This is a genomic window from Bacillus sp. DWP3-1 (assembly GCF_049896565.1).
Lineage (GTDB): Bacteria > Bacillota > Bacilli > Bacillales > Bacillaceae > Bacillus.
On sequence record NZ_JAFCUN010000004.1, the window covers coordinates 288,358 to 346,028 of the forward strand.

The following is a 57,671-nucleotide window of genomic DNA, read 5'->3' on the forward strand; positions in this document are numbered from 1 at the left end:
TGCGAGAAAGCGGTAGAAAAAACAGTTGAAGCCTTTGGGCAATTAGATATTTTAGTGAATAATGCGGCTGAACAGCATCCGAAAGAACGGATTCAAGATATTTCTAGTGAACAGCTTCACCAAACCTTTAGAACCAACTTCTATTCTTATTTTTATTTTACGAAGAAAGCACTGGATTACTTAAAACCGGGAAGTACAATTATTAATACAACATCCATTAACCCATATCGAGGCAACAAAGTGCTGATTGATTATACGGCGACAAAAGGGGCCATCAACGGCTTTACGCGTTCTATGGCACAGTCGCTTGTGAAAGATGGGATTCGGGTGAATGGTGTAGCGCCAGGTCCAATTTGGACGCCGCTCATTCCATCTACATTTGATGAGGATAGTGTGGAAAGCTTCGGGGCAGAAACCCCAATGGGAAGACCAGGACAGCCTGTAGAGCATGTCGGCTGCTATGTGCTGCTTGCTTCTGACGAATCGTCTTATATGACAGGACAAACACTTCACGTCAACGGCGGTTCCTTTATGAATACATGATCAATAGCGCCACCGCCCAGCTTTGATTGGGCGGTGTGTTTAGTATTTCTTGCGATTCTTCTGCACAGATGAGACAGACCATACGATAATGCCCACAACAACTGCCGCAATGACAAGTGAACTCAAATGGAACATCGTTTCATGATGCATGTTCAACTTCTCCCTTCATTGAGCCTGTTTTCTATAGCATCAGCCAGAAGATCTCTTTTTATGAAAAACACATTTCTTTGTTTAATGAATGGATTGTCGTGGAAACCTAAGAGTACGGATGAAATTTGAAGGAGTGAAACGATATGTCACAAGAAGAATTAAAACAAAAGGTACTCAACCTATTAGATGAACAAAAGGTCGGAACACTGGCGACCGTTGAACAGGATAAGCCGCATACCCGCTACATGACTTTTTTCCATGAAGGGCTGACATTATATACACCAACGAGCAAAGAAACACATAAAGCAGACGAAATTGAAAAAAACCCGAATGTCCATATTCTCATTGGTTATTCAGGTGAAGGATTCGGTGACACGTATGCAGAAATCGCAGGTACCGCAACATTAACCGATGATCCAGAACTGATCGACCGCCTTTGGTCTGAGGAGATGGAGAAATGGTTTAAAGGAAAAGATGATCCGAATCTAGTGATTCTGAAGATTGATCCAACCTCCATTCGTTACATGAATGAAGGAAGCCGTACGCCAGCAGAATTATCACTTTAACACTTGCGTAAGCTGGGGGTATGTGTTATAGTTTTATATTAAGTGTTGAAATAAGCAAATAAATAAAGAAAGTAAACTTTCTTTTTTCTATGACATAATGAGAAGCAATAGAGCTTCTACTTGATAAGAACGAGACGCTGTCAAAGCGAACAACTTATTCTTTTCCTTCTGCACCCGCCCCCTATAAAAGCGGAAGAGTGGAAAAAAGACGTTTTGATTTACAATTCACACTGGCACGGCTTCGGAGCCGTAAGGACGAATGAGAGGTAGGGCTTTCGTTGTCTTGTTATCCAGAACTTCCATGGCGTTTACTTTCAAACGTAGGTTCACTCGGAACACATATGACACACTGATATGATCGAATCTTAATTCATACACTCCGTAACGGAGATCACACATTGATTATTTATTTGCATGAAAAGAGCAAGGAAAAGGCTGCCATCTATTTGGCAGCCTTTTTCATTGGGTTCATTTCATGATCACTCACTTCTTCCTTTCTTCTGATAATGCCAAATCCGCCCGATAAAAAAGAACATCACTGCAAACAAAATAGAAAAGACGAACATGTCCAAGAGTGTCACGCCACTATTTGGGTGCACAATGCCAAACCAAACCCATTGCAGAACAAAAGAGATAGCAAAATAACTGATGAATGCTTTCATGATTTTCCCCATTTCACTTATTTTTTTGACCTTTTAGCCACAACATCCAAATGAAGAAGGAAGCAATGACACACGTAAGCAAAGTGATGGGCGGCAAGGTATGCCAGCTAGTCAGCCCCTTTACAAAACACATATAAAAAAAGAAAATGGAAATGGATACGAGCACCCATTGCTTGAACCAACGAGGAACACGCAGCCAAGCCGCTAGAAAGATAGAAGATAGCTTATCCAATGAGAAAAACTCCTTTTTTGAATCTGATTGGATTTTATCGCAAACAACGAAGTTTGTAAAATATGGAATTCGGAGGCTGGAATGGTATTCTTCTAGCACGAAACATTCTCGCTGCACTAACGTATAAGGTAAAGGAACCTCATGAAAGGAAGCGATCAAGTGAAAAGAATACCAGTGATTTCCCTCAGATATATTGTCTTCTTTATTCCAGCGATCATTATCAGTTTCATGGTGTGGAACCATTACCAAGATGATTTGTCGGATGGGAAAGTAACAGAGTATGACGTCAAACGAATTTTTACATTTGATGAAGGAAAACGAGTGGTGAGTGCTGTATCAAAAGACCAACAACTCCATTTTGGAATGTATGATCCTCAATCAGGAAAAAGAATCAGTGAATGGACCACGGAAAGCGATACGTTTAATGAAATGTTTCCATCCATTCAAGGTAACAATCTCTTACTTGCTTTAAAAAATAAAGAGGGGCAGCTGTTGATCGAGAAAATAACGCCAAGCGGAGAAAAGAAAGAGCTCGTTAAGCAAAATCTACTGATCCCCTCATTTTTAAAAACGAATACATATCAATGGAATGGACAGCTCGTGTTTACAGGAGAAATGGAAGGCGCCGCTGCAGTCCTCGGTGAGCTAAAGAATGGTCAGTTTCATGTGCACAATCTCAACGAGCTAAAGCTGCCAGCAAGGCCAGTCTCCATGGATGTCGTCATGAATTCCTTTAGAGGGCAGACGCCTATTCCTATATTTGAATTGACTTTGAAAAATGACCAGAAGGCATATGTTAGCGGTATCTCAAACGAGAAGCATCAGCTTGGTGTCTATGTCTCCAAAAACGCTGATCCGTTTAGCCTCATTGAAGATACAGTTGAGCAGAGGCTGCAAAAAAAGATTGGATCATCACAAAACTTTGCTGTCGCCGTAGAATCGAATTATCCAAAAAGGGCAAGGAAAGTGAATGCAGAGGGAAGGCTTGGGGAAGTCGTCCCAACACCAAAACCAATTTATCAAACCTATATCTACCAGCTTAATGAAGAAGAAGTTCTTATTGCAGGCTCTACTGCAAAGGACGAAGCAAAAGGCAAACTGACTGGATATATTTATAACCATCGCACGAATAAGGCGACGTCTGCCAGCAAGCTTTTTCAATCGTTGTCATATGAATCCTTACAAAGAGAAGAGCTCACTTTCAATAAAAATGTGAAGAGCGATTGGATCTATTATTCATTCGACAATCAATTAACGGGTGCATATGAGACGACGAGCAGCCAGCTAAAGGAATTTCCTTTGAAAAAAATCATCTCAATCGAAAACGCCAGTCCTGCTCACCAAACGTCTGTTGACACCTTTATGCAATATGTCATGAAAGGCGGGCCACTCATTCTCAACTGGGCGATATGGCTGTTTATTCCACTACTGTTATTTGTACTAGCCATCTTCCTGCCGCCGATTTTGAGACTGGTGAGAAACAACAAGATTAAAGACAGTGTCACATTAGAAGCCAATATTGTATCTGTCAAAGAAACGGGCACCTACATCAACGAACAGCCGCTTGTCAAAATGCAGCTGCAATTTCAATATGATGGGGAAAACATCGAGAAGACGGTTAAAACAGTTGTATCTTACACCCAGATACCGCAACCGGGTCAGCGTATCGTCATTCTCTATCATCAGAAGAAGAAAAAGGCAATGCTCTTAAAAGAGGGTGATTTATCGAAGCCAAGCGAGCCAAAGATCATCAAAGGCGCTGTTTTAAGAAATATAGAATCATATGAAACCGTAGGACGAGGCACTGTCTTATCGCTTACATTTGAAGCAGATCAGAAAAGGTATACCATTCCGATGATTCAAGCCGCTGGTTTTGAATTTAGAAAAGGAGAAAAAGCCGATCTCGTCGCCATCAGCGGTCAGTTGAAAATGGCAGCCTATGGCCATGAAGTGCGGAATCGATCGGGGAAAGATGTGACGTTAACAGGAACCATTCAGCGAGTGAAGCAATATCCAGTCACGATTCATGGACAAAAGCCTGTCATGCTGGATGTGACGGTTTCAAGCGGAGATCAGTCTATTACAAAAACGGTCAGCCAATTCATCCCTGATCATATGCAGGTCGCACCAGGAACTCCAATCACGATCCAGACAAAGAAAGAAGAGCTGGATAGAGAAATCGGTCTCATGCAAGAGAAACAAGGAAGTGCAAAAGTGACCCATGTCGCATTTGCTGGCGTCATCGGCAACCAGCCGCTAGCAATCATTCAGATTGAGAGAGATGGCATGCTGTATGAAGTGAAACAGCCAATCGATCCAATGACTAGTGTACTGCCAGGTGATGAATTATGGGTGGCGTATGACGAAATGACGCGTCAAGCAGCCATTGTGAAATATGCATCAATTTAAAAAAGCGTTCCTTTAACAGAACGCTTCAGCGTGTAGACAAAGGGCTAAAACGACATTCGATTTAGCCCTTTTTTGATTAAGCCTTTGTATCATACTGGCGGAGCACCTTATCATAGGCGAAGTTGCCGAAAGGAATGAACGCTGCAAAAAAACCAGCGATGGACCATTTCAAATGCCAGCGAACTTTAAAAGTCACATATGCCAAAACAAGCATATAGATGACAAACAATGCGCCATGAAGAGAGCCTACAATGGTGACTGCCATCGGAATATCCGCAAAATATTTCAGAGGCATGGCAATTAAAAGAAGGGTTAAAAGAGACATACCCTCAATAAAACCCGCCTGTCGAAGACGGCTAATACTTGTATGCATATACAAATCCTCCTGTATAAAAGCTAGTTTCTCATCTTCTAATATAAACGAAAGATCGTCTGGACATGCTAAAATCTACGAAAAATTCAAAATATGTTCATGTAATGCTTAAAAAATGGGAAAAAGGAAAAATCACTTAATCCTTGTTTGTTTCAGAGAGTACTTGCTTTAAGTGCATCACATCATGTAATAAATGATCCGTCATCGCTTGAACGGCTTCTGTGGAGCGGCGCTCTTTCATTTCAGAATAAATGGCAGCATGCTCTTTTTGAATCGTCTCAGCACGCGCTCCGCCGCTAAAATGAAAGATACGGCAAAAATGAATGAGTGCATTCACATGATTCAATTGTTTACATAAGCGGTGATTGTGACTCGCTAGAATAATTTTTTGATGAAAGGCTTCATGTAACTGGACGATTTCTTTAGATGGCAGCTGCTGCTTGATTGCTCCGTCTGCCTGCTTGAGGACCTGCTCAATATCATCCAGCTCTCTTTGCGCGGCTTCCTTGCATGCAAGCTCAACAGCTAGCGTTTCTAGGGCGATTCGAACTTGATAAAGCTCCTCGACATCTTTTTCCGTTAACGTATAGACAGAGTAGCCTGACCGATGATCAGCGATCAAGAGCTCATCTTTTTCTAAAAGCCTCATCGCCTCTCTAACCGGTGATCGGCTTACACCAAATTGTTTGGCAAGCTGTGTCTCATTGATGCGTTCCCCTGGCTGAAACTGCCCATCAAATATCATTTGCTTCAGCTGTTCATAAAATTGCATATGGTATGGTGCTGGTCTTTTCATCTCGAATGAATTCATCCCGTCATTCCCTCATTTACACATCATCTTTTGTCTCATGTTATCCAAGTTTTTCCCTCTAGGCAAGCCTGCATCGGAAAAGTCAATATCGTACAATTCAAGAGAAAAAGGGTGTGCTACACTAATGATCAGTTCAGTGAAAGAGGGGATCGACATGAAAACACAAGAAGAACGAACGGTACATTTTGATCAGGACTTGCAATTAGAGGCGTATCGCTTTCATGGCATCATGCAAAAGTTCCCGAATCATTTTCATACATACTATGTGATTGGATTTATTGAGGACGGTCAAAGACGTTTGATCTGCCAAAATGAAGAATACATCATTGAAAAGGGAGACATCCTTCTTTTCAATCCATATGACAATCACGCATGCGAGCAGATTGATCACAGGACACTAGATTATCGTTGTTTAAATATAGAAGCAGATGTCATAGAGAAAATGTTTCAGCACAAGCCACATTTTAAAGCCCCTGTGTTTTCACAAAGTGAACTGACAAAGCCATTATATGATCTTCATCAAATGATCACAGAAGAAGCTCCAGCTTTGAATAAACAGGAAACGTTTTATTTCTTTATGAAGCAGCTGATTGAAGCCTATGCTGATACATCAGAGGAAAAAGCGTCAGCAGCGCATGCCGCCGAACAGAAAGTCCAAGATGTACAGCAATATATTGAAACATACCGCACGGAAAATATTTCGTTAGACGACTTAGGAGAGCTTGTGTCTATGAACAAATACTCCCTTCTTCGTGCTTTTACAAAATACAGAGGGATCACGCCGTATCGTTATTTACAGACAGTGAGAGTGAACTATGCGAAGGAGCTTCTCGCCCAAGGAGTGAAGCCTGTAGATGCGGCAGTCTCCGCTGGTTTTTCTGATCAAAGTCACTTGAGTCATTTCTTTTCAGAATTTATTGGGCTCACCCCAGGGCAATATCAGCAAATTTTTGCAAAGCAGGTAACAGCAGATGAAAAATAAACAGCTGCTTGGTCATCTAGCGGCCATGTTCACTATTTTTCTATGGGGCTCGACCTTTATCTCAACCAAAATATTATTAACTGCTTTTTCTCCCACAGAGATATTATTTTTTCGCTTTTTTATTGGGTATCTGGCTCTGATGATGATCTATCCGGTCACCATGAAGGTGCAGCGTAAAAAGCATGAAGCGATGTTTGCGCTCGCAGGATTATGCGGTGTGGTCTTATACTATTTTTTAGAAAATGTCGCACTCACCTATACGTTCGCTTCGAATGCAGGTGTCATCAGTTCAGTTGTGCCATTCTTCTCATTTTTATTGGCTTATTTTTTATTGAAAGATGAGCCGCTGCATCGCCGATTTTTCATAGGCTTTTTTATCGCGATGACAGGAATTGTGCTGATTAGCTTTAATGGAATGACGACGTTCCAATTGAATCCACTAGGTGATGTGCTAGCATTAACGGCGACCATTGTCTGGGCCTTCTATTCTATTTTATCGAAAATGATCAACCAATATGGATACCATATCATTCAAGTGACGAGGCGTGTCTTTTTTTACGGCTTGCTTTGGATGCTTCCCCTGATCTGGCATTTTAAGATTCGTTTAGACTGGGAGCGATTGATGAACCCGTCGTTTGCCTTTCACTTGCTGTTTTTAGGCCTGTTCGCATCTGCCATTTGTTTTCTAACATGGAGCTTTTCGGTGAAAACGCTCGGTGTGGTGAAATCGAGTGTGTATATTTATGGCGTTCCTATTATTACGATGGTCATTTCAATGATCGTTCTTCATGAGAGATTGACCCTCATGTCTGTACTCGGAACGGCACTGACCTTAGGAGGACTGCTGCTTTCAGATAAAAAAGATGCGGGGAGGAAGAAACAGAAACCCTCGATGCTTTTCCAGGATAAACAGGCGCTTTGATCAAAAAAGCGTCTTTTGTCCATTGAAAGAACATGAACTCTCTAGTAAACTCAAATTTAAACGGTCGACGGTCGACCGACGATAAAGGGGGAGAAATGAATGAAGCATGTTTCAATTGCGGCGATACCAGGTGACGGGGTTGGGAAGGAAGTTGTACCTGAAGCCATACGAGTATTGAAAGCGGTGTCAGAATTACATGGCGGTTTGTCTTTTACCTTTCAGGATTTTCCGTGGAGCTGTGAATATTATTTAGAGCATAGCGAGATGATGCCAAAGGATGGATTACATCAACTGAAAACCTTTGACAGCATTTTCTTAGGGGCTGTCGGAGATGCCAATTTAGTGCCGGATCACGTATCGCTTTGGGGACTGCTTATTAAGATTAGGCGGGAATTTGAACAGGTGATAAACGTCAGACCTGCAAAACAGCTGAGCGGCATTCGCTCACCGCTTACGCAGCCAAAGGATTTCGATCTTCTAGTTGTCAGAGAAAACGGTGAAGGTGAATATAGTGAAATTGGAGGCCGTATTTATCAAGGAGAAGATCAGCTTGCTGTTCAAAATGCAGTGTTCTCAAGAAAAGGGGCAGAGCGTGCGATGCGTTTTGCCTTTCAATTAGCAGAAAAAAGACGAAAGCATGTGACGAGTGCAACCAAATCGAATGGGATCGTCCATACCATGCCTTTTTGGGATGAAGTGTTTCAAGACGTAGCAAAGGATTATCCAGAGGTGGCAGCAGACTCTCAGCACATTGATGCGCTCTCAGCCTTCTTTGTAACAAGACCAGAAAAATTCGATGTGATTGTGGCCAGTAATTTGTTTGGTGATATTTTGACGGATCTTGGGGCAGCCATTATGGGGAGTATTGGCGTGGCGCCTGCCGCCAACATCAATGTAAATGGCAAATACCCATCCATGTTTGAGCCTGTACACGGATCAGCTCCAGACATTGCGGGAAAAGGAATCGCCAACCCAATCGGTCAAATTTGGACCGCTAAACTGATGCTTGATCATTTCGGAGAAGAAGAGCTGGGTACGCACCTTCTCAGCACCATCGAATCAGTCACAGCAGACGGCTTTTTAACGGCAGACATCGGCGGCGTCTATCAAACTCAAGAAGTCACAAACGAAATCATCAAACGATTGAAGAAATAACGTATTAATTATAAATATAGGCAAGTATTATCTATAACTCGCCCTTAGACTTTATTTTTTTTGAAAGTGTGTTATATAGTAACCAAGCGATTTTATCTCCTGCATAGAAAAAATATTTTTTGCTTTGGATATCTTCATTTTTATAACAAATACCTAAGTGAATACATTCACTTAAAATTTTCGAGGATTTTTTCTTAGCTAGATTTTTCTTCAAATCCAAAAAGAAATTTGTAACTAAAAGTGCAACGATGTAAGGTGTAAATAAAATTGTAGCGAGATTAATAAGATTAGCTTTTGAAAAATTCTTTATATATATATTTATCTCATTGAAATTTATTTTTTCTTTTTCTGCTAATTTCAATGCAACTTGTTTTTGTTCTAATAATGAAGGTCCAGAGAAATTAATACTTACATGAAAAAAAATAGAGATAGATACTAATGAAATGATAATATTACTTAATTTAAGTACATTGCTTAATTGATCCAGTTGATATGGTGGATGAAATATAATAATTATTAAAAGAAATATTACAGAATATATAGTTATTATAATAAAAACAAAAATATATTTCTCATTAAGAATATAAGAAACAATAATAAGGTTTTCATTTTTGAAAGTTGATATGAATTTTATAAGGTGATTATATGCATTATTGTTTGTGGAAAATGAAAAAAGAGTTATAACCAACGTTAAAACTGAAAGGATTAAAAAAATCAAACCGAAAAATCCCAAAAATGTAGTGCTAATAATCCCTAAAAATCTAATGTAAAAATTATTGCGATATATTGATAAACCGATTAGAAATAAGCAAAAACTAAAAGAAAGCAAAGAAATTCCATGGATACTATTCCAAAAATGATAAAATATATTGAAATTCAAACCAATGGTTATTTCTACTAAAATAAAAATTATAGATATTAACATTATAATTTGACCTCGGATTTGACGGTCTACTTTAAAGTTCTCATCAGTAATATCTAGGTGCTTAAGTTTAAGTGTTGATATATATATAGATATGGTTTTTAAAATCCAAAATAATGGGATGAGAGAAAATGATAGTTTAAATATCATAATATGTATGGAACTAAGTAAACTTATCAAAATATAATACCCTAAAGATAAATTCAAACCTTTTTTTATACTAACTTTAGTGATGTAGGTCCAAACAGTTTGCATTCGTTCTCCTTAATTTTTTCTTTTTATACTAATTATAACATTTGTGAAGGTGTGTACCAATAGCTATATAGGACAATCTAAAATGAAATCATCACACAGTTGAAGAAATAATCCGTCATTAGAACCGCATCTCTACGTCTGCTATAATAAAAGGATGGATAGAAGAAAGAGATGTGAAATCTAGTGTCAAAAACAGTTGTATTAGCAGAGAAACCTTCGGTCGGACGTGATCTTGCACGTGTGCTGAAGTGTCATAAAAAAGGAAATGGCTTTTTAGAAGGAGATCAATACATTGTGACGTGGGCGCTTGGCCATTTGGTCACACTGGCTGATCCAGAAGGCTACGGAAAAGAATTTCAATCCTGGCGTTTAGAGGATTTACCGATCATTCCAGAGCCGCTTAAGCTTGTGGTGATGAAAAAGACAGGCAAACAATTCCAAGCAGTGAAAGCGCAGCTTGCGAGAAAAGATGTCAAAGACATTGTCATTGCAACAGATGCTGGACGTGAAGGGGAGCTTGTCGCAAGATGGATTCTTGAAAAAGCACATGTGAAAAAGCCCTTGAAACGACTATGGATCTCATCTGTCACGGACAAAGCCATTCAAGAAGGCTTCAAACGATTAAAAGACGGCAGAGAATACGATAACCTGTATCGCTCGGCAGTTGCACGTGCAGAAGCAGACTGGATTGTCGGCATCAACGCAACAAGAGCGCTGACAACCAAGTTCAATGCACAGCTTTCCTGCGGACGGGTGCAAACACCAACGATTGCCATGATCGCCAAACGAGAAGAAGACATTCAGCAATTTCAGCCGAAGCCGTTCTATGGATTGACTGCACAAGTAGATGGACTGACTTTGACCTGGCAGGATGCTAAAACAAAGCAAAACCGTACCTTCCAAGAGAATGTGATCAAAGAGCGCGTGGCAGCATGCGAAGGAAAACCAGCAGTGGTTGATGCGTTGAAAAAAACAGCTAAAAAAGCTTTTGCGCCGGGACTGTACGATCTGACTGAATTGCAGCGTGATGCGCATAAACGCTATGGCTTCTCAGCAAAAGAAACATTATCTACACTTCAGCGATTGTATGAGCAGCATAAGCTCGTGACATATCCACGTACAGATTCAAGGTTTATTTCAGCGGATATCGTTCCCACATTAAAAGACCGATTAAAAGGAATGAACGTCAGACCATACGCGCAGCATGTGAACCGGATTTTACAATCAGGTGTAAAAGCGCACAAAGGCTTCGTCAATGATGCAAAAGTGTCAGATCACCATGCGATCATTCCAACCGAGGAAGAGCTGTATCCAGGTGCATTAAGTGATAAAGAGCGTAAATTATATGACCTTATTGCCAAACGATTCCTTGCGGTACTCATGAATCCTTTTGAGTACGAAGAAACAACGGTTATCGCCAAAATAGGCAGTGAAACGTTCACAGCAAAAGGGAAAATCGTGCAATCAGCTGGCTGGAAAGCCGTGTACGATGATTCCTATGAAGAAGAGGAATCAGCCGAGGTGGATCAACATTTGCCGCTGCTTTCAGAAGGACAGTCACTAGACGTACGACAGCTGAAAGAAACAAGAGGAGAAACGAAACCTCCTGCACGTTTTAATGAAGCGACCCTATTATCTGCCATGGAAAACCCAGCGGCATTTATGCAGAAAGAGGAAAAAGACTTAGTGAAAACCCTTGGTGAAACAGGTGGTCTAGGGACAGTAGCAACAAGAGCAGATATTATTGAAAAGCTGTTCAATAGCTTCCTAATCGAGAAAAAGGGCAAAGACATCTTCATCACATCGAAAGGAAAGCAGCTGCTCTCTTTAGTGCCTGAAGACTTAAAGTCTCCTGCGTTAACAGCGGAATGGGAACAAAAGCTTTCTAAAATCGCAAAAGGGCAATTGAAAGCTTCTCAATTCATGAGTGAAATGAAATTATATGCGAAACAAGCCGTATCTGAAATCAAACAGACGAACCAGACCTTTAAGCATGACAATGTCACTGGCACCCATTGCCCAGACTGCGGAAAACTGATGCTGAAAGTGAATGGAAAACATGGAACGATGCTTGTTTGCCAGGACCGGGAATGCGGCCATCGTAAAAATGTGGCGAAGAAAACAAACGCACGCTGCCCGAACTGTCATAAAAAGCTCGAGCTGCGCGGAGAAGGCGATGGCAAAATCTTTGCTTGTGTGTGCGGCCATAGAGAAAAACTGTCTGTCTTCGAAAAACGCAAATCTCAATCCAATCAAAAGAAAGCCAGTAAGCACGATGTGTCTAAATATTTGAAGAAACAAAAGAAAGTGGAAGAACCAATTAATAATGCACTAGCTGAACAATTAAAGAAACTAAAATTAGATCAATAGTTGTGTAAAAACCCGTGCGGAAACGCATGGGTTTTTCAGTGTTCTCAAGCATATCGACATATTGTTTTTCTGAAAATGGGAATAAATATGCGAAAAGACTCGTAATTTGGTATAAAATATTTATTTAAATTTAAACAAAAACGCTCTATAATAAATCGTTAGATGCTTAGAGAACGGGGAGTTGAAAGGGGACACGAATGCATACACGCATATATCGTACAGCAATTGTTTTACTCATTGTCATTCTACTAGGCGGATGTACCTGGAAGCAGCAGAAAGAATCAGCTGATCCAGTATCGCCACAGCCTGTATTGCCTGGAGAATATTTTATCACTCACCACTTAATGACAGATCAAGGCTTGATTCGTACCTCTTTTGCAGAGCAGCACATCTACTTATCTGAATCACTCGGACTTTGGATGGATTATCTTGTTCGAAAAAAAGATCAAAATTTATTTGACCAACAGTTGGGTGTTCTACAAGATCAATTTTTACTAGACCATCATCTTCTCAGCTGGCAAATTGAATCTGAGCAAAAAAGTAAGGCCAATGCTTTAGTTGATGATTTACGTGTAGTGGCGGCACTTCAAAAGGCAAATCGTTTGTGGAAGAAGTCAGCGTATCAAACGACAGCAAAAGAAATCGCTCAAGCGTTAAAAGAAAAAAACATGTTCAAAGGCATATTGTCCGATTATTATGATGCATCAACAAATCGAACTTCACACACAATCACACTCTCTTATATAGACCCAAAAGCAATCAAAGAATTGGAATCCCTCAAAATATTCACGAAACAAATGACCAGTAACCAATTAGCCATTCTAAAACAAGCACCGAGAAAAAAAGGATTCTTTCCTAAATCCTATGACATAAAGAAAAAAACCTATTCGTTTGATCGAGAAATCAATATGATCGATCAACTCTATACGGCTCTACATGCCCATCATGCAAAGGTTAATACGTCTGCGATCATGAAATGGCTTAAAACGACTTTTAAACAAGAAGGAAAACTGTACGGGAGATATAAGCTGAGCACATTGCAGCCATCTGTGACGTATGAATCGCCTTCGGTATATGCACTTGTCCTATTGTATGCCCTTAAACAAAACGAGCTTGAATTTGCAAAGGCTGTTTATCACCGCATGAAAGAATTACAAACCCAAGATCCTCTCAAGCCTTATTACGGAGGATATATGAACGAAAAAGACACACACTCATTTGATAACTTATTGCCTCTGATTGCAGAAAGGGAGCTTCTAAATGAATCGGTTGTTCAGTAACACGTATCGCTTGTACTATTCTCTGCTCCTCACGTTTGCAGGCCTTATTTTGTTTATGGGCTATCTCAACGTACAAGATGCGGAGAGCTTTATGATCATCGCACTGACATTTGTCGTGTTAGGCTGCGGTATTTTATTTGGTATCCTACCAGCATTAATTTTCACCTTGCTTATTTTGTTCTTTATAGGAAGCGCCATGTTCTTTACAGAGTTTGGTCATGAAAATCCCCTTTTTTCAAATCAAACATTGCAAGATGTAGTGATTTGGGGCGTAGCACTTCTTTTTTTTGCTATTTCAGCGGGAAGCTTGCATGAACGGATCAAGATGCTGCGTCACACCATTGAACAACAAAAGCAGGCCATCAAACAATTTGTGGCGATTGATTCGACAACAGGATTTGACAATGCTGAGCGGATGAAGCTCGAATTGTCCGAGGAAATGAAACGGGCAGAACGGTACAAACAGCCATTTGTCTTTATTCTTCTTCATATGAATTACGCAGCGGAATTCAAATCGTTATATGGAAAAAAAGAAATGCAGCACCTATTTCAGCAATTAAGTCTCAAGATCCGCGAAAGCGTAAGAGAAACCGATAAGAAATTTCGATTATCCGAAGATCGAATGGGCTTGCTGCTAACTCACACACCAGAAGAAAACGTGTCAGTTGTCCTTGATAAGCTAAAGAATAAACTGCAACCGCATGTCCTGTTAAACGGTCGTGAAGTGACCTTGACATTTCTTGTCTGTCATTTAACAAGCAGCTCGGATTATCGAACGCCAGAGCAATTTTTAGAAGAACTAGAAAAAGAGATGATGATGAATGAACTTTAATTCTTTGATGAAATGTTGTTTGATGATCGCGCTTTTTTCGATTCTTTCGTTTAAACACATGGCTTCAGCCGATGCTCTTGTCACGCAGCCAAATACCCTGATCGTTTATTCCACACAATCGGATGAAGTGACTCCAGCCGTTCATATGCTGGATCTACTCGCCGGTCATTTTTCTAAACAGACGACGATTGTATCCGATGAACATTTGGCTGAAAAGAGGATCAATGAATTTCAGCAAGTCATTTATCTCGGTGAAATAAAGAGAACCTTGCCAAAACAAACCATTCGTGCGATGAACGAATCACAGCAGGTCATCGCCATTGGATACAATGCGGAACAGCTTCGCCCATTCTCCAAGCTTACTTTTCACAAACAAGATCATACCAGTCAAATGAAACATACACATGATCAGACATACCGTCAGCTAGAGAGAAGTATCAGTGCGTTAACGGTTCGAGGGGCAGCCCTGCATAGTGAACTTTTATTGAAGAATCATCAAGCTGATCTGCCATTTGTGATTCAAACAAAAGAAGGTGCGGCATATATCGGAATCTTAGATGTCGTGCAGCACAACAAAATTCTTGCAGAAGTGCTAGAAAAATACATGCCTTCTTCTGTGCAAATGACGACAAAATACTTAATGCTCGGGAACATCAGTCCAGCAAGTGACGAGAAGAAGCTGCTTGAACTTGGACAATACGTATCCGCACGGCATATTCCTTTTCAGATCGCAGTGACTCCTGTTTGGATGGATCGAGAAACAGGTGATGAAGTCACACTGAGTGACCGCCCGAAGCTCGTGAATGTGTTAAAACAATTGCAAGGCAATGGAGCGAGTATCATTCTTCATGGCTTTAGCCGTACGTATCGAACGGAGGAATCTGGTCAGAGCTTTGAGTTCTGGGATGCAAAGTATGATCAGTCCATCACGTCAAATGATCCCAAAAAAACTGAGAAGAAACGGAGTAAAAGTCAGTTCCCAAATGAAAAAGACTTTAATGCTTATACCAGATCGAATCAGCAGCAAGAAACCGCCTATACAGAAGAAAAACTGACAAAGGGCATCGAGCTTCTTGCCCAGCAAGGTCTATATCCTCTTGCGTTCGAGGTGCCGCATGATGCCATATCTCAACAAGGTTATGAAGTGATTTCAAGGCATGTGTCAAGTCTATTTGGACAGGTGCAGCTGTCAGACCGCACTTGGAAAACAGTCGGTGCACCGCCGCTGGTGACGTCTCCTGCCATGTTACATGGAATGACCCTATATCCTCAGCGACCAGTAGAGACAGCGTCTGACCAAGAAGATTCAAATGTTTTAACTGAACAGACGATTCAATCCATGCAGCATCTTCAATCAGCCGCAATCGGACTGTCCTATGATGTAGAATCAGGAATAGCCGGATTACAGGAGCTGATAACACAGATGGAGGCAATCCCTTCTAGTGAATGGCTGGATTTAAAGAAAACAAAACAGACGGTCCAAACTGCACATGTAAAAATCCAAACATCAGGGAATGGACATATTCAAGTAGAGCAATCCGACATAGCCGAAACAAAAACAGTCAAACGAAGCGGCATAGAAAATATGCTGCGAATTCTTACAGTCGTGGTGATGCTATTTATTGCGGCATTTGCTTTATACACATTGTATTTAAGACTGACAATGAAAAAACGAATTTTTAAGGAGAGAAAATTAGGTGGCTGATGTCTTATTTTATCTTTCATTACTACTGATTTGGACTATGCTCCTATACCACATGTTTCTCATGCAGGGCGGCTTTCAGCATTACCTCACCTATGAAAAAGTGCTGCCTAAATGGACAAAACAAGGGAAAGAGCTGCCAACCGTCAGTATCCTGATTCCTGCTCATAATGAAGAAATTGTCATTCGGCAGACGTTAAAAGCGATGGTCCAGCTATCTTATCCTAAACACCTCCTTGAAATCATTGTGATTAATGACAATTCCTCTGATCGCACAGGAGATATTGTGCAATCATTCAGTGAGCAATATGATCATGTCCATATGATTGAAACGAAGCCGCCATTTGCAGGGAAGGGAAAATCTACTGCACTGAATGAAGGATTGAAGGCTTCGACAGGAGAAGTGATTTGCGTATACGATGCAGATAACATGCCGGAACAAAAGGCTGTCTATCATTTGGTTCTTGGGTTATTGAATGATCCAAAAGCAGGCGCCGTTGTCGGGAAATTCAGAGTGATCAATGCAGCCCAAAATTTGCTGACCAAATTTATTAATATTGAGACCATCTGCTTCCAATGGATGGCGCAGGGCGGGAGATGGAAGTGGTTTGGGATTGCGACAATACCAGGCACCAACTTCGCCATCCGCCGGCACATTTTAGAAGAACTCGGCGGCTGGGATGTCCAAGCTTTGGCCGAGGACACCGAATTAACGATCCGTGTGTATAACCTTGGGTATGTGATTCGATTTTTCCCAGCTGCGATCACATGGGAACAAGAGCCTGAGACATGGAAGGTCTGGTGGCGGCAAAGAACGCGCTGGGCTAGAGGTAATCAATATGTTGTACTCAAATTTTTAAGACAGTTTATGAAGCTGAAACGAAAACGAATGATTTTCGATTTGTTTTATTTCTTCTTTACGTATTTCTTATTTTTCTTCGGTGTTCTGCTCTCAAATGGCATCTTTATTGTGAACCTATTTGTTGACCTTCACTTATCTGTAGGGACTGTCGCACTGATCCTGTGGGGATTAGCCTTCTTCCTCTTTCTAACAGAAGTGATGATTACATTAAGTATTGAGAAAACAGAGCTCACCAAACAAAACATTCTCATTGTGGTCCTCATGTACTTCACCTATTCTCAAGTATGGATTGCGCTTGTCGTGTACTCCTTATGTGTAGAGGTGAAGAGCCGATTATTGAAACAAGAAGTGAAATGGTACAAAACGGAGCGTTACGATCAACAACAAAAGAAAAGCGGGTGACAAATTGAAATCGGTCAAATGGATGATTTTTATATTAGCGCTATCCCTTGCTATTCAGCCTTTTTTCATGGCAAGTCAAGCAATGGCGCAATCCAATCGAGTACAAGTGAAAGACGATTGGGTTCGCTCATCAAAAGGAAGTCAAACAGAAACGCAGCATCTATCAGAAGATGTGGTGACTTTGTATGGACAAGAAGACCGCACTGAATTTTCCTATCAAATGGAGAAAGAAAAAGTAGAGTCTAGCACTCTTACATTAAATATAGAGGCTTCACCATTACTCATTTCGCCATCGTCTTTCACAGTGATGATCGATGGAGAGATTGAAAAGACAATCCCTGTATCAGGGAAAAACCAAAAAAAATCGATTCAAATCAAATTGAACAAAGCGCAATTGAAAAAAGGATCTCATCAAATTCAGCTCGCATTTTATGGTGTGTTAAAAGAAGGTGTGTGTATCAACCAAGAGACACCTGCCAATTGGCTGAAAGTATATCCTGAAAGTGAGCTGGCGTTCAAAGGAGCTCAAACGAAAGACGTGACGTTAGACAGCTTCCCTTCACCTTTTATTCCATCAGGTGAGCAGAAAGAACAAACAGATATTGTGATTCCAAATACACCGGAAGCGGCTGAATTAGAAGCGGCTATGAAAATCTATCGTACGTTGAAAAACAAAGACCGTCTAGCAGACCTCAAACTCGTTCAAGAAAAGGACCTCAAGCAAATTGCGCATCCAACCATTGCTGTGGGAGCAAAAGGAAGCTGGAAAGGACGAATGAAATCAATCGAGCAAGCGGCTGGAATTAAAACAGAAAGCAATCAACTTACGTTAGCGGTGAGAACCCTGACAGCAAAGAAAAAAGAACAGCCCATTTTATTTGTCTCTGCTAAGCAGCCAAAGACAATTGCTGAAAAAATCAGTGTCCTGACTCAACCTGAACTGACGGGTCAGCTCACTGGTACCGACCTGCTGCTGCAAAAGGTGACAGCTAATGCTTCTAAGCCATCGCATCATATTCGTTTAATAGATTTTGGCGGAGATGATGTCACAGTTGGAACCAAAAAGACGGCATCTGATCACTACTATTATCCGAAAGCATTAATCGCTCAACAAAAATCAGGTGCAAAACTAAATCTATCATTTAAAAAATCGGATCCAGCGAACAAAGCGGAACGTCTAACAGTGATGATCAATAACGAACCGTACGACATACCGTTAACAAAACTAGGAAACAAAGATGAGAATGGATTCTATCATGTGTCCATTCCAGTAGACTCGCAAGTGCTTCAAAAGAACGAGTATGTGGACTTGCAATTTGTCACAACGGGTTTTAAAAGCATGGAATCGTGCAGACATACGGATGAAGAAGGCTGGATTTACATTGACAAGAACAGCTCTCTTCAAATACCAGAAGGAACAAATAGTGATACACCGGATTTAGCCGCATGGCCGCTTCCTTACACTTCAAAAACACAGCAAGGAAACACATTGATCATCATGCCAGATCAAATCAAGCAAGCAACGATCAATCAAATGGCGATGCTGACAGAATCATTTAGTCAGCCGGAAGCTGCTCAATATCATTTGATCAAAGCATCGAATGTGACAAATGAACAATTGAAAAAGAACTCTCTCATTTTCATCGGGGGCATCCAGACATTCTCTCTTTTAAAAGAAAAAGCAGACGATCTCATCGTTCCAGCGAAAAAGGGTCAATATGATGTATCCTCATTTGGCATGATCAACGAAACCACAGCTCGTATTGTATGGACGCAGCCATCTGTATGGAATAAAGAACAAACAATGACCGTTTTTGCAGGAATGACGGCAGCTGACGCTGATGTTTCAAATGATATGATACGTTTCCTTCAAACAAATACGGAGACCGCAACAGTTGCAATAGAAAGCAAAAACAAAGAGATGTTCTCTAATCATCAAACAGTCACCAGCACAACAAATGATCTGAAAAAAGGTGAAAAGCAAGGCGATGGTGAGTCTTGGATTTACTTTGCGTGTATCGCTGTACTGATCATTTTTGTGGTGATGATGATTGTTTATTTCGTACGAAAAAATCGCAAAAAAACTGAGTGATAAACGGTCAAAAGACCTTGAAAAAATCTCTTTACTTTGGTGTCAAACGGGAGTATGATCTCTTTTATAAAAGACCAATCGCTGAATCATTTCGATGAGCGGGGGAACCAATTGTGGTGGAAAGCACCACGTGGGGTGAATCCTTTTTAGGTAGGGCAAAGTCTCATGCGCCCGAATCCGTCAGCTAACCTCGTAAGCGTTAAAGAGAGCAAAGACCAACCTGTGATCTAAACAATAGGCACAGGGGCATTCTATTGCCTCTGTGTCTTTTTGGCGATCCATCTTTTGTAATTTAAATCGTTTGACACTAAAGGAGCGGGCATCACATGTACAGTTTGATGAAGCGTATTTTAATTGGTAAACCATTAAAATCACAGGCAGCAGGAGAACAAAAACTATCAAAAATCAAAGCGTTGGCATTATTGTCATCAGACGCATTGTCATCAGTTGCATACGGTACAGAACAAATTTTAATTGTTCTTTCCGTGGTTAGTGCAGCAGCATTTTGGTACTCACTCCCGATTGCAGGTTGCGTATTAATTCTTTTAATGGCATTAATTCTATCTTACCGCCAGATCATTTATGCTTATCCAGAAGGCGGAGGGGCATATGTTGTCTCTAGCAGAAACCTAGGTGAAAAACCAGGATTGATCGCTGGTGGGTCATTGCTTGTAGACTATATTTTGACTGTAGCAGTGAGCATATCAGCGGGTACTGATGCCATCACATCGGCTTTTCCAGCACTATATCCATATCATGTTTTGATCTCAATTGTATTGGTCATCGTGATTATGGTGCTCAACCTTCGTGGATTGACAGAATCGGCATCTATCCTGGCTTATCCTGTATACTTGTTTGTATTTTCACTCCTTATCTTAATTGGAGTAGGTGGCTTCAAATTATTAACAGGAGGCGTACCGCCAGCACCTGAGCATGCAGCGGTAGGCACACACGTACAAGGCATTACATTATTTCTGTTATTAAAAGCTTTTTCATCTGGCTGTTCTGCTCTGACTGGAGTAGAAGCCATTTCAAATACCATTCCATCCTTTAAAAAACCAGCTGCTCAAAATGCAGCAAGAACATTATTGATGATGGGTGGATTACTAGCCGTTTTATTTGTGGGAGTCACATTGCTTGCATTTGGTTTTGGCATCTCACCAAAGCCAGAAGAAACGGTTGTATCACAAATTGCATCAGACACTTTTGGACGTACGTTTTTCTATTACGTGATTCAGGCTGTCACAGCGCTAATCTTAATATTAGCGGCAAATACCGGCTTTTCAGCCTTTCCTTTATTGGCTGTCAATTTAGCAAAGGATAAATATATGCCGCGTATGTTTACTGTAAGAGGAGACCGGCTTGGTTACTCCAATGGCATTATCTTTTTAGGCGTAGCCTCTATGCTGCTCATTTGGTTGTTTGATGGGAAAACAGAACACCTCATCCCGCTATATGCTGTCGGTGTGTTCATTCCATTTACCCTGTCGCAGACCGGCATGTGTGTGAAGTGGATTCGAGAAAAACCGCAGGGCTGGAAAACGAAAATGCCAATCAATATAGTCGGAGCACTGATTTCTTTTACAGTTTTCATGATACTCATTTTGACCAAGTTCCATCTCGTATGGCCAGTATTTGTTTTCATGCCTATTGTTCTATTTATCTTTCATTCCATTAAAAAGCATTACCTGTCTGTTGGAGAACAACTGCGTTTATTGAATGAAACAGAGCCTGTTGAGATTAAAGGGAATGTGGTCATCGTACCGATAGCAGGTGTAACACGTGTCGTCGAACAATCTGTCCAATATGCAAGGTCTTTGTCAGATCAAGTCATAGCGGTTCATGTATCCTTTGATAAAGAAAAGGATAAGAAAATTGAAGAGGATTGGGAAAAACTAAACAGCGGTGTACGGCTTGTGATGCTGCATTCTTCCTATCGAAGCCTCATTCACCCGCTTGATAAATTTCTTGAAACCATTGAGGCAAAAGCAAATGCGCATCAATATAAAGTGATGGTGCTCGTGCCTCAATTTATCCCGAAAAAAAGATGGCACACCATTTTGCATAATCAATCTGCCTTTTTATTAAGATTCCGCCTTTTATGGAAGCGTGATATTGTGGTGGCGACCCTCCCATATCATTTTAAAAAGTAGCAAAAGCAAGTTGAAACGTTTGATTAAAAGGATGCGGTGGTATGGAGTAAGAAAAAAGGAGTTTTCTCACATGCCGCAAAGAACCGCAGGAAAAGAAGTAACAGCGCTACTGGAAGAGTGGGGCGTGAAACATATTTATGGAATGCCCGGCGACAGCATAAACGAATTGATTGAAGAACTTAGGCATGAATCAAGCCAAATACAATTTATACAAACGAGACATGAAGAAGTGGCAGCACTTTCAGCGGCGGCTGATGCCAAACTAACAGGTAAACTCGGTGTCTGCTTATCAATCGCTGGACCGGGTGCTGTCCACTTATTAAATGGACTATATGATGCAAAAGCAGATGGTGCACCAGTTTTAGCAATTGCAGGACAGGTTGCTTCGGCCGAAGTAGGAAGAGACGCATTCCAAGAAATCAAATTAGAGCGGATGTTTGATGATGTCGCTGTCTTTAATCAGCAGGTACAGACGGCAGAAGCGCTGCCTGACTTATTGAATCAAGCCATCAAAGCAGCTTATACCCATAAAGGTGTGGCAGTTCTCACCGTATCGGATGACTTATTTTCTCAAAAAATTAAGCGTAAACCCATTTATACATCTCCTCTTTATGTTGAGGGAGAAGTACGGCCAAAGAAAGATCAACTGCTAAAGGCAGCTCAGCTGATTAACAATGCGAAGAAGCCAGTCATCTTAGCAGGTAAAGGATTAAGAAATGCAAAAGAAGAGCTTCTTTCATTTGCAGAAAAGGCAGCTGCTCCTATCGTCATCACACTCCCTGCAAAAGGGGTTGTGCCAGACAGGCATCCATACTTTTTAGGTAACCTAGGTCAAATTGGAACGAAGCCGGCATATGAAGCGATGGAAGAATGTGATCTCTTAATTATGCTTGGAACCTCCTTTCCATATAGAGACTACTTACCAGAGGACACGCCAGCCATTCAACTGGATATTAAACCAGATCAAATCGGTAAAAGATATCCAGTAGATGTGGGAATCGTGAGCGACAGCAAGAGTGGTTTGCATGAACTGACTTCCTACATTGAATATAAAGAGCAGCGTGGTTTTCTTGAAGCTTGTACAGAGCATATGATGAAGTGGCGAGAAGAAATGGATAAGGAAAAATCCGTTGCTACTTCACCGATTAAACCACAGCAAGTCATTGCTAGATTAGAAGAAGCAGTCGAAGACGACGCTATTCTTTCAGTTGATGTTGGTAATGTGACGGTCTGGATGGCACGTCATTTCGAAATGAAACAGCAGGATTTCATTATCTCCAGCTGGCTTGCCACAATGGGCTGTGGTTTACCTGGTGCGATTTCGGCTAAGTTAAATGAACCGAACCGACAAGCCATTGCTGTCTGTGGTGATGGAGGCTTCACAATGGTCATGCAAGACTTTGTGACAGCTGTAAAATATAAGCTGCCGATCGTTGTCGTGATCTTAAACAACAACAACCTGGGAATGATTGAATATGAACAACAGGTAAAAGGAAACATCAATTATGGTATAGAGCTAGAGGATATTGATTTTGCTAAGTTTGCAGAAGCATGTGGCGGCAAAGGAATCTCCGTGTCATCACATGAAGAACTAGCTCCAGCCTTTGATACAGCCCTTCAATCGGATAAACCAGTCATTATTGATGTCACTGTCGCCAATGAACCCCCGTTACCTGGAAAAATCACGTACACCCAAGCAGCAGGCTTCAGTAAATATTTATTGAAAAAATTCTTTGAAAAAGGTGAGCTGGATATCCCTCCACTCAAGAAAAGCCTCAAACGCTTTTTCTAAACACAAGGTAGTCGGTCTTCTGAAAAGAAGGCTGACTTTTTTTTGTGATGATTAGGGAAATCATTTCAATTGTCACTTGCCTTCATCTCTATTAAAATATTTGGAAATTAATTTTGTAACTTAAAGCCTATTTTTCCAATTCGATGAGAAAGGTAAAATAGACTTTATGATCAATAATGGAGGGAGTGACTTCTTCTGGGCAAGATACTTGATGCAAAAGCACTAACAAGTGCCATGGACGCAAGGGCAAAACACTACCAGGAACTCCGCGAACAAATGGTAGATTTAAAAAAAGCATTACAAGGTGTTTCTAATCTCGGTGACGACTTCACTGGGAAAGGTGCCGATAACATTAAAAGCTTCTACAAAGAGCTCGCTGGAAATGTAGACATGTTTATCAGCTTCATTGATAAGCAAAAAGCCTTTCATGAAGGTGTTTCTGGGACACTCGATGATACAAACTTTGGCGGCGATACCTTCGTAGAAGAACACTTTTTAGACAACGCTGTACATATGGGCATCAAAAATGCCAAAAGCATTGTAAAGGATCAAAAAAAGGCACTCAAAACGATTTTTCAAGACATCGACGACCTCATTTCTCTAGAGGTATTTGACAGCAAAACCTTTGATGAAAAAATTGCAAATGCAGAAGATGAACGAAAAAAGACAGTAAAAGACCTAAGAGAGCTTGATCAAAATTTAAAAGATGAATATGCTTTGTCAGAAACGGAGCAGCAAGCTACAATGGCATTGTACGCAGAAATGATGAATGCGACAAATGATGGAAAAGCCATTTCGCCGATGAATTTTGACAAGAAAGCGTATCAAAATAGCGAAATCTACAAGGCAAAAAGCGATATTGAGAAGCAAACTGCTGAATATCTCAAAATTAAAAAAGAACAAGAAGAAGCTAGAGAAATCGCAAAGGAACAAGAAGCACTCGCCAACCGCCCTTGGTATGAAAAAGCACTTGATTATGGTGGAAATATCGTGAATGAACTGACTGGAGTAAACGATGCAAAACGCGCCGCAACGGGCGTTGACCCGATCACAGGCGAAGAACTTACCGCAGGACAGCGCGTCGCCGCAGGCGGCATGGCAGCGGCAGGCTACATTCCAATAGTCGGCTGGGCAGGGCGCATTTTCAAAGGCGGAAAGGCTGTCTATAAAACGACTCAAGCCACATCAGCCGCAGTCAAGGCAGTCGACGTCTACAAGACGTCACAAAAGTCCTTTGACGCCTTAAAAACATCACAAAAAGGTTTATATGGCATCACCGCCACCAACGGTTTCAGCGAAGCGATTACGGGGCGAGATATGTTTGGAAATAAGGTCTCGAAAGAACAGCAGGAAGCGAGCATGAACGCAGCGCTTGGAATGCTTTTGCCGTTTGGGGCGAAAGGGTTTCATGGGAAGATGGGGGTTAAAAGTACTGCTAAAAATGTAGATAATGGTACAGTGTGGAGGAATATAAAAGTTACTCAACCACTTTATGAAGGTACAAAAATCCCAAAATCTTTTGAATTAGCAACAGCAGATGGAAAGTTCTGGGTGCATCCAAATGGAACAAAACATATGGTTGAGTATATAACAAGAGATGCTACTACACATGGTATGCCGATAAATAGTCAAACTTTATTGTCGAGTTTCCAAAGCTCTGTTAACAATGCTGCTAAGCAAGGAATTAAATATGAAGAAATTATGAAGGTAGGTAATTGGGAATTAATATTTAGTAAACCCCGGGGAGACGGATTACTACCAGTAATAAAGCATGCTGTGTATATGCCTTAAAAGGAGAAATGATGATGTTAAAAGTAATAGATTATAAAGACAGTCAACCTATAAACATTGAATATGATCTTTATACACCGATTAATATAGAATTTGGTAGTTGGAATATATCAAAAGAGCCAACGATATATTGGAGAACTGGAGATTTCAAGAAATCTTTAATTGAAATAGGTTTAGGGAAATATACAGGTAATATTCGTTCAATTACACTAACGTTAAGTGAAAATGTACACAAAATGGAAAGTTTGAAATTAGATATGGAAGATATAAATATGGTTAAAGGTGTACCGAGTTTTCAGATAGAAGAATCTAATGATAATACCTATATAGACGAAAAAGGTAAATTAGACGTATATATAGGGAAGGATAGGGTATTAATTTCATTCTCAGAAAATGTTGCAGTGTCTATTTTACAAAATGATACAGTAGGATTTGTTTTGGATAAAGAAGAAGTAGTTTGTGGTATTATCATAAGTGGTATGTTAGAACATGAAAAGAAAACATTAGAAGATGCATTGAATTAAAGTATTATGAAATACAAAAACCTTGATGGCTAAATGTCTTTAAAGGTTTTTTGTGTTGATCGAAGTTTAGAAAATTATTTGATAGTGATGAATATGGTGAAAGAATTTTTAATTATCAAGAAAGTGCTAGAAGCCACCTCATGATCAAGTGAAAACGGATTATATAATTATTTATAGCTGTTTTTTGTTTTGTCCAAACTTAGAAACTGAAAGGGTTTTTAATATTGAATGATATATTGACAAAGAAGTTAGTTATAGAAAGTGGTATTGAGTTTGAAAAGTCTCTAGAGTATGGGGGACCCTACGAACTAGCGATTGTAGAATATACTCAAGGAGGGAAAGAAAAACTATTTACTGGACTAGCCTATGATATGTACGAAAACGGACATATTGAAAGTTATTTCTATGTAGAGAAAGGTATTAAACAGGGGAAGTATGTGGAGTTTTACTCAAATGGCAGTGTGAAAAAAATAGGGTATATGAGGAAGAACGCTACAGAGGGATATCAAGTTGAGTTTTTTGAGAATGGAAATAAAAAGTATGAATGTGAATGTATTGCTGGCCGAGAGATGACTTACATAAAATATGATAAAGAGGGTAATGTGAAAGAGCATAAGGCAGAACCTAGTGAATCAGATTTAATATATGCTGAAAAATTCAATGATTGATCAATGGTCACATGAATTATCAGTTAAAAAAGCTTAAAATGAGAAGAAATCAAGTAGAAATCATTACAAATTGAAAAGGAGAATAAAAACCATGCTATGGATCCTCACACAAAACCAGCAAACTCTAATTCATGTCCAAGAAGTCTCAGTAAGCGGGAAAAAAATTGAAGGGATGATCTTGGGAAGTACTTCTTGGGCAAAGATGCTCGGCAAGTATGACTCAAATGATCGCGCAGCAGAGATTCTTCAAGACATGATGAAGACGATTGAAGAACATCCAAATGCCACGATGACATACCGAATGCCACTTCAATAAAAAAGAAACCACCTTTTCATCGTGAAAAGGTGGTTTTTGTTTAGGATGGTGTTTTTCCAAAGGCTAAGAATAAAGGGATGCCTGTGCCGACAAGGGTTGTGGCAAATAGGAACATACCGCAAATAAATAGAAAATGGCTGGCTGAAAAGACGAGTGCCAGAATGAGAAAAACGATGCTGAGTCCTACCATGCTATAGGATGGGACAAAGCGGCGTTTGTAGGTGGCTTTCTTTGTTAGGAATGAGAAGAAAATACCAAATACCAAAGGGACAATCCATAAGTAAAATAAAATAATAAGAGACATACATCATACCTCGATTTTTCCTTCTATTTTATCAGATGCCGATCACAACGGATACTACAAAGCTTCACTTTGTAAAATAATTCATGCAATCGACACAATTAAGTAGGCTGATTCATCGAATACGTTTTTTGTTTCATATATTCAGGCTGTAAAAGGGCGTACACACAATGATCGGTAAAGCGATTGCCCAGCCATTCACATTGCCTTAATATTCCCTCAAGCGAAAAGGATAATCTCTCTGCAATGCGTCTGCTTTTCTGATTGTCGACAGCAGCCCTAATCTCAATACGGTGCAGTCCGCACTCTTCAAATAAATAGCGAATGACCGCTTGGCAGGCTTTTGTCATGATGCCTTTTCCTTGATAGCCTTCTCCGAGCCAATAGCCGATTGAAACGGTCCTATTGATCCAATGAATTTGATGGGTGCCAATGATGCCGACGAGTTCTCCATGTGACCAGATGCCCGCTTGAAAACCGTTGTTCTGCATCGCTTGCTGCATGGCGCCTTGGATAAACGCCATACTGTCTTCCTCTGTCTGCGTTGAATCCACCCAAAGCATCCATTCACGTAAATGCTCTCTCGACCGCTGAATGAGCAAATACAGACTTCTTGCGTCTCTTGGCTCAAGCAGCCGCATGGATATCTCTTGATCCTGATAAACAAACATGAACCCACATCCTCTCAGGGGAATTCTACCATAACCAAATGGAAAGAAAAAGACAGCTCAACACTGTCTTTTACATAAACGTATCTACAATTAAGAAAAGATTAAGTGCTACAACAAGAGCTGCTATCACCCAAGATATTCCTGTCACCCAGCGGGCATTCGTTAATTCGCCCATAATTCGCTTTTTACTTGTAAATAAAATGAGCGGAATTAAAGCAAAGGCAATACCAAAGGATAAGACGACCTGACTCATCACAAGCGCGGAGGTCGGGTTCACCCCAGATGCAATGATCGCAATAGGGGGAATGATGGTAATCAGCCGGCGGACATATAGCGGGATTCGGTATTGAATAAAGCCCTGCATAATGATATCGCCTGACAGTGTACCAACAGAAGAGCTGGATAGTCCGGCTACAAGCAGACCTACACCAAATAAGATGGCTGATACAGGCCCTGCGAGTGTATCAAAATGCTGAAACGCAACATCCAGATCTTCAACAAAGAGACCATTTTTATAAAATAAAGCGGCTGCCACAATCAACATGCTGGCATTGATGGCCCCGGCGACTATCATCGCAATGAGGATATCTAAAAACTCAAAGCGGAAAATCTGCTTTTTCTCCTTTTCCGTTCTGCCGACGACTCTTCTTTGGGTTAAAGCTGAATGTAAGTAGATTGCGTGAGGCATCACAGTGGCGCCTAAAATTCCAGCTGCAAGCAGCACGCTGTCTGCGCCATCAAATTTTGGAATGAACAGTCCGCCAGCGACACTTGCGATATCTGGTTTGGCGACAAAGGTTTGCACAGCGAAAGCGATCACGACAACGAACAGCATGCCTGTAATACCTGCTTCTAATGCTCGATAGCCTCGTCTTTGCAGCTCTAATATCGCAAATGAACCGATAGCGGCGATAATAGATGCTTCAAGCAGAGGGATTCGAAAAAGCAAGTATAAACCAAGTGCCGCCCCGATAAACTCAGCTAAATCCGTAGCAATAATGACGAGCTCTCCCTGAATCCATAAACCGATTGAAACGGGTTTTGGAAACTCTTCACGTGCGATTTCAGGTAAGTTTTTACCTGTCGCGATTCCAAGCTTTGCGGATAAGGACTGGATGAGCAAAGCCATGAGATTTGATATGAGAATGACCCATAAAAGGAGATATCCGTATTTGGAGCCAGCCGCAATGTTGGTAGCGAAATTTCCTGGATCAATATATGCAATGGCTGCGATAAAAGCAGGGCCGAGAAAAGGAAGGAGCCTTCTAAATCCTTTGACCTTTCCTTCAAGTGCACGTTCAGCTGCCGCTGACATGTGTGCCTGTGCCTCGATGTATTTGTTTGTCATATGTCATCACCTAGATTCTACAAAAGTTTTGCTTTGGCACAAAAAGTTTCCTTGATGCAATTTTTAATCATCATATGCCCATCTTCATGAAAAGTCAACTATCTGAACTAATAGGTTTGTTTATCATATGTAAGTGAAAAAAATAGATACCTTGTCAATCCATCACATAAAAAACACCGCCTCTTAGACGGTGTCCCTACTGCTTCCTCTGTTATTCGTTTTTTTTAAGATACCCTTGATCCCACACTACGGAAGATCAGGCTTAAGATAATGACAAAGATCGCTGCTCCTAAGATTGCTGGAAAGATCGCAAAGCCTGCCAGACTAGGACCCCACGTTCCAAGTAATCCATGACCAATCCAAGCACCTGCAAGCCCGGCAATCATTGAACCGATCCATCCTCCTGGTACACTACCTCCAGCGAGTGCACTGCCAATAAGGCCGATGACAATCGCCACAACTAATGAAATCAGAAATCCTAACATGTTGATCACTCCTCTTTTTGTTTGTGTATTAAGCAATAACCGTTTTGAAAAAGTTTCAAACCTTTCGAAACCGCTTCAATGTTCTATACGTATGATGAACAAGGATTGTGTATAATAACAAACAAATACTTGAGCGGCATCTAAGGAGGCAAATGGCATGGAGGAAAGAGAGTGGCTAAAAGCACAATTAAAGGAGATTGAACAGTGGGAGAAAGACCAGCAAAAGGTATGGTTTTGGGAGAAACTCAGCCGCCTTCCATTTCAAATGCTGGACAAGCTGACGCCTGCCTTTATTCAGAAAAAAATCGGTGTGCTGCTTGATGAAATGGGGCATTACATTCAATCAGGCGGTGCCTATTTGACATCAGAAAAAGGCATCATCCATCAATTTCAAAAGAAATGTGCTGATGATTCCATTCAGAACATAGAAGATATTGAAAAAGCTCCTATTGAAATCATGGATGCCATTAGTGAACATATGGGGAAAAACAGGACGAACCTCGCCACGGTACAAGGTGCGACAACTGGTGTCGGCGGTATGTTTACGCTGGCAGCAGATATTCCTGCGGTACTGGGTCTTTCCCTTAAAACATTACAGGATATTGCCGTCACCTATGGCTATGATCCTAAAAACAAGGAAGAGCGGGTCTTCATCATAAAATGCTTACAGCTGAACTCTGCTGATGTGGTGGGGAAGAAATCTATATTAAAAGAGCTGAGGAGCTATCAAGCTTCAGAAGGAAAGCACGAAAACATGATTTCCCAAATCCAAGGGTGGCGTGAAGTGGTGTATAATTACCGGGATTCGTTTGGCTGGAAGAAACTGTTTCAGCTTGTTCCCATAGCAGGCATTTTGTTTGGCGCAGTCTCCAACCGCTCACAACTAAAAGGTATTGCCGAAACAGGCATGATGCAATACCGAAAGCGAAGAATTGTCACAAGATTAGAAGAGCTCACGCAGCAAGAACAGAGTGAATCTGGTGCATAAAAAATCCCTTTCTCAAAGGGATTTTTTATTTGGTCTCATCCTCATCTTGAAAAGCATGGATAGGAGAATGTTCATAACGCGCACGCAGCTCGCGAATCTGCTTGATTAGGGTGGAACCAATGGTTTTTTCGGCTTCCTCATACAAAGGATCGAGGGCTTTCACCCATTTTTGTCTTTCTGCTGGCGTCAATTCATGAATGGCAATCGGCGATTCCCGTTTAATGTCCTCTAGCTGATCTTTGTTCATCTGTTCTGCATGTTTTTCATTCCAAGCTGTTGTTTCTTCCATGGCTTCAAGTAAAATTCGTTTCGTTTCAGGTGTCTGGCGTTCAAAGAAGGATTGATCTGTTAAGACCACATAGCCCAAATACCCGTGATTACTGATCGTCATATAGTCTTGTATATGATAGAATTTTTTTGAATAAATATTTGAAATGGTATTTTCTTCACCGTCTACTTTTTTTGTCTCTAATAGCTGGAACGTTGAATTAAACGATTCCTGATAGGGCTTTGCGCCAAGAAGTTTGAATTGTTTTTCAATCATGTCGCTTTGCATAATGCGGAGAGATTGGTTTTTTAAATCACCAGGCTGTTTGATTGGACCTTTATTAGAGGTGATTTGCTTAAAGCCATTTGTCCAATAGGCCATTCCCTTTAGCCCGTCTTTTTGCAGGGTGCCAAACAATCTTTGGCCAATTGCACCGTGCAAGCCTTCTTGAACCGCATCATAATTAGAAAAAGCAAAGGGAAGGTCAAGAGCCAGCCACTCAGGGGACAGCATGCCGAGCTTCGAGGTAGACGGGGCGATAAATTGAACTTGATTCTCTTTAAGTGCATTAATTTCTTCTATATCAGAATAAAGACTCCCGTTGGAGAAAATCTGAATGCTGATCTTCCCATCAGATTTTTCGTGCACAAGCTCAGCAAATTTCTTTGCGGCAAGTCCTTTTGGTGTATTATCTGCCACGACATGGCTAAATTTGAACACAAGCTGATCCTTCAGCCCTGTCTGTTCATCATCAAAGGTCGTCGCTGATTTTGGCATCATATGATAAAAACCAAAGTATAAAGCGGTTACAAAACCGATTATGAGCAATAGTGTATAGGCGAGTAAATTCTTCATGCGTCCGATCCCCCTTATGTCAAGCATACTTGACCGAGGAAGAATTCGTAAAGATACAGGTGAAAAAATGATGAGAAATCGATTGAAATTACAACAATTATCTATTAGATGGAAGCTCACCATTCTCACATATTTCGTTGTCATTTTCGCCCTTTTAATCGGAGGAATTGTCCTTGTTGGGGGAATCCAGCAAACAGAGGAACGAGAGCTTCGAAAAAGGCTCATGAACACGGCGAGAACAGTGGCTGAGATGAATGAGGTGAAGCAGGCGTTAGCTGATCAAACAAAGGAACGTAACCGATTACAGCATGCCATCGAAGAGATTCGGATTATTCAAGATGCTGACTACATTGTCGTCATGGATATGGAGCATGTGAGATTAACGCATCCAGTAAAAACAAGGATTGGTCAGCGCTCGGAGGGGACAGATGAAGAGCCTGCTTTTGCAGAGCATATTTATTTCTCAGAAGCAGAGGGAGAGCTTGGGACAGCCATCAGAGCCTTTTATCCAGTGAAGGATGATCAATTTAATCAAACAGGGGTTGTCCTTGTAGGGAGAACGCTGCCAAGTATGATTGATATATTAGGAGAAATGAAGCGGGATATCCTCATGATCCTTCTGCTGACGCTCAGCTTTGGGCTTGTAGGCTCATTTTTGCTCGCCCGTCATATTAAACAGCAAATGTTTAAGCTGGAGCCGCATGAGATTGTCAGAATGCTAGAGGAGCGCACCGCAACCTTCCACTCTATTAATGAAGGGGTCATCGCCATTGATAATCAGCACATGATCACCATTTTTAATGAAAAGGCGAAGCAAATTTTTGGTGTGACAGGGGATGTCGTAGGCGAAAATATTTGGGATGTGCTGTCTGACACAAGACTCCCTGAGATCATTGATCGCGCTGAACCCGTTTACAATGAAGAAATTCATATGAGCGGAAAGCGGATTATGAGCAGCCGGATTCCGATTGTCATGAAAAAGAAAATTATCGGAGCGGTCGCCATTTTTCAGGATCGGACAGAAGCGGCAAAATTGGCAGAGGAGTTAACCGGAGTCAAGAACTTTGTTGACGGTCTGCGGGTGCAAAACCATGAGCATATGAACAAGCTTCATACGATTGCCGGGCTGATTCAGCTTGGTAAACCCGATCAGGCGCTCGATCTAGCCTTTCAAACGACGGAAGAACAGGAACATGTGATGGACTTTCTTCACCGCGTCATTCAGCATGATGCCGTTGCGGGATTATTGATGAGCAAAATCAGAAGGGGCAAGGAGCTAGGCATAAAGGTCGAAGTAGACGAACATAGCTGTCTGCGTGATTTCCCTGAGCGTCTAGATCAGCATGATATGACGAAGCTGCTTGGCAATCTGATCGAGAACGCCTTTGCCTCGTATGATACTGTAGAAAGAAACACAAAACGCATTTCTATTAGTATTGATCAAACCGAGGATGTCCTCGCGATGTTAATTGAAGACAATGGCTCCGGGATTGAAGAGGAAATGATTCCTTATATTTTCGATAAAGGTTTCACACACGGCAAAGAAGGCGGAACAGGCTATGGCCTGTATATTGTAAAAACGATTATCGACAAAGGAATGGGAAATGTAGAAGTCACATCAAGCATCGGCATTGGTACCACCTTCTCAATCGAATTCCCAATGACAATAGAGGAGAGAGACAGATGACTCAGATTAAGGTGCTATTAATTGAAGATGACCCGATGGTGCAAGAAGTGAATAAAGAGTTCATTAAGAGTGTTCCTGGCTTTCAAGTTGCGGCAGTCGCAGGTAATGGGGAGCAGGGCATCCAGCTGATCAAAGAAATTCGTCCAGACCTTGTTGTCCTCGATGTATATATGCCAAAAAAAGATGGCGTGAAGACGCTTCAAGACATTAGAAAGCAAAAGATACAGGTGGATGTGATCGTTATTTCTGCGGCAAAGGACAAAGAGACCATTGGCATCATGCTTCAAAATGGCGCACGAGATTATATCATCAAGCCGTTTAAGTTCGAACGTATGAAAGAATCACTTGAAAACTATAAAGCGTTTAAATCTAAAATTCGCACAGCAGCAGAATTTTCTCAGGAGATGCTGGATGATATCATACGAAAGCCTGCTGTTAAGCAGGAGGATACTTGGCTCCCTAAGGGGCTGAATGTGCATACGATGAATGAAATTAAAGCCTATATGGGCTTGCAGGAAGGCCCGCAGTCTGCAGAGGAAGTTGCCAATGCACTCGGCATTGCCCGTGTCACGGCACGCCGGTATTTAGACTTCTTAGTGAAAGAAGGCGAGCTGAAATTAGATATGCAATATGGCGGGGTTGGCCGGCCTGTCAATAAATATATCGTACATTCTGACTAAGAGACCAAAAAGACCAAAATGTACGATATGTCCATAAGCTTCACAGCCTTTGGTGAAATCGCTATCATTTAGCTACAGATAACAGTTAAGCGTTTACATCAAAGGGTGAGGGAGTTGATTTTTTATGAAGAGGCTTTTGAAGAACCTGACATTTCAGGTGGTTGCAGCTGTCATTATCGGGATCATTGTCGGAATGGTTTGGCCAAACGTCGGAAAAGAAATGAAGCCGCTTGGTGACACCTTTATCAATGCCGTTAAAATGGTCATTGCACCAATCATTTTCTTAACCATTGTTCTTGGTATTGCCAAAATGGGGGATATGAAAAAGGTTGGAAAAGTTGGGGGAAAAGCATTTATTTATTTTGAAGTCGTCACGACGCTTGCCTTGGTCATCGGACTTTTTGTCGTAAATATCATGAAGCCAGGTGCAGGTCTGGACTATAGTAAGCTTGAAAAAGGGGACGTTTCGCAGTATACCCAAAACGGGGGACAGGGTATCGACTGGATGGAATTTGTCACACACATCGTTCCATCTAACATGGTAGACGCCTTTGCGAAGGGTGATATTTTACAGGTCTTATTCTTCTCTATTTTATTCGGTGTTGCGCTTGCTGCACTTGGCGAGAAGGGGAAAGGAATCATTGAGTGGCTTGATAAGCTGTCACTTGTTTTCTTTAAAATCATTGGATATATCATGCGTGCTGCGCCGCTCGGTGCATTTGGGGCAATGGCTTATACGATCGGACACTTTGGTTTGGCATCGATTAAACCGCTCGCAAGTCTGATGCTCTCCGTTTATATGACCATGTTCCTGTTCATCTTCGTTGTGCTGAACATCATTTGTAAAATGTATGGCTTCAGCCTGTTCGGTTACCTGCGGTTCATCAAGGATGAAATTTTAATTGTTCTTGGCACAAGCTCATCAGAATCCGTGCTGCCAAGAATGATGGATAAAATGGAACGCTACGGGTGCTCTAAGTCTGTGGTTGGTCTTGTCATCCCAACAGGGTATTCCTTTAACTTAGATGGAACCTCGATCTACTTATCGATGGCTGTGGTCTTCTTAGCGCAAGTGTTTGGTGTAGATTTGTCAATCGGTCAGCAGATCACCATCATCCTTGTCCTGATGCTCACCTCAAAGGGAGCGGCTGGGGTGACAGGAAGCGGATTTATCGTGCTGGCTTCTACACTCGCTGCACTACAGGTCATTCCGCTAGAGGGGCTTGCACTGCTGCTTGGGGTAGATCGATTCATGAGCGAAGGAAGAGCCATTACAAATCTTATTGGAAATGGAATTGCAACAATCGTTGTTGCGAAAAGTGAAGGTGAATTTGACGAAGCGAAGAGCAAAACAGCACTTCAAGAAATGCGCAATATGAAGCAGGCTGTATAGTATAAAAACAACCTAAAAACCGAAACCTTATGTTCTACATGGGGTTCGGTTTTTTCTTGTGTTAAAAAGAAAAAACATTAAAGCTTGATAAAATTAAAACGAATCGTAAGACCTTATTGACCTTTTATTATATAATTTACAGAAAGATCCGATATAATGTATATCAGATCCGATGAAAAATAGACTTTAGTCCTGGCAGGTGTGTAACGTAATGGCGGCATTTTTTAAATTGTTCGAAAAACCCGGTGTTAAGCGGTTTTCTGTATTTGTAGTATTAGCCACAGCCTTATATCTATTAAGAGGAATGATGAATTTAATTCTTTTGACCTTCATATTCACCTTTTTGATGAATCGGTTAGAAGAGGTCATTAGAGGTTTTTTAAGTCACTTCCTGAAAATAGGACAGAAATCGGTTATCACCATTTTGTATATTCTTTTGGCTGGTGGATTGACGTTTGGCGGATTCGTGTTTGTGCCAATTATCGCCAAACAGGTGGAGCAGCTATTTCATTTAGGAAAGAAAATTGCAGATCATCCACAAGATTTACCCTTCTTTGATGTCATCACCAACGTATTCGGAGATTTTAAAATATCAGCTTACTTTGAGAAAGGGTTTAATTTCCTCTATACATACTTAACAGATTTCAGCACGTTCAGTATCCAGGTCATTATGTCCTTAATATTAAGCATGTTCTTCCTGTTCGAAAAGGAACGCCTCATTCAATTCATGAACAAGTTCAAAACGAGTAAAATCTCTGTGTTCTATCATGAAATAGCCTTCTTTGGACGTAAATTTTCCAGAACGTTTGGAAAGGTACTCGAAGCACAGTTTATTATTGCAACCGTTAACTGTGTCTTAACAACTATTGCGCTAGGCATTATGGGATTCCCGCAATTATTTGGATTAGCGGTCATGGTCTTTTTGCTAGGCTTAATCCCAGTAGCGGGTGTGGTCATCTCACTTATTCCACTCAGCATCATTGCGTATACCCTTGGAGGCGGCATGTATGTCCTTTATATTGTGCTGGTGATCGTCATCATCCATGCCATTGAAGCCTACTTCTTAAACCCGAAACTCATGTCAGCAAAAACAGAACTCCCTATTTTCTTCACATTTATTGTGCTGATCTTCTCTGAACACTACATCGGGATTTGGGGACTCATTATTGGTATACCAATCTTTGTGTTTATCCTAGATATTTTGGAGGTCACCAACAAGGAGGAAAGTAGTTAAAAAGTTCATTTGAACCTGTTTACAATTTTCTAAAAATAAGGTATAAATAGTATGAAAATATCATAATAACCACACGCTTAATCCTTCTAAAGGAATGGGGGACCCACTATTTTGGGGTGAATTTTTCTCTGTTGAGAAAAAAGGACATCTCTTCGTCCTAACCCGTCAGCTAACCTCATCGGCGTGAAGAGAGTAAACGGTGGTATATGTAAGGACACGCAGACCCACGAGAAAACTCTCTCATGGGTCTTTTTGACGAGGAAGGGGAGATTTTATTGAAGCTGGCTACAAAAATTATTATTGCCCTTATTGCAGGTGCAATCACGGGACTTTTGCTTAACATTTTCGCTCCAAATGTATTCAAAGTGTTAGATCCTTATCTATTCACACCTCTAGGTCAAATCTTCTTAAACTTGATTAAAATGTTAGTAGTGCCGATCGTATTCTTTTCCATCACACTAGGTGTAGCAGGTCTAGGTGATCCGAAAAAGCTTGGCAGAATCGGCGCAAAAACCATTACTTATTTTCTACTTACTACTACTTTTGCCATCATCATTGGCATTTCATTAGCCTTATTGATCAAGCCGGGAGCATTCGGTAATTTTGATACGAAAGCGGCTGATTATTCCGCAGAGGAAGCCCCATCAATGGCAGAAACACTACTCAACATCATTCCAACCAATCCAGTCCAATCTTTAGTTGAAGGAAACATGCTTCAAATCATCGTCTTTTGTGTGTTTTTAGGCCTTGGCATTGCCATGCTTGGGAAGAAGACGGAAGGTTTGCTAAAGCTGTTTGAACAAGGAAATGAATTAATGATGTTTCTTGTCGGCATAGTGATGAAGTTCGCACCGTACGGAACATTCGGTTTGATCGCAACCGCAATTGGCAGCCAGGGATTTGATGCGATGAAAGCGATGGGCCTCTATTTCTCGGTCGTATTAGTTGCGCTCGTGCTGCATTTCTTCCTGACTTATGGGTCAACTGTCGCCATTTTAGCGAAGCGAAATCCGATGGCGTTTTTCAAAGGATTTTCTCCAGCAATGGTTGTCGCATTTAGTACATCAAGCAGTAACGCAGTCCTGCCAGTCTCAATGGAAACAGCCCAGAAACGTTTGAAGGTGCCAGAGCCGATTTCAAGCTTTGTACAGCCGCTTGGTGCAACCATTAATATGGACGGCACAGCGATTATGCAAGGGGTCGCGACCATTTTTATCGCGCAAGTATATGGAGTTGAACTGACGCTTGTCCAAATGCTGACGGTTGTCTTAACGGCTGTCTTAGCAAGTATCGGCACAGCGGGTGTGCCAGGAGTTGGGCTCATCATGCTCGCTATGGTACTGAACTCTGTGAATCTGCCTGTTGAAGGCATTGCGCTCATCCTTGGCATAGACCGCTTATTAGATATGGCAAGAACCGTTGTCAATATTACAGGTGACGCAGCATGTGCGGTGATTGTGACAGAAACGGAGAAAAAACACGAGAAAGACGCAGCATCACCGAACCTATCCATGTAATGTAAAAGAAGGGCTGACTCGATCAGTCCTTTTTTTCATGGGCCCCTTGTCTTGCGTGGTATACTTTTAACAGAATGAGCGGTCTTATTTGCCGCCATAGGCTTTACATCAGAAGGAGGAACCACGTTGGAGTCTGCTGTTCTAAAAGTAGAGAAAGTCGATAAACGAATTGGCCGGAAAATGATCTTACAAGATATATCTATAGAAATAGGGAAGGGAGAAATCGTCGGCTTACTTGGGCCAAATGGGTCTGGAAAAACAACCTTGATTCGTTTGATCGTTGGCTTGATGAAAAAAAACAATGGCCGAATCATAATCAATGGATATTCACAGGATGAGGATTTTCTACACGCGATGTCATCTGTTGGTGCAATTATAGAAAATCCCGAATTTTATTCTTATTTAACAGGCTTTGAAAACCTTGAACTGTATGCGGCGATGCACGATGGAGTGACGGAAGAACGCATGCAGGAAGTGGTGAAAAGAGTTCGTCTGGAGCACGCCATTCATCAGAAGGTGAAGACGTATTCACTGGGGATGAAACAAAGGCTTGGGATTGCACAAGCCATATTACATCAGCCGAACCTGCTGATTTTAGACGAACCGACAAATGGACTTGATCCTGCAGGTATGAAGGAATTCAGGGAGCACTTGCAAATGCTCGTACGAGAAGAAGGAACGTCCGTGTTATTTGCCACACATTTATTGCATGAGGTAGAAGAGCTATGTGACCGCATGATCATCATTCAAAAAGGACAGATCAAAGCCAGTGCGAAGCTCCGGGACATGGAGGGGAAAGAACAGATACTCATGAATATTCAGCCAGTGGAAAAGGTGGTTTCGTGGCTCGACACGCAGGCCTATACATATGAACGAAATGGAGCGAATGTATTACTTCAATTGAACAAAGAACAAGTGCCTGAACTGAACAAACAGCTTGTTCTGGCTGGGTTTGATGTACTTGAAATGACGCCTCAAAAGCCATCAATTGAAGAGGCATTTATGAAATGGACGGAAGGCGGGACGGCAGATGCTTCAACTCATCAAGAATGAGCATAAGAAAATGATGAGGAAAAAGATCACATTCATTGCTCTTGGATTGATCGTTGTGTTTCAATTGGCGATGGCTCTAGCGTTGAAACGAGTCATTTCCAGCTTTGGTGGACAAGACACTGTCGCCAACTATTTTGCTTATTCCACGAATGTCGTATTTATTTTACAGGTGCTCGCAGTTGTCATTGGCGCGACCTTGATCTCAACAGAATTTCAAAAAAGAACAATCAAGTTTTTATTGATCCGGCCCAAAACAAGGCTGCAAATTTTTCTGTCAAAATACATCACACTTGTGCTGACGGTCATATATTTGTTTGTTTTTTATTATGTATTAGCTTTTTTATTTGGCTTTATTTTCTTTGGTACTGAATTTGATGAAAGTACGGGACGATTATTTCAGCATACGTTTGCTGTTATCGGATCTCAGTGGGTGGAAGTGATGATGATGGCAAGCTTCGCTTTTATGTGTTCCAGCTTGTTTAGGAACAGCCTCGTTGCGCTTGTGACCTCGTTTTTTGTTTTATATACGGCGAAATCACTTGTGCCTATTATGTCTCTTTTAGAAAATCAGTGGGGAAAAATCCTGCTTTTTGCTAATACGGACTTTACTCAGTACAGCTTTCAAGGACCGCCGCCCTTTCATGGCATGAGTCCTTTGTTTTCTCTATTTATGGTAGGGGCGCATTTTGTTTTCTTTGTTGGCACGGCTTGGGTTCTTTTTTGGAAGCGTGATGTAAATGTGTAAAAATTGTGTCAAATAACAAGAAAAAAATTCGTGACATCTTTGTGAAAACGAGTCTGCATTTCACGATAATCGGCTGATTTTGTCTTATAATAAGAGGGAGTCTTGGAGGTGGCACTATCGTGAAAAATTTCATTACGGCTTTACCCATTTTGTTGTTGCTGTCGTTTTCGTTTGTGTCTTTTGCCTTCCAGTTTGATCATCTTATTTATTTCAGACTAGCGCTGGGGATCTTTTCGTTAGCGGGTCTTTTCTTTCTGTATACACTTAAAAGAAACATGAAATGGTTCATGGTTTATTTATATGCGAGCTGGATCATTCTTGCTGCCGTCACAACCTTTGAGGAGCCTGTCTTTTCTCAGTTCTTCTTCGGTGGTTTAACAATGACAATGGGTTATCTCACATATATGCTCATTTATTTAGGAATGAAGCAGGACCGTGTAGCGAAATCACATTAAAACAAAAGCCGATAAAATCACATCATAGATTTTATCGGCTTTTTTCTTTTTGTTGAAAAAGACAAAAGAGACGAGCAGCCAGCTGTGACTGCTCGTCTTATGTTTATGATTCACGTCCAGCAGCTGCAAGCTGCTCCTGATGCTTTTTGTCGATTGTTTCGTATATACTTTCCATCATTTTAGGGTCGCGCATGATGGCCTTCTTGTTCTCTTCAATCAATTGCTGATATGTTTTGATTTTCTTCTTAGACATGTGACTCATCGCTCCTTTATATAAGTATAGACGTCTATAGGATTTCATATAGATGAAATTGATAATCATTATCAATTAGCAACTCTATTATACAAAGCAAAATGTCAGAAGTAAAGAATCTATTCAGAAAATTCACGTAACCGACAAATTCGAAGCCTAGTCGACGCTCATTCTTTCCCAGGAAATAATTCCTGTCATTTCTTGTCGTAAGTGAAACATCTATATAAAACATTCTTTTGCTCATTGAAACGTTTTGGATGTGCAACTCGTCTTATGGAGAGATTTGATGTAAGAGATGGGGAAGAAAAAAGACACCAGCAAGCGTTTGCTGATGTCCTTCGTTTAACCAATTAAGAAACGTGCCCTTGAAGAAACTCTGTCACTTCTTCAGGTGATTTTGCGTTTGCGCTGTGTAAATGACCTGTTTTTTCGCCATTTTTGAAAATCAACAGGCTTGGAATACCCATGACCTGATACGTTTCTGCTAATTCAGGGAAATCATCTTTGTTTATTTCAAACCATTCATGGTGAGCATAAGCCTCTAAGATGTCTGGAATGAACATGTCCATTCTTGTACAGTCAGGACACCATGTTGCAAAGAATTTAACGATGACTTCTTTGTCAGATTGAATGATTTCATTGAATTGTTCAGTACTTGTGATTTTTTTCAATTTGTCACAACTCCTTTTCAATGTCATTTTAATATAAAATAATGGCGAATGACATACAAATGCTCGGGAGGCGCTTACAACCTTTACAAATCATTTCAATTCCGTAACAACAAAAATTAATTAGAGCATTTTTGCTTGAAAGTGATAAGATAGTAAAGATGAATTTTAGTGGGGGGAGTATCCATTGAAAATAAGTTTAGGATTGATTTACGGCGGAAAGTCAGCCGAACATAATGTATCACTGCAAACAGCCCTTGCAGTTACAAAAGCACTTAACACTGAGAAGTTCGATATACATCCAATTTATATTACAGAAGAGGGCGAATGGCTAAGAGGAGAAAAACTCACTGAACCAGTTTCAAACGTCAAAATGCTTCAATTTGAACAGAACGCAAAGACGTTTTTACCAACTTCTTTAAATGAGAGCATGTTCCCGCAGCCTGCATCTGCTGATGAGAAGATTGATGTTGTCTTCCCATTGCTGCATGGGCCAAATGGTGAAGATGGAACGATGCAAGGATTACTTGAACTGCTAAATATCCCGTATGTCGGCAACGGCGTTCTTGCTTCTGCCGCGGGTATGGATAAAGTCATGATGAAAGATGTTTTTGCTCAAGCAGGACTTGCACAAGCAAAGCACCTTTCCTTCAATAAAAAAGACTATGAAAAGGCCACACCAGACAGCTTAGAACAGGTGGAACAAATACTTGGCTATCCATGCTTTGTGAAACCTGCCAACATGGGGTCAAGTGTTGGAATTAGCAAATGCCGCAGCAAAGAAGAGCTGCAAACCGCATTCGACTTGGCTTTCCAATATGATCGTCGTGTGGTCGTCGAAGAAGGCGTCGTTGGAAGAGAAATCGAAATTGGTGTATTAGGAAATGACGAGCCGAAATGCTCTGTCGTTGGTGAAATTGCACCTAAAACAGATTTTTATGACTACAAAGCGAAATATGAAGATGGCGATACAGATTTGATCATTCCTGCAAGTGTGTCAGAGGATGAATACAAGACGATTCATGATATGGCGATTAAGGCATTTAAAGCCCTCGATGGATCTGGTCTTGTACGTGCAGACTTCTTCCTCACAGAAAAAGGCGAAGTGTTGATCAATGAAGTGAATACAATGCCTGGATTCACACCATTTAGTATGTTCCCGCTGCTTTGGAAACACACTGGTGTAGAGTATCCAGAGCTGATTGAAAAGCTAGTGTCACTTGCAATTGAACGCCATCAAGAAAAACAAACCATTAAAACGACTTTTTAATGTGAGCAACAAGCAGACACTATCCTTAGGTAGTGTCTCTTTTCCTTCAAACGTGAAATGAGAAAGAGAGGCGAAAAAATCATGATCAAACGTACAGTGAAACAAATCGCCCAAATGGCTGGTGGGACACTATCTAATCAAGCTTTTGGCGAAGAGCAAATTCACGGAGTGACAACAGATACACGAAAAGTATCAAAAGGTGCATTGTTTATCCCCCTAATTGGAGAACATTTTAACGGTCACACATTTGCTTCTAAAGCAGTGGAGCTTGGAGCCGCAGCTGTTCTTTGGAATCAAAAAGAAGCCAATCCACCGTTCGGTGTACCTGTCATTCTTGTAGAGGATACACTGGCAGCACTTCAACAGCTGGCAAAATCATACTTGAAAGAAGAAAAACCTCGTGTTGTCGGTATTACAGGAAGTAATGGGAAAACCACAACGAAAGACATGATTCATTCCGTCTTACAAACGGCTTACCAAGTTCATAAAACAGATGGTAACTTTAATAATCATATCGGTCTACCTCTCACCATTCTTGCAATGCCGGAAGGAACAGATATTGCTGTGTTGGAGATGGGGATGAGTGCAAAAGGTGAGATCGAGTTTTTGTCAAAACTCGCTGAGCCTGATGCAGCAGTCATCACCAATATTGGAGAATCTCATATGCAAGATTTGGGATCAAGAGAAGCCATTGCTGATGCAAAATGTGAAATCACAAAAGGATTAAAAGAGGATGGCATCTTTTATTACTTAGGAGATGAACCCTTGCTGCGCGAGAGAGCGACTGCACTTTCGCAGCGTGTGAAAACCTTTGGAGAAGCAGAGGACTGTGATATCAAGGTAACGCATATCAACCAGCTTGCAGAAGGAACTGAATTTCAAGTCGAAGGGTATGCTCAGGGGTTTCTCATTCCTGTATTAGGGAAACATAATGTGAAGAATGCCCTTGCGGCAATTGCCATAGGCCAGCACTTTGAACTGAATGAAAGACAAATCGCCCAAGGACTCATGCAAACAAAGTTGACAGGGATGCGTCTTGAGCTGTTTAAAACAGAGAAAGGAATCACTGTTATCAATGATGCGTATAATGCAAGTCCTACTTCCATGAAAGCTGCAATTGATCTTGTAGGAGATATGGACGGCTTCGCTAATCGCATTCTTGTCCTTGGAGACATGCTCGAGATGGGCAGCGAAGAAGAAACGTATCATTATGAACTAGGCCGCTACATCAAGCCTGAATTTATTGATCATGTGATGACGTATGGCCGCCTAGGTGCATTCATCGCTGAAGGAGCAAAGAAATCATTCGGTGACGCGCGCGTGTCCTCATTTATGGACAAAGAGGAACTGAAGAAAAAACTTGCTGACGTAGCAGGTCCTGACGATGTTGTTCTAGTCAAAGCCTCACGCGGCATGAGATTAGAAGAAGTCATTACTGCACTATAAAGAGTGAGCGCAAAGAAGGTGACAGAATGATTGGCTGTCTATGTATACATGGATTCACTGGCGCCCCCTATGAAGTGGAACCGCTGGCGCAATATTTAAAGCAGAAGACAGATTGGAACGTTCAGTCAGTCACGCTTCCGGGGCATGGGGATGAGCTTCAGCTCAAAGGCATTTTCTATCAAGAATGGATTGCAACAGCTGAATTAGAACTGCTATCTCTTTACCGAACATGCGACACCATTTTTTTGATCGGCTTTTCCATGGGAGGAATGATCGCTTCTTATCTTGCAGCGAAGTATCCGGTTGCTCGTCTCGTTCTTTTAAGTGCTGCGGCTAAATATGTGAATCCAAAACAAATGATTCAAGACACAAGGCAGATGCTGAAGGAATCATTGTCTGGGCTGATTGATACGAATCCTTTGTATGATAGATACCGCCATAAGCTAACGAGCACGCCGCTGTCAGCTGCTGTAGAATTTATGAAGCTGGTGAAGCAAACGAAGAGCTCCCTTGAGAAGCTTCACCTCCCTGTGTTAATTGTTCAAGGTGAAAGTGATGGGATTGTGCCCGCTTCAAGTGCAGAATTTATTGATCATAAAATCCCGTCTCGTCAGAAAGAAATGTTTTATTTACCTGATTGTAAACACCATGTTTGTCACGAGCCATGTGCACAGCAATTGTTTGAAAAAGTAGAGCAATTTCTAAAAAAAACAATTTAATCTATAGAAAAGCGAAAATGTGGCTAAACTAATATAAATTGAATCCCACTTGTTAAAAATTGCATCATTTTTGTCGAATGAGTGACAAGCCTATGGTACAATAGGAAAGAAAAGGTGGTTGATTCGGTTGTTTCATTATGACGGAAAAACCTTTATCCCGCAGTCTAATTCGAGTAACGGAGAAGTATCGGCAGGAACCATATTTCAATATCGTCAGGACGGGAATATATTAACGGGCACATATCAAGGCGGCAGTATTGTATCTGGTGTACTTGTAGGAACTGTGAATGAGGATGGAACACTTCATTTTAGGTACCACCATGTCAGCAAAGACGGCAGCATGAGAAGCGGGTCTTGCAATTCTACACCTAAGCAGTTGGATAACGGAAAAATTCAACTGTTCGAAAAGTGGAAATGGATGGATGGAGATCAAAGTGATGGTGAATCTGTCATTGTGGAACAGTAGATATATCCATTTCTGTCTTGTTGAAAAACAAATAGTGTAATGGTAAGATATAAGGTAGGGTAATTCGGGCTTTGTATATAATGGACCTGTCCTTTCGGAAAAGGGCAGTTTTTAATGATCATTCACGAGATTACTGAAACAGCAATTAGAAGGAGTTTGAATAATTTGACTATAACGTTTCAAGATTTTCAATTAAGCGAAAGTCTCATGAAAGCTATTAACCGCATGGGATTTGAAGAAGCAACACCGATTCAAGCGGAAACAATTCCTCTCGGTCTTCAGAATAAAGATGTCATTGGACAAGCACAAACAGGAACAGGAAAAACTGCAGCATTTGGTATTCCTCTTGTAGAAAAAATCGACCCAGCGTCTCCAAATATCCAAGCGATTATCATTGCGCCAACAAGAGAATTAGCGATTCAAGTATCTGAAGAGCTATACAAAATTGGCCAAGACAAGCGTGCGCGCGTACTTCCGATTTACGGTGGACAAGATATCGGCCGCCAAATCCGTTCGCTCAAGAAAAATCCTCATATCATCGTAGGGACTCCAGGACGTTTACTCGATCACATTAACCGTCGTACAATGCGTCTTCAAAATGTTGAAACAGTTGTGCTTGATGAAGCAGACGAAATGCTAAACATGGGTTTCATCGAAGACATTGAATCGATCCTTTCAAATGTACCAAGTGAACACCAAACACTTTTATTTTCTGCGACAATGCCTGCACCAATTAAGCGCATTGCAGAGCGTTTCATGACAAACCCAGAACATGTAAAAGTAAAAGCAAAAGAAATGACTGTCTCTAACATCCAACAGTTCTACTTGGATATCCACGAGCGTAAGAAGTTTGACACATTGACTCGTCTTCTTGACATTCAATCACCTGAGCTTTCAATTGTCTTCGGCCGTACGAAACGCCGTGTTGACGAATTGACAGAAGCGCTTAACCTTAGAGGTTATACAGCTGAAGGAATTCATGGTGACCTGACACAAGCAAAACGTATGGTTGCGCTTCGTAAATTCAAAGAAGGTTCAATCGATGTGCTTGTAGCAACAGACGTTGCAGCACGTGGACTTGATATCTCAGGTGTAACACACGTGTATAACTTTGACGTGCCACAAGATCCAGAGAGCTACGTACACCGTATTGGACGTACAGGACGTGCTGGACGTACAGGTATGGCGGTGACATTTATCACACCGCGTGAAAAAGATATGCTTCGTGCGATTGAGCAAACGACTAAACGTAAAATGGAACGTATGAAAGAACCAACTCTAGATGAAGCAATTGAAGGTCAACAGCAAGTAACCATTGATCGTCTGCGCACAATCATCAGTGAAAACAACTTAAACTTCTACATGACAGCTGCTGCTGAATTGCTAGAAGATAATGATTCTGTCACAGTGGTTGCGGCTGCCATCAAAATGATGACAAAAGAGCCAGATGCAACGCCTGTTCGTTTGACAGATGAAGCACCAATGATTTCAAAACGCAATCGTAACAACCGCAGCTCTTCTAAACGTAGAGACGGCGGCGGAGGAGGCGGCTATCGCGGGAAAAGCCGTTCATCTTACGGTGATAAAAAGCGTTCTTCAAATGACCGCAATCGTTCTTCTAACGATCGTCGTCAAAAGAAATCTTATAACAACTAATTCAAGAGCGAATCCTTTGCAGGATTCGCTTTTTTTAACAGGTTTGTTGAAACTTTTTAGGCTTTGTTTCGTAATATATTGATAGAAAAGTAAGAGAATGGGGGAAGAATGTGAGAAAACAGCCGCAACGTCAAATTAGTTTAAATGGTTTAAAGGTATGGCGTCTTCAAAATGGAATTATCTCATTGATTTTCTTACTCATCATCATTGGGGTATTTGTTGCTAGTTATTATCTTCAATGGCCATATTGGATTGGCGCCATCCTCGCCGGTTTATGGGTCTTACAGGTCATTTTTGGCATTTGGCTTATACCGAAAATCCGTCATCGCATCTGGCGCTACGAAGTATTCGAAAATGAAATTGAAATTCAGCATGGACTCATTCGTGTCACACGTGTGATTGTGCCGATGGTGCGAGTCCAGCATGTCGATACATCGCAAGGACCGCTTTTAAGGCGCTACCGTTTGGCATCTGTTCAAATATCGACTGCTGCTACAGTTCATGATATACCGGCGCTAGAATTAGAAGAAGCAGATGAGCTTCGTGATTACATATCTCGTTTAGCAAGGGTGACGGAAGATGATGTCTGAACCAAAACGTGTACATCCAATCTCGATGTTCATTGATTTTATATCAGATGCCGTATCCATGATCAAAAACTTCATTATCCCTTTTTTCGTGCTTATTTTTGTGAACTCGAATTCGAGCATTCGTTTTTATGCATTTATCATTCTTGGTGTGCTTCTTTTATGGAAAGCTGTTTCAACCGTTTTAGCATGGAGGCGATTTACCTACCGGATGGAAGATGATGAATTTCGCGTGGAATCCGGCGTCATCACAAAAAAGAAAAAATATATTTCGTTAGAACGAATTCAAACGGTGAATACAAGTGAAGGTATCTTCCAGCGGATTTTCGGCTTGGTGCGGGTCCAAATCGAAACAGCAGGCGGAACGGACGGTCCGGAAGTGAGCCTGACGGCGATTACAAAAGCAGAAGCGGAACAATTAAAGCAATCAATTTTCAACCGGAAGAAAAGCTTGCAGCAAGAAGAGGTGTTGGATGAAAATAGGGATGTTCCGCATGATCCTCTGACAGCGCAACAACCTGTAGAAGAAGAAATGAATGTTTCCTATCGGATGGGTGTACCAGAGCTGCTTTTGGCTGCGACCACTTCAAGCGGAATCGGAGTCATTATTTCCGGGTGTCTTGCCATTTACACACAAATAGATGAAATTCTTCCTTTGGACGGATTCTTTAAGCGGTTCTCTTTTTTAAGTCATGCGAGTGTTGAGATTTATGCGATTCTCATATTTCTTGCCGTATTGATTGCGTGGATTCTTAGTGTTGGGGTAACAGCTCTTCAATATGCGAATTTTACCGCAAAACGAAAAGGGAAAGACATCATCATCACAAGAGGGCTCATCGAGAGGCATCAAATGACCATTCCACTTGCGAGAATTCAAGCAGTGAAAATCAAAGAAAATATTCTCCGTGAGCCTTTTGGCTTTGCGACGGTGATGCTTGTGAGCGCAGGAGGTTCTATTACAGAAAAAGAAACCTCTTCCGTCTTATTTCCGCTGATTCGGAAGAAAAAAATCAACGAACTGCTGTCTCAATTCACAGATCATTATCACTTGGCGCCAGAAGATGAACTGAAAAAGGTGCCAAAGCGTTCACTCAAACGCTACCTGATCTCTTTCGGTTTTGTGCCATTACTTGTCGGCGTGATCCTATCTGTACGTTTTCCGCCATGGGGGTATTTGGCACTTATTCCGCTTCCTATTGCTTTGGTTTTTGGCTATTTAGCTTATAAACAATCAGGCTATACGATCAAAGATCCATTGATTCAACTGACATCAAGAGGCATTGGCAAAACCACTGGCATTGTCTTGAGAAAACGAATGCAAAACTATACGATGACGCAATCTTGCTTCCAAAAGAAAGGCCGATTGGCGAGTATTCACACCTTTGTGAAATCCTCTGCACTGCTTGATTCCTTTGGTGTGCATCACCTTGAGGAAGAAGATGCTGCACGTGTAATGGATTGGTATTCGTATGAAAAAAATAAATCTTCTTAAACAAAAAATGTCGATCAGCTTCCCGTTCATAGGAGTGATCGACATTTTTTATGAGGTTAGTAGCGTCTTTTTTTTGAATGGAAAAATAGCGTAAGAGGTGCTAGGAGCATGCCGCCGATCAATCCAAATAAGTGAGCCATAATATTGATGTTTGAGTTAACGAAAGTCATGATGACAGAGACTGCAAGAATCGTTATGATCACCTGAGAATTGCCGCGGTCCATCATGTGCGGTTTAAATAGAACAAGGTATAAATAAACGCCAAACAAACCGAAGATGGCACCAGAAGCGCCGACATGTACATACTCTAAAGGCTCTACCCAATAGGTTCCGAGATTGCCAATGAACCCTGCACCAAGATAGATGATCAGAAATCGAACCTTCCCAAGCAAATACTCAAGCGCTGGAGCGAATAAGAACAAGGACATAGAATTGAACAAAATATGGGTCAGACTTCCGTGAAGGAAAATAGGTGTGACGAGCCGCCACCATTCTCCGGCAGCTACCCCATAATTGAAACCGACGAGATGGTCGTGACCAAGCTGTATAAGAGGGATAGGAATCGCAAATATAAGCCACAGACCAATTTGCAAAGCAAGGATCGTTGTTACGATTGGATACGATCTAATAAATTGTTGAAAGCTCTCCGTTCGAATAAACATAACAAACCCCTTTTGACTAGATAATGGTAAGTTTATAGTAACACGTTTATGAAGAGAACATCCAAATTAGTACGAGTATCATAGGAGGTACCTCATGATTAAAGGAATAGGCATTGATATTGTAGAAATCAACCGGCTCGCGCGAGTGCTTACCAGACAGCCTCGTTTACCAGAACGAATTTTAACGTTAAGTGAACAAGACATCTTTAACGAACTCAGTGAAAAGAGGCAGCTGGAATTTTTGGCGGGAAGGTTTGTAGCAAAGGAAGCTTTCGCTAAAGCTTACGGAACGGGAATCGGCCGGCATTTAAGCTTTCATGACTTGGAAATCCAGAAAGACGAACATGGAAAACCTTTCATCAAAAGCAAGAAAACGATGGGCGACCAGGTTCATGTGTCCATCACTCACACGAAAGAATATGCTGCTGCACAAGTTTTAATTGAAAGGTTGTCAAGCTAGTCTGCATATTGTTTGTCCCCCCTTCATATATTGGGTAGTGCGATAAGGAAGGGCGAGTTGCTAACAGGCTTTGATGGTTCGCGGTACGCAGTTAACTCTTGAGGCGTACTGTTAAAGTCAAACAAGCGGTTTCTTCCTTTTAACACAATTAACGAAGGGGTTGAAAAGGGTGAGAAAAAGCTTTGTTTTGCTTGTAACGGGAATCCTTTTTGTACTGATTCTCTCCGCATGCGGTCAAAAATCTCAGCAGGATATCGTTGGAGATTTAAACAAAAAGGCAGAGGAAATGACATCATACAAAGCCAAAGCAAAAATGACCATTGAGACAGGAAATGACCCGCAGGAGTATCGAGTAGAAATTTGGTACAAGAAGCCGGAACTTTACCGTGTCTATTTAGAAAATCCGAAAAAGGATCAGAGTCAAGTCATTTTAAGAAATGGCAATGGTGTGTTTGTGCTGACACCTTCATTGAACAAGAGCTTCCGTTTCCACAGTGATTGGCCAAATAATAGCAGTCAGGTCTACTTATTTGAATCACTCGTGAAGGACATTAAAAATGACAGTGCAGCTCAGTTCAAAGCGAAAGATTCAAAGTATGTGTTCGAAACCAAAACCAATTATCAGCACAACCAAATGCTGCCTACCCAAGAGATTACCTTTCATAAAAAAACAATGGCGCCTGCCAGTGTGAAAGTACTGGATAGCGACAAAAAGCCAATGGTGAAAGTGGAATTCTCTCACTTTGAATTCAATAAATCCTTTGACAAAGATGCATTTGATGAGAAGAAAAACATGACACTCTCTCAAATGGATGTAGCCACAAGTGCAGACTCATCTGACAGCTTTGCGGTGAAAACGCCAGTTGATATGCCAGAGGGCGTGAAGAAGATGGAAGAGAAAGAAATGATGACAGATGCTGGGAAACGTTATGTGATGACGTATGGCGGTAAGAAATCCTTCACACTCATTCAGGAAAAAGCGAGAGTAGCTGAAGCATCTACGCCTGTGACGATGAACGGCGAGCCAGTCGACCTTGGCATGACAGTTGGGGTTCTCACAGATCAATCCCTTTCATGGACATCTGACGGAGTGGACTACTTGATTTCTTCAAGTGATCTATCGAAGGAAGAGCTCTTGATGGTTGCAAAGAGTGTAGAAGGCCAGTCAGCTAAATAAATATCTCAGGCGAGAGCCTTGGAAATGAAACATCAGCCCTATGCAAGGGCTGATTTTCTTTGATTTGTTTCACATTATTCTTGATTTTTAGTATCATAATAAAGGTATTGAATCATTCAATAGGGAAGTGTGACGGATGGACACAAATGCCTTTTATAGAGACACATGGGCAGAAATTAATTTAACAGCAATTAAGCATAATGTTTCACATATGAAAGATCATATTGGTCAAAGTGTTCAACTGATGGCTGTGGTGAAAGCCAATGCATATGGACATGGAGATATAGAAGTGGCAAGAGCTGCCCTCAAAGCAGGAGCAGACTTATTAGCCGTAGCCTTTTTAGATGAGGCCGTCTCTTTAAGAAATAAAGGCATCAAAGCACCGATTCTTGTACTCGGCGCCGTACCGCCGGAATATGTCAAAGCCGCCGTTCGATACAATGTCATCATGACCGCTTACTCCATCGATTGGCTGAGAGAAGTCACCACAATGATGAAAGGGCAGATGGGACAACCTATACGTTTTCATTTGAAAATAGACAGCGGAATGAACCGATTAGGTGTGAAAACGATAGAGCAAGTGAACGAAGTGAAAAAGCTTGTCAGTGAACACTCTTATTTACAGCTGGAAGGCGTATTTACTCACTTTGCGACAGCAGATGAAAAGGATGAGGCCTACTTTGATCGGCAGGTCGATACCTTTCAAACATTGCTCGAGCCGCTTCATACGGACAAGCTGCTCGTTCATTGCGCCAACAGTGCAGCAGGTCTAAGGTTTAAAGACGTTTTGTTTAATATGGTTCGCTTCGGCATCAGTATGTACGGGCTGTCACCGTCAGAAGAAATCAAGGATGAATTGCCTTTCAAGCTGGAAGAAGCCATGTCTCTTCATACAAAGCTTGCCCATGTGAAGCACATTCAAAAGGGTGAGAGTGTCAGCTACGGGGCGACGTATACAGCCAATCAAGATACGTGGATCGGCACGGTTCCAGTCGGCTATGCAGATGGGTGGATCAGGAAGCTGGCAGGAACGGAAGTGCTCGTTGGCGGAAAGCGCCGGAAGATCGCAGGAAGGGTTTGCATGGATCAATTCATGATTGAACTGAAAGACAATCTTCCAGTAGGGGAGCCGGTCGTTTTAATTGGTAAGCAAGGGGAAGACATGGTATCAGTCGATGAAATCGCAAAAAGGCTTGAAACCATTAACTATGAAGTCACTTGCTCGATTGGCCACCGCATCCCAAGAGTATATATGGAGGACGGCAAAAGAGTGCATGTACGGAATCCGCTGCTTCAAAGCGGGCCAAGCTTTTTATAAACAGTGTTCAAAAGAACGATGGTCAAACTGACTTCGTTCTTTTTTATTCGACAAAAGTAGGGTAAACATTCTCCCCTTTTTTAGAGATTTTGGAAATACCGTATGATTTTCGGAAAAAAGCGTATAATGGGAAAGAGGAACTCCATTATCATCTTGATTTACGGGTGGCGAGCCGCTTCATGTTCTAATAAGAAATCATGAAAAAACAGCTTTGCTTGTGCATTGAATAATGGTATGATTAGTCTTGGAATGGATCGATACGGTATCCGTAAGTTTTGTGGAGGTGTATGTTTTTTGTCTGAATCCAGCGCAACAAACGAAATGAAGATTCGACTGCCGGAGACTTTAATGTCTGAGATCGAACGAGTAGCAGAGCAGGATAAGGTAACAAGAAATGAATTGATCTACCGAGCGACAAAAACGTATATTCGTGAACGTAATATTCGACAAAATCGTGAATCGATGAGACGCGGCTACATGGAGATGGCGAAAATTAATCTGAATATCTCTTCAGAGGCACAATACGCAGAGTTTGAGGCTGAGAATACAGTTGAGCGATTAGTCAGCGGGGGTTAAACATTTGATTGTTAAACGCGGTGATGTTTACTTTGCTGATTTATCTCCTGTTGTTGGCTCCGAGCAGGGCGGGGTTCGCCCGGTATTGGTGATTCAAAATGACATTGGAAATCGCTTCAGCCCGACTGCTATCGTTGCAGCCATAACAGCCCAAATACAAAAAGCGAAATTACCGACTCACGTCGAAATCAATGCAAAGCGCTACGGCTTTGAACGAGATTCTGTCATTCTTTTGGAACAGATTCGTACAATCGATAAACAAAGATTGACAGATAAAATCACACATCTTGATGATGAGATGATGGAGAAGGTTGATGAAGCCTTACAAGTTAGTTTGGCTCTTATTGATTTTTAATATGGTGATATTTGGTTGCTCTCCTGTGAGCAACTTTTTTTTGTGTTCATTTTTTATTAAGGCTATAATGGAGAGAGAATGAAAGTTATTGTTTTTTATGTATGTAGGGGGTAAATTATGTCGAATCATATCGTGTTAGCTTTTGCGAGAGCGCACCAAAAGGAATTAGAAAAAGAATGGACTGACATCTTCAAACGACTCGGAGAAGAAGAAACGGACATGATGCTAAACGATAAAATGTATGAAACGATTTGTTCCGAATATGTCCAGCTTATTCTGGCATCCCTTTCAGAGGCGAATGCTGAGGATTTTGAAGAAAAAGTGCAATCTTTTGCTTTAAAAATTGTACAAATGGGTATATCACTTAAGTTACTGGCAAAAGGGCTAACGGAAATCCGTTCACACTTATATCACAAAATGAACAGTGACAAAAATACTGAACAAGGAAGTAATGAGCTCATATGGGAAATTGATCGGTTCATCTCACCAGTTCATAACGAAATATTGAATCACTACTCCATCTCATGGGAGAAAACCGTCAACCTTCAAAAAATTGCGTTACAGGAACTTTCTGCTCCGCTGATTCCGGTGTTTGAGCACATCACTGTCATGCCTCTTGTCGGCACAATTGATACAGACCGTGCGAAGAAGATCATGGAGAATTTGTTAAATGGCGTTGTGAAGCATCGGTCACAGGTGGTCTTAATCGACATCACCGGTGTACCTGTCGTCGATACAATGGTGGCACACCATATCATTCAAGCGTCAGAGGCTGTGAGATTAGTAGGTGCAAAATGCTTATTGGTCGGTATTCGCCCAGAAATCGCCCAAACCATCGTCACCCTTGGAATTGATTTATCTCAAGTTACAACAAAGAATACCCTTCAAAAAGGAATTCAAACTGCTTTAGAAATGACAAATCGAAAAATTGTTTCATTGGAGGGGAAACCCAGTGAGAAATCACCCGAAGATTCCAATCTTAAAATTATATAATTGTCTTCTAATTTCGATACAGTGGGAGCTTGATGACCAAACAGCCCTTCACTTTCAAGAAGACTTGCTGAATAAAATTCATGAAACAGGAGCGAACGGCGTTGTCATTGACCTAACATCTGTTGATATGATTGATTCATTTATCGCAAAAGTATTAGGCGATGTCATCACGATGTCAAAGCTCATGGGGGCAAAAGTTGTATTAACAGGAATACAGCCGGCAGTCGCTGTAACACTCATTGAACTTGGTATATCACTGGAAGAAATTCAGACAGCATTAGATCTTGAACAAGGGCTTGAGACATTGAAGCGGGAATTGGGGGAATAGATATGAAAGACCAATCCTGTGTGAAAATTTTGACGGAATGGGACATAGTTGCGGCAAGACAACTGGGGCGAAATGTTGCTAAAGAATTAGGATTTGGAACAGTTGACCAAGCAAGAATTACGACGGCCATTTCTGAACTAGCTCGAAACATCTATTTATACGCTGGTAAAGGTCAGATTTGTATAGAAGAAGTGATGGAGCGCGGAAAGCGTGGACTCAAAATCATTGCAGCCGATGAAGGGCCTGGCATCATGGATATACGTAAAGTGATGGAAGACGGTTTTTCTACATCAGGCGGACTCGGAGCAGGTCTTCCGGGAGTCAGAAGACTGATGGATGATTTTGAATTAGATTCTACACAAGAACAAGGAACGGAGATAAAAGCTGTTAAGTGGCTTCGCTAGGAGGGAAACCATGGATTTTAAGGAGGTAATGGAGCAGCGGTATCATCAGCTGCTCAGTCGTTATATCAGTGATTTAACTGAAACATCGCTTTATCAAGCTCAAAAATTTAGCCGAAAAACCATTGAGCATCAAATACCTCCTGAAGAAATAGTGAGTGTTCACCGAAAAGTGATTCAGGAGCTATACCCTGATTTGCCGAAAGATGTCTTTCATTCACTAGACTTCTTAATTGAAGTCATGATTGGGTACGGACTAGCTTACCAGGAACATTTAACACTTAGAGGCATCCAGCAAGAAATTAAATCAGAAATCGAAATTGCTGCTAATGTTCAGCAAACCCTTCTGGAAACGAAAATTCCAGAAGGAGACACATTTGATATCGGGGCTATTAGTGTGCCGGCAAAACAGATGAGTGGAGATTATTACCATTTTGTCACCGATCACGATACGATTAATATCGCGATCGCAGATGTGATTGGGAAAGGCATCCCGGCTGCGCTCTGTATGTCGATGATTAAGTATGCGATGGATTCCTTGCCGGAGTCAGGAAGCGGTCCCACAAAGGTGTTAAAAACCCTTAATCGTGTTGTCGAGCAAAACGTAGACCCGAGCATGTTTATTACCATGTTCTATGGCAGCTATAATAAAGCAACGCATGAATTTAAATATGCATCGGCTGGTCATGAGCCGGGCTTTTTCTATTGCAAAAAAGAGAATCAATTTTACGATTTAGACGCTAAGGGACTTGTCCTTGGGATCGCACCAGACTTTGACTATCGGCAGTATGAGAAGTATTTGGACGTCGGGGATATGGTCATCTTATTCTCAGATGGCGTGACAGAATCCAAGTCAGAAAACGGTTTTTTAGAGCGGGAGGATATCAAAACGCTTATAGCAGAGCACCTATCTTATTCAGCTCAGGAAATGGTCGATGCTATCTATGCCAGCTTACTGAAGCTGCAAGATTTTCAGCTTCATGATGACTTTACATTACTTGTTCTGAAAAGAAAGGTTTAGAAAGTAAATATGCGGGTATATAAAATTCTAGGAAACAAGAATTTCGAGGTGAATGCATAATGAATATGTCTATGAAAGAGCATCAAATAGATAATAAGACGAAAATTAGTGTCAGCGGAGAAATCGATGTGTACTCCGCACCTGAGCTAAGAGAAACGCTCATGCCTAAAGCCGAGGCGGGAGAGCATCTTGAAATCTGTTTGAAGGATGTTACGTATATGGATAGTACAGGATTAGGTGTATTTGTTGGGCTGTTTAAAGCAGCTCAAAAAGCAGGCGGAACATTAAAGCTTGAGAACTTATCGGATCGGCTTGTAAGATTGTTTGAAATTACTGGACTAAAGGACATCATTGACATTTCTGCAAATACAGAGGGTGGGGTACAATGAACGAATCAGTAGATTTAATCGAGATGAAAATCCCGGCGAAACCAGAATACGTAGGCATCATTCGTCTGACTCTTTCAGGCGTAGCAAGCCGTATGGGCTATGCCTACGAAGAGATTGAGGACTTAAAAATAGCTGTCAGTGAGGCCTGTACAAATGCGGTTCAGCATGCCTACAAAGGTGCTGTTGGAGAAGATGGAGAGGTAGCTGTTCGCTTTCTTGTCTATGAGGATCGTCTAGAAATCATTGTCTCTGACAAAGGCGGTAGCTTTGACTTTAAGCAAAAGCAGGAAGGACTAGGGCCTTACACATCTGCTCATACGGTGGATCAATTGGCAGAAGGAGGTCTTGGTTTATATTTGATGCAAACATTGATGGATGAAGTCGAGGTGCAAGCAAACTCCGGAGTTACCGTTGCGATGACAAAGTTTTTAAACAGGGAGCGAGTTGACCATGACACAACCATCCAAAACTATGAAACTAACTAAAGATGAAGTGGATCGCCTCATCCAAAGCTATCAAACCAATCAAGACGAGCAGGCGCAGCTCACGCTTGTCGAATGTTATACAAATCTGGTCGATATGCTGGCGAAAAAATATTCCAAAGGGAAAAGTTTTCATGAGGATCTCAGACAAGTTGGAATGATTGGTTTACTCGGTGCCATTAAGCGTTATGACCCGCTCGTCGGTAAATCATTTGAAGCCTTTGCGATTCCAACCATTATCGGGGAAATCAAACGCTTTTTACGTGATAAGACATGGAGTGTCCATGTACCAAGGCGGATAAAAGAGCTTGGCCCAAGAATCAAGATGGCAGTTGACCATCTGACAACGGAGACACAAAAGTCACCTAAAGTACAAGAAATTGCAGAATATCTAGATGTGACAGAAGAAGAAGTACTTGAAACAATGGAGATGGGCAAAAGCTATCAAGCGCTGTCTGTAGACCAAGGCGTTGAGGCTGATTCTGAAGGAAGTACCGTTACCATTT

Annotated in this window: 58 protein-coding genes and 2 riboswitches (2 of these 60 only partly in view); of the genes, 46 read left to right on the forward strand and 12 right to left on the reverse strand. The window is 41.3% G+C overall.

Features of this window, described 5'->3' with window-relative positions; translation table 11 throughout:
• Positions 1 to 543: the 3' portion of an SDR family oxidoreductase gene (locus tag ACP7A0_RS11240; RefSeq protein WP_034664026.1), read on the forward strand. 327 nt of this gene lie to the left of the window's left edge; only the last 543 of its 870 coding nucleotides appear in the window; the start codon falls outside the window, past its left edge; its stop codon occupies positions 541 to 543.
• Between the two features lie 293 nt (positions 544 to 836).
• Complete coding sequence (locus ACP7A0_RS11245) at positions 837 to 1,259, forward strand: pyridoxamine 5'-phosphate oxidase family protein (RefSeq protein ID WP_034664024.1); 423 nt, start codon at positions 837 to 839, stop codon at positions 1,257 to 1,259.
• A gap of 479 nt (positions 1,260 to 1,738) precedes the next feature.
• Here the strand turns inward: ACP7A0_RS11245 and ACP7A0_RS11250 are convergent, their stop codons facing one another.
• Positions 1,739 to 1,921 (reverse strand): hypothetical protein, encoded by a 183-nt coding sequence (locus ACP7A0_RS11250; protein ID WP_066031787.1) that lies wholly within the window; start codon positions 1,919 to 1,921, stop codon positions 1,739 to 1,741.
• A gap of 391 nt (positions 1,922 to 2,312) precedes the next feature.
• Between ACP7A0_RS11250 and ACP7A0_RS11255 the strand changes: the two genes are divergently transcribed.
• Positions 2,313 to 4,562 (forward strand): hypothetical protein, encoded by a 2,250-nt coding sequence (locus tag ACP7A0_RS11255; RefSeq protein WP_426005153.1) that lies wholly within the window; start codon positions 2,313 to 2,315, stop codon positions 4,560 to 4,562.
• 76 nt (positions 4,563 to 4,638) lie between these two features.
• On the opposite strand, the gene ACP7A0_RS11260 is transcribed toward ACP7A0_RS11255, so the two are convergent.
• Both ACP7A0_RS11260 and ACP7A0_RS11265 read right to left on the reverse strand, forming a co-directional pair.
• Positions 4,639 to 4,935 carry a DUF3817 domain-containing protein gene (locus tag ACP7A0_RS11260; protein ID WP_034664017.1) on the reverse strand — a complete coding sequence of 99 codons (297 nt, stop codon included), beginning with the start codon at positions 4,933 to 4,935 and terminating at the stop codon, positions 4,639 to 4,641.
• A gap of 136 nt (positions 4,936 to 5,071) precedes the next feature.
• Entirely contained in the window at positions 5,072 to 5,746 is a 675-nt protein-coding gene (locus ACP7A0_RS11265) for a GntR family transcriptional regulator (protein WP_060595571.1), read from the reverse strand.
• 154 nt (positions 5,747 to 5,900) lie between these two features.
• Here ACP7A0_RS11265 and ACP7A0_RS11270 point away from each other — a divergent pair, with 154 nt between their 5' ends.
• The 3 genes from ACP7A0_RS11270 to ACP7A0_RS11280 all read left to right on the forward strand — a co-directional run bounded on the left by ACP7A0_RS11270 (position 5,901) and on the right by ACP7A0_RS11280 (position 8,805).
• Entirely contained in the window at positions 5,901 to 6,728 is an 828-nt protein-coding gene (locus tag ACP7A0_RS11270; protein ID WP_106039311.1) for a helix-turn-helix domain-containing protein, read from the forward strand.
• Positions 6,718 to 7,650: a DMT family transporter gene (locus tag ACP7A0_RS11275; RefSeq protein WP_426005156.1), complete on the forward strand. Its 933-nt coding sequence runs from the start codon at positions 6,718 to 6,720 to the stop codon at positions 7,648 to 7,650. Before ACP7A0_RS11270 ends, ACP7A0_RS11275 begins: the two co-directional genes overlap by 11 nt.
• A 99-nt stretch (positions 7,651 to 7,749) precedes the next feature.
• Entirely contained in the window at positions 7,750 to 8,805 is a 1,056-nt protein-coding gene (locus tag ACP7A0_RS11280; RefSeq protein ID WP_426005158.1) for a tartrate dehydrogenase, read from the forward strand.
• A 31-nt stretch (positions 8,806 to 8,836) separates the two neighbouring features.
• Here ACP7A0_RS11280 and ACP7A0_RS11285 read toward each other — a convergent pair whose 3' ends face one another.
• Positions 8,837 to 9,982 carry a hypothetical protein gene (locus tag ACP7A0_RS11285; RefSeq protein ID WP_426005160.1) on the reverse strand — a complete coding sequence of 382 codons (1,146 nt, stop codon included), beginning with the start codon at positions 9,980 to 9,982 and terminating at the stop codon, positions 8,837 to 8,839.
• Positions 9,983 to 10,165: 183 nt separating this feature from the next.
• Here ACP7A0_RS11285 and ACP7A0_RS11290 point away from each other — a divergent pair, with 183 nt between their 5' ends.
• The 12 genes from ACP7A0_RS11290 (at position 10,166) to ACP7A0_RS11345 (ending at position 26,766) form a co-directional block, all read left to right on the forward strand.
• Entirely contained in the window at positions 10,166 to 12,352 is a 2,187-nt protein-coding gene (locus ACP7A0_RS11290; protein ID WP_095285980.1) for a DNA topoisomerase III, read from the forward strand.
• 197 nt (positions 12,353 to 12,549) lie between these two features.
• Complete coding sequence (locus tag ACP7A0_RS11295) at positions 12,550 to 13,632, forward strand: glycosyl hydrolase family 8 (RefSeq protein ID WP_034664009.1); 1,083 nt, start codon at positions 12,550 to 12,552, stop codon at positions 13,630 to 13,632.
• Positions 13,613 to 14,464 carry a diguanylate cyclase domain-containing protein gene (locus ACP7A0_RS11300; RefSeq protein ID WP_426005163.1) on the forward strand — a complete coding sequence of 284 codons (852 nt, stop codon included), beginning with the start codon at positions 13,613 to 13,615 and terminating at the stop codon, positions 14,462 to 14,464. Before ACP7A0_RS11295 ends, ACP7A0_RS11300 begins: the two co-directional genes overlap by 20 nt.
• On the forward strand, positions 14,454 to 16,169 hold the full coding sequence (locus ACP7A0_RS11305; protein ID WP_034664005.1) for a DUF2334 domain-containing protein: 1,716 nt from the start codon (positions 14,454 to 14,456) through the stop codon (positions 16,167 to 16,169). Before ACP7A0_RS11300 ends, ACP7A0_RS11305 begins: the two co-directional genes overlap by 11 nt.
• Positions 16,170 to 16,206: 37 nt before the next feature.
• Positions 16,207 to 17,430: a glycosyltransferase family 2 protein gene (locus tag ACP7A0_RS11310; protein ID WP_392387702.1), complete on the forward strand. Its 1,224-nt coding sequence runs from the start codon at positions 16,207 to 16,209 to the stop codon at positions 17,428 to 17,430.
• A 4-nt stretch (positions 17,431 to 17,434) separates the two neighbouring features.
• Positions 17,435 to 19,522, forward strand: a complete 2,088-nt coding sequence (locus tag ACP7A0_RS11315; protein WP_426005166.1) for a cellulose biosynthesis cyclic di-GMP-binding regulatory protein BcsB — start codon at positions 17,435 to 17,437, stop codon at positions 19,520 to 19,522.
• A 69-nt stretch (positions 19,523 to 19,591) separates the two neighbouring features.
• Positions 19,592 to 19,736, forward strand: a riboswitch (cyclic di-AMP (ydaO/yuaA leader).
• Between the two features lie 112 nt (positions 19,737 to 19,848).
• A complete protein-coding gene (locus tag ACP7A0_RS11320) occupies positions 19,849 to 21,675 on the forward strand; it encodes an APC family permease (protein WP_034663998.1) in 1,827 nt (608 codons plus the stop codon).
• 70 nt (positions 21,676 to 21,745) lie between these two features.
• Positions 21,746 to 23,467 carry a pyruvate oxidase gene (locus ACP7A0_RS11325; RefSeq protein ID WP_334750819.1) on the forward strand — a complete coding sequence of 574 codons (1,722 nt, stop codon included), beginning with the start codon at positions 21,746 to 21,748 and terminating at the stop codon, positions 23,465 to 23,467.
• A gap of 234 nt (positions 23,468 to 23,701) precedes the next feature.
• Positions 23,702 to 25,258 (forward strand): ribonuclease YeeF family protein, encoded by a 1,557-nt coding sequence (locus ACP7A0_RS11330; protein ID WP_426005169.1) that lies wholly within the window; start codon positions 23,702 to 23,704, stop codon positions 25,256 to 25,258.
• Positions 25,259 to 25,272: 14 nt separating this feature from the next.
• Positions 25,273 to 25,782: a hypothetical protein gene (locus tag ACP7A0_RS11335; RefSeq protein ID WP_034663993.1), complete on the forward strand. Its 510-nt coding sequence runs from the start codon at positions 25,273 to 25,275 to the stop codon at positions 25,780 to 25,782.
• A 221-nt stretch (positions 25,783 to 26,003) separates the two neighbouring features.
• The gene (locus ACP7A0_RS11340; RefSeq protein ID WP_034663991.1) at positions 26,004 to 26,450 is read left to right on the forward strand and encodes a toxin-antitoxin system YwqK family antitoxin; all 447 of its coding nucleotides are present in this window, start codon (positions 26,004 to 26,006) and stop codon (positions 26,448 to 26,450) included.
• 91 nt (positions 26,451 to 26,541) lie between these two features.
• Complete coding sequence (locus ACP7A0_RS11345) at positions 26,542 to 26,766, forward strand: hypothetical protein (RefSeq protein WP_003214145.1); 225 nt, start codon at positions 26,542 to 26,544, stop codon at positions 26,764 to 26,766.
• A gap of 40 nt (positions 26,767 to 26,806) precedes the next feature.
• Here ACP7A0_RS11345 and ACP7A0_RS11350 read toward each other — a convergent pair whose 3' ends face one another.
• From ACP7A0_RS11350 to ACP7A0_RS11365, 4 genes are all read right to left on the reverse strand, one after another.
• Entirely contained in the window at positions 26,807 to 27,070 is a 264-nt protein-coding gene (locus ACP7A0_RS11350; protein WP_034663988.1) for a hypothetical protein, read from the reverse strand.
• Between the two features lie 98 nt (positions 27,071 to 27,168).
• Entirely contained in the window at positions 27,169 to 27,738 is a 570-nt protein-coding gene (locus ACP7A0_RS11355; RefSeq protein WP_034663987.1) for a GNAT family N-acetyltransferase, read from the reverse strand.
• 70 nt (positions 27,739 to 27,808) lie between these two features.
• On the reverse strand, positions 27,809 to 29,086 hold the full coding sequence (locus ACP7A0_RS11360) for an Nramp family divalent metal transporter (protein ID WP_106037117.1): 1,278 nt from the start codon (positions 29,084 to 29,086) through the stop codon (positions 27,809 to 27,811).
• Positions 29,087 to 29,310: 224 nt separating this feature from the next.
• Complete coding sequence (locus tag ACP7A0_RS11365) at positions 29,311 to 29,571, reverse strand: GlsB/YeaQ/YmgE family stress response membrane protein (RefSeq protein ID WP_034663984.1); 261 nt, start codon at positions 29,569 to 29,571, stop codon at positions 29,311 to 29,313.
• Between the two features lie 157 nt (positions 29,572 to 29,728).
• Between ACP7A0_RS11365 and ACP7A0_RS11370 the strand changes: the two genes are divergently transcribed.
• Positions 29,729 to 30,559, forward strand: a complete 831-nt coding sequence (locus ACP7A0_RS11370) for an EcsC family protein (protein ID WP_426005173.1) — start codon at positions 29,729 to 29,731, stop codon at positions 30,557 to 30,559.
• Between the two features lie 25 nt (positions 30,560 to 30,584).
• Here the strand turns inward: ACP7A0_RS11370 and ACP7A0_RS11375 are convergent, their stop codons facing one another.
• The gene (locus tag ACP7A0_RS11375) at positions 30,585 to 31,682 is read right to left on the reverse strand and encodes a DctP family TRAP transporter solute-binding subunit (RefSeq protein WP_034663982.1); all 1,098 of its coding nucleotides are present in this window, start codon (positions 31,680 to 31,682) and stop codon (positions 30,585 to 30,587) included.
• A gap of 67 nt (positions 31,683 to 31,749) precedes the next feature.
• Here ACP7A0_RS11375 and ACP7A0_RS11380 point away from each other — a divergent pair, with 67 nt between their 5' ends.
• The 8 genes from ACP7A0_RS11380 to ACP7A0_RS11415 all read left to right on the forward strand — a co-directional run bounded on the left by ACP7A0_RS11380 (position 31,750) and on the right by ACP7A0_RS11415 (position 40,446).
• The gene (locus ACP7A0_RS11380; RefSeq protein WP_411265982.1) at positions 31,750 to 33,369 is read left to right on the forward strand and encodes an ATP-binding protein; all 1,620 of its coding nucleotides are present in this window, start codon (positions 31,750 to 31,752) and stop codon (positions 33,367 to 33,369) included.
• Entirely contained in the window at positions 33,366 to 34,049 is a 684-nt protein-coding gene (locus ACP7A0_RS11385; protein ID WP_060595580.1) for a response regulator, read from the forward strand. Before ACP7A0_RS11380 ends, ACP7A0_RS11385 begins: the two co-directional genes overlap by 4 nt.
• 124 nt (positions 34,050 to 34,173) lie before the next feature.
• On the forward strand, positions 34,174 to 35,442 hold the full coding sequence (dctP, locus tag ACP7A0_RS11390; RefSeq protein ID WP_106061848.1) for a C4-dicarboxylate transporter DctP: 1,269 nt from the start codon (positions 34,174 to 34,176) through the stop codon (positions 35,440 to 35,442).
• 211 nt (positions 35,443 to 35,653) lie between these two features.
• Positions 35,654 to 36,676: an AI-2E family transporter gene (locus tag ACP7A0_RS11395; protein WP_034663979.1), complete on the forward strand. Its 1,023-nt coding sequence runs from the start codon at positions 35,654 to 35,656 to the stop codon at positions 36,674 to 36,676.
• A 64-nt stretch (positions 36,677 to 36,740) separates the two neighbouring features.
• A riboswitch (cyclic di-AMP (ydaO/yuaA leader) is annotated at positions 36,741 to 36,874 on the forward strand.
• Positions 36,875 to 36,918: 44 nt separating this feature from the next.
• Complete coding sequence (locus tag ACP7A0_RS11400) at positions 36,919 to 38,193, forward strand: dicarboxylate/amino acid:cation symporter (protein ID WP_106031668.1); 1,275 nt, start codon at positions 36,919 to 36,921, stop codon at positions 38,191 to 38,193.
• A gap of 126 nt (positions 38,194 to 38,319) precedes the next feature.
• Complete coding sequence (locus tag ACP7A0_RS11405) at positions 38,320 to 39,246, forward strand: ABC transporter ATP-binding protein (RefSeq protein ID WP_127687400.1); 927 nt, start codon at positions 38,320 to 38,322, stop codon at positions 39,244 to 39,246.
• Positions 39,224 to 39,991, forward strand: coding sequence for an ABC transporter permease (locus ACP7A0_RS11410; RefSeq protein ID WP_106039301.1), 768 nt, complete (start codon positions 39,224 to 39,226; stop codon positions 39,989 to 39,991). The genes ACP7A0_RS11405 and ACP7A0_RS11410 overlap by 23 nt, the downstream gene beginning before the upstream one ends.
• 119 nt (positions 39,992 to 40,110) lie before the next feature.
• Positions 40,111 to 40,446, forward strand: a complete 336-nt coding sequence (locus tag ACP7A0_RS11415; RefSeq protein ID WP_003214381.1) for a hypothetical protein — start codon at positions 40,111 to 40,113, stop codon at positions 40,444 to 40,446.
• A gap of 103 nt (positions 40,447 to 40,549) precedes the next feature.
• Here the strand turns inward: ACP7A0_RS11415 and fbpB are convergent, their stop codons facing one another.
• Both fbpB and ACP7A0_RS11425 read right to left on the reverse strand, forming a co-directional pair.
• Positions 40,550 to 40,699: a Fur-regulated basic protein FbpB gene (gene fbpB / locus ACP7A0_RS11420; protein ID WP_106037120.1), complete on the reverse strand. Its 150-nt coding sequence runs from the start codon at positions 40,697 to 40,699 to the stop codon at positions 40,550 to 40,552.
• A gap of 350 nt (positions 40,700 to 41,049) precedes the next feature.
• Positions 41,050 to 41,370 carry a thioredoxin family protein gene (locus tag ACP7A0_RS11425; protein ID WP_034663973.1) on the reverse strand — a complete coding sequence of 107 codons (321 nt, stop codon included), beginning with the start codon at positions 41,368 to 41,370 and terminating at the stop codon, positions 41,050 to 41,052.
• A 184-nt stretch (positions 41,371 to 41,554) separates the two neighbouring features.
• Here ACP7A0_RS11425 and ACP7A0_RS11430 point away from each other — a divergent pair, with 184 nt between their 5' ends.
• From ACP7A0_RS11430 to ACP7A0_RS11460, 7 genes are all read left to right on the forward strand, one after another.
• Positions 41,555 to 42,637 (forward strand): D-alanine--D-alanine ligase, encoded by a 1,083-nt coding sequence (locus ACP7A0_RS11430; RefSeq protein ID WP_060595585.1) that lies wholly within the window; start codon positions 41,555 to 41,557, stop codon positions 42,635 to 42,637.
• An 81-nt stretch (positions 42,638 to 42,718) separates the two neighbouring features.
• A complete protein-coding gene (locus ACP7A0_RS11435; protein ID WP_127687402.1) occupies positions 42,719 to 44,083 on the forward strand; it encodes a UDP-N-acetylmuramoyl-tripeptide--D-alanyl-D-alanine ligase in 1,365 nt (454 codons plus the stop codon).
• A gap of 26 nt (positions 44,084 to 44,109) precedes the next feature.
• Positions 44,110 to 44,802 (forward strand): alpha/beta hydrolase, encoded by a 693-nt coding sequence (locus ACP7A0_RS11440; protein ID WP_034663968.1) that lies wholly within the window; start codon positions 44,110 to 44,112, stop codon positions 44,800 to 44,802.
• Between the two features lie 127 nt (positions 44,803 to 44,929).
• Positions 44,930 to 45,268: a n-acetylglutamate synthase gene (locus tag ACP7A0_RS11445; protein ID WP_426005182.1), complete on the forward strand. Its 339-nt coding sequence runs from the start codon at positions 44,930 to 44,932 to the stop codon at positions 45,266 to 45,268.
• A gap of 165 nt (positions 45,269 to 45,433) precedes the next feature.
• On the forward strand, positions 45,434 to 46,924 hold the full coding sequence (cshA, locus tag ACP7A0_RS11450; RefSeq protein ID WP_060595587.1) for a degradosome RNA helicase CshA: 1,491 nt from the start codon (positions 45,434 to 45,436) through the stop codon (positions 46,922 to 46,924).
• 110 nt (positions 46,925 to 47,034) lie between these two features.
• Positions 47,035 to 47,514, forward strand: a complete 480-nt coding sequence (locus ACP7A0_RS11455) for a PH domain-containing protein (protein WP_003214135.1) — start codon at positions 47,035 to 47,037, stop codon at positions 47,512 to 47,514.
• Positions 47,504 to 49,003 carry a PH domain-containing protein gene (locus ACP7A0_RS11460; RefSeq protein ID WP_127687404.1) on the forward strand — a complete coding sequence of 500 codons (1,500 nt, stop codon included), beginning with the start codon at positions 47,504 to 47,506 and terminating at the stop codon, positions 49,001 to 49,003. Before ACP7A0_RS11455 ends, ACP7A0_RS11460 begins: the two co-directional genes overlap by 11 nt.
• A gap of 56 nt (positions 49,004 to 49,059) precedes the next feature.
• Here ACP7A0_RS11460 and ACP7A0_RS11465 read toward each other — a convergent pair whose 3' ends face one another.
• The gene (locus ACP7A0_RS11465) at positions 49,060 to 49,665 is read right to left on the reverse strand and encodes a rhomboid family intramembrane serine protease (RefSeq protein ID WP_060595589.1); all 606 of its coding nucleotides are present in this window, start codon (positions 49,663 to 49,665) and stop codon (positions 49,060 to 49,062) included.
• A 94-nt stretch (positions 49,666 to 49,759) separates the two neighbouring features.
• Here ACP7A0_RS11465 and acpS point away from each other — a divergent pair, with 94 nt between their 5' ends.
• The 12 genes from acpS to sigB all read left to right on the forward strand — a co-directional run.
• Positions 49,760 to 50,125 (forward strand): holo-ACP synthase, encoded by a 366-nt coding sequence (acpS, locus tag ACP7A0_RS11470; RefSeq protein WP_375566925.1) that lies wholly within the window; start codon positions 49,760 to 49,762, stop codon positions 50,123 to 50,125.
• Positions 50,126 to 50,285: 160 nt separating this feature from the next.
• The gene (locus tag ACP7A0_RS11475; RefSeq protein WP_106037124.1) at positions 50,286 to 51,302 is read left to right on the forward strand and encodes a LolA family protein; all 1,017 of its coding nucleotides are present in this window, start codon (positions 50,286 to 50,288) and stop codon (positions 51,300 to 51,302) included.
• A gap of 136 nt (positions 51,303 to 51,438) precedes the next feature.
• The gene (alr, locus tag ACP7A0_RS11480; protein WP_066031291.1) at positions 51,439 to 52,620 is read left to right on the forward strand and encodes an alanine racemase; all 1,182 of its coding nucleotides are present in this window, start codon (positions 51,439 to 51,441) and stop codon (positions 52,618 to 52,620) included.
• 294 nt (positions 52,621 to 52,914) lie between these two features.
• Entirely contained in the window at positions 52,915 to 53,196 is a 282-nt protein-coding gene (locus ACP7A0_RS11485) for a hypothetical protein (RefSeq protein WP_012008995.1), read from the forward strand.
• Between the two features lie 4 nt (positions 53,197 to 53,200).
• Positions 53,201 to 53,551, forward strand: coding sequence for a type II toxin-antitoxin system endoribonuclease NdoA (ndoA, locus tag ACP7A0_RS11490; RefSeq protein ID WP_003214169.1), 351 nt, complete (start codon positions 53,201 to 53,203; stop codon positions 53,549 to 53,551).
• 117 nt (positions 53,552 to 53,668) lie between these two features.
• Positions 53,669 to 54,544, forward strand: coding sequence for an RsbT co-antagonist protein RsbRA (locus ACP7A0_RS11495; protein WP_045210228.1), 876 nt, complete (start codon positions 53,669 to 53,671; stop codon positions 54,542 to 54,544).
• Complete coding sequence (rsbS, locus tag ACP7A0_RS11500; protein ID WP_003214235.1) at positions 54,504 to 54,872, forward strand: RsbT antagonist protein RsbS; 369 nt, start codon at positions 54,504 to 54,506, stop codon at positions 54,870 to 54,872. The genes ACP7A0_RS11495 and rsbS overlap by 41 nt, the downstream gene beginning before the upstream one ends.
• Positions 54,873 to 54,874: 2 nt before the next feature.
• Positions 54,875 to 55,276 (forward strand): anti-sigma regulatory factor, encoded by a 402-nt coding sequence (locus ACP7A0_RS11505; RefSeq protein ID WP_034663954.1) that lies wholly within the window; start codon positions 54,875 to 54,877, stop codon positions 55,274 to 55,276.
• Between the two features lie 10 nt (positions 55,277 to 55,286).
• The gene (locus tag ACP7A0_RS11510) at positions 55,287 to 56,294 is read left to right on the forward strand and encodes a PP2C family protein-serine/threonine phosphatase (RefSeq protein WP_426005190.1); all 1,008 of its coding nucleotides are present in this window, start codon (positions 55,287 to 55,289) and stop codon (positions 56,292 to 56,294) included.
• A 59-nt stretch (positions 56,295 to 56,353) separates the two neighbouring features.
• Positions 56,354 to 56,683: an anti-sigma factor antagonist gene (locus ACP7A0_RS11515; protein ID WP_106031678.1), complete on the forward strand. Its 330-nt coding sequence runs from the start codon at positions 56,354 to 56,356 to the stop codon at positions 56,681 to 56,683.
• Positions 56,680 to 57,168 carry an anti-sigma B factor RsbW gene (rsbW, locus tag ACP7A0_RS11520; protein ID WP_106031679.1) on the forward strand — a complete coding sequence of 163 codons (489 nt, stop codon included), beginning with the start codon at positions 56,680 to 56,682 and terminating at the stop codon, positions 57,166 to 57,168. Before ACP7A0_RS11515 ends, rsbW begins: the two co-directional genes overlap by 4 nt.
• Positions 57,134 to 57,671, forward strand: partial view of an RNA polymerase sigma factor SigB gene (gene sigB, locus ACP7A0_RS11525; protein ID WP_099679665.1) — the 5' portion only. The gene runs 251 nt beyond the window's last position; 538 of the gene's 789 nt are visible here — the first part of the coding sequence; its start codon is at positions 57,134 to 57,136; its stop codon lies beyond the right edge, outside the window. Before rsbW ends, sigB begins: the two co-directional genes overlap by 35 nt.

Excerpts from the sequence above, each read along its gene's own strand:
- ACP7A0_RS11410 (WP_106039301.1), top strand. The coding sequence starts at position 39,224 with ATGCTTCAACTCATCAAGAATGAGCATAAGAAAATGATGAGGAAAAAG.
- acpS (WP_375566925.1), top strand. The coding sequence starts at position 49,760 with ATGATTAAAGGAATAGGCATTGATATTGTAGAAATCAACCGGCTCGCG.
- ACP7A0_RS11365 (WP_034663984.1), bottom strand. The coding sequence starts at position 29,571 with ATGTTAGGATTTCTGATTTCATTAGTTGTGGCGATTGTCATCGGCCTT.
- ACP7A0_RS11285 (WP_426005160.1), bottom strand. The coding sequence starts at position 9,982 with ATGCAAACTGTTTGGACCTACATCACTAAAGTTAGTATAAAAAAAGGT.
- ACP7A0_RS11380 (WP_411265982.1), top strand. The coding sequence starts at position 31,750 with ATGATGAGAAATCGATTGAAATTACAACAATTATCTATTAGATGGAAG.
- ACP7A0_RS11260 (WP_034664017.1), bottom strand. The coding sequence starts at position 4,935 with ATGCATACAAGTATTAGCCGTCTTCGACAGGCGGGTTTTATTGAGGGT.
- rsbW (WP_106031679.1), top strand. The coding sequence starts at position 56,680 with ATGAACGAATCAGTAGATTTAATCGAGATGAAAATCCCGGCGAAACCA.
- ACP7A0_RS11360 (WP_106037117.1), bottom strand. The coding sequence starts at position 29,086 with ATGACAAACAAATACATCGAGGCACAGGCACACATGTCAGCGGCAGCT.
- ACP7A0_RS11495 (WP_045210228.1), top strand. The coding sequence starts at position 53,669 with ATGTCGAATCATATCGTGTTAGCTTTTGCGAGAGCGCACCAAAAGGAA.
- ACP7A0_RS11280 (WP_426005158.1), top strand. The coding sequence starts at position 7,750 with ATGAAGCATGTTTCAATTGCGGCGATACCAGGTGACGGGGTTGGGAAG.
- ACP7A0_RS11295 (WP_034664009.1), top strand. The coding sequence starts at position 12,550 with ATGCATACACGCATATATCGTACAGCAATTGTTTTACTCATTGTCATT.
- ACP7A0_RS11465 (WP_060595589.1), bottom strand. The coding sequence starts at position 49,665 with ATGTTTATTCGAACGGAGAGCTTTCAACAATTTATTAGATCGTATCCA.
- ACP7A0_RS11305 (WP_034664005.1), top strand. The coding sequence starts at position 14,454 with ATGAACTTTAATTCTTTGATGAAATGTTGTTTGATGATCGCGCTTTTT.
- ACP7A0_RS11320 (WP_034663998.1), top strand. The coding sequence starts at position 19,849 with ATGTACAGTTTGATGAAGCGTATTTTAATTGGTAAACCATTAAAATCA.
- ACP7A0_RS11300 (WP_426005163.1), top strand. The coding sequence starts at position 13,613 with ATGAATCGGTTGTTCAGTAACACGTATCGCTTGTACTATTCTCTGCTC.
- ACP7A0_RS11350 (WP_034663988.1), bottom strand. The coding sequence starts at position 27,070 with ATGTCTCTTATTATTTTATTTTACTTATGGATTGTCCCTTTGGTATTT.
- ACP7A0_RS11265 (WP_060595571.1), bottom strand. The coding sequence starts at position 5,746 with ATGAATTCATTCGAGATGAAAAGACCAGCACCATACCATATGCAATTT.
- ACP7A0_RS11335 (WP_034663993.1), top strand. The coding sequence starts at position 25,273 with ATGTTAAAAGTAATAGATTATAAAGACAGTCAACCTATAAACATTGAA.
- ACP7A0_RS11275 (WP_426005156.1), top strand. The coding sequence starts at position 6,718 with ATGAAAAATAAACAGCTGCTTGGTCATCTAGCGGCCATGTTCACTATT.
- ACP7A0_RS11510 (WP_426005190.1), top strand. The coding sequence starts at position 55,287 with ATGGATTTTAAGGAGGTAATGGAGCAGCGGTATCATCAGCTGCTCAGT.
- ACP7A0_RS11385 (WP_060595580.1), top strand. The coding sequence starts at position 33,366 with ATGACTCAGATTAAGGTGCTATTAATTGAAGATGACCCGATGGTGCAA.
- ACP7A0_RS11330 (WP_426005169.1), top strand. The coding sequence starts at position 23,702 with ATGGACGCAAGGGCAAAACACTACCAGGAACTCCGCGAACAAATGGTA.
- ACP7A0_RS11505 (WP_034663954.1), top strand. The coding sequence starts at position 54,875 with ATGAAAGACCAATCCTGTGTGAAAATTTTGACGGAATGGGACATAGTT.
- ACP7A0_RS11310 (WP_392387702.1), top strand. The coding sequence starts at position 16,207 with ATGCTCCTATACCACATGTTTCTCATGCAGGGCGGCTTTCAGCATTAC.
- fbpB (WP_106037120.1), bottom strand. The coding sequence starts at position 40,699 with ATGTCTAAGAAGAAAATCAAAACATATCAGCAATTGATTGAAGAGAAC.
- ACP7A0_RS11250 (WP_066031787.1), bottom strand. The coding sequence starts at position 1,921 with ATGAAAGCATTCATCAGTTATTTTGCTATCTCTTTTGTTCTGCAATGG.
- ACP7A0_RS11270 (WP_106039311.1), top strand. The coding sequence starts at position 5,901 with ATGAAAACACAAGAAGAACGAACGGTACATTTTGATCAGGACTTGCAA.
- ACP7A0_RS11400 (WP_106031668.1), top strand. The coding sequence starts at position 36,919 with ATGGGTCTTTTTGACGAGGAAGGGGAGATTTTATTGAAGCTGGCTACA.
- ACP7A0_RS11345 (WP_003214145.1), top strand. The coding sequence starts at position 26,542 with ATGCTATGGATCCTCACACAAAACCAGCAAACTCTAATTCATGTCCAA.
- ACP7A0_RS11460 (WP_127687404.1), top strand. The coding sequence starts at position 47,504 with ATGATGTCTGAACCAAAACGTGTACATCCAATCTCGATGTTCATTGAT.
- ACP7A0_RS11370 (WP_426005173.1), top strand. The coding sequence starts at position 29,729 with ATGGAGGAAAGAGAGTGGCTAAAAGCACAATTAAAGGAGATTGAACAG.
- ACP7A0_RS11325 (WP_334750819.1), top strand. The coding sequence starts at position 21,746 with ATGCCGCAAAGAACCGCAGGAAAAGAAGTAACAGCGCTACTGGAAGAG.
- ACP7A0_RS11245 (WP_034664024.1), top strand. The coding sequence starts at position 837 with ATGTCACAAGAAGAATTAAAACAAAAGGTACTCAACCTATTAGATGAA.
- ACP7A0_RS11355 (WP_034663987.1), bottom strand. The coding sequence starts at position 27,738 with ATGTTTGTTTATCAGGATCAAGAGATATCCATGCGGCTGCTTGAGCCA.
- ACP7A0_RS11440 (WP_034663968.1), top strand. The coding sequence starts at position 44,110 with ATGATTGGCTGTCTATGTATACATGGATTCACTGGCGCCCCCTATGAA.
- ACP7A0_RS11375 (WP_034663982.1), bottom strand. The coding sequence starts at position 31,682 with ATGAAGAATTTACTCGCCTATACACTATTGCTCATAATCGGTTTTGTA.
- ACP7A0_RS11395 (WP_034663979.1), top strand. The coding sequence starts at position 35,654 with ATGGCGGCATTTTTTAAATTGTTCGAAAAACCCGGTGTTAAGCGGTTT.
- ACP7A0_RS11435 (WP_127687402.1), top strand. The coding sequence starts at position 42,719 with ATGATCAAACGTACAGTGAAACAAATCGCCCAAATGGCTGGTGGGACA.
- dctP (WP_106061848.1), top strand. The coding sequence starts at position 34,174 with ATGAAGAGGCTTTTGAAGAACCTGACATTTCAGGTGGTTGCAGCTGTC.
- alr (WP_066031291.1), top strand. The coding sequence starts at position 51,439 with ATGGACACAAATGCCTTTTATAGAGACACATGGGCAGAAATTAATTTA.
- ACP7A0_RS11515 (WP_106031678.1), top strand. The coding sequence starts at position 56,354 with ATGAATATGTCTATGAAAGAGCATCAAATAGATAATAAGACGAAAATT.